Annotated in this window: 55 protein-coding genes (1 of these 55 running past the window's edge); 5 read left to right on the top strand and 50 right to left on the bottom strand. The window is 39.6% G+C overall.

Annotation, left to right across the window (positions count from 1 at the left end; translation table 11 throughout):
• Positions 1 to 46: the beginning of an aldose 1-epimerase family protein gene (locus C5L21_RS05245; RefSeq protein WP_133286135.1), read on the bottom strand. 833 nt of this gene lie to the left of the window's left edge; 46 of the gene's 879 nt are visible here — the first part of the coding sequence; the start codon lies at positions 44 to 46; its stop codon lies off the left edge, out of view.
• Positions 47 to 106: 60 nt separating this feature from the next.
• Entirely contained in the window at positions 107 to 1,012 is a 906-nt protein-coding gene (gene xerC / locus C5L21_RS05240; protein WP_004908772.1) for a tyrosine recombinase XerC, read from the bottom strand.
• Positions 1,013 to 1,164: 152 nt separating this feature from the next.
• On the opposite strand from xerC, the gene C5L21_RS05235 reads away from it, so the two are divergent.
• Complete coding sequence (locus C5L21_RS05235; RefSeq protein ID WP_004900655.1) at positions 1,165 to 1,608, top strand: hypothetical protein; 444 nt, start codon at positions 1,165 to 1,167, stop codon at positions 1,606 to 1,608.
• A 33-nt stretch (positions 1,609 to 1,641) separates the two neighbouring features.
• Here the strand turns inward: C5L21_RS05235 and C5L21_RS05230 are convergent, their stop codons facing one another.
• The 19 genes from C5L21_RS05230 to C5L21_RS05140 form a co-directional block, all read right to left on the bottom strand.
• A complete protein-coding gene (locus tag C5L21_RS05230; protein WP_012305260.1) occupies positions 1,642 to 2,985 on the bottom strand; it encodes a PFL family protein in 1,344 nt (447 codons plus the stop codon).
• 90 nt (positions 2,986 to 3,075) lie between these two features.
• Positions 3,076 to 3,348 (bottom strand): ACT domain-containing protein, encoded by a 273-nt coding sequence (locus tag C5L21_RS05225; RefSeq protein ID WP_004900661.1) that lies wholly within the window; start codon positions 3,346 to 3,348, stop codon positions 3,076 to 3,078.
• Positions 3,349 to 3,424: 76 nt separating this feature from the next.
• Positions 3,425 to 4,585 carry a hydroxymethylglutaryl-CoA synthase gene (locus C5L21_RS05220; protein ID WP_085699202.1) on the bottom strand — a complete coding sequence of 387 codons (1,161 nt, stop codon included), beginning with the start codon at positions 4,583 to 4,585 and terminating at the stop codon, positions 3,425 to 3,427.
• A 75-nt stretch (positions 4,586 to 4,660) separates the two neighbouring features.
• Positions 4,661 to 6,283: an ABC-F family ATP-binding cassette domain-containing protein gene (locus C5L21_RS05215; protein WP_004909385.1), complete on the bottom strand. Its 1,623-nt coding sequence runs from the start codon at positions 6,281 to 6,283 to the stop codon at positions 4,661 to 4,663.
• 148 nt (positions 6,284 to 6,431) lie between these two features.
• Positions 6,432 to 6,872, bottom strand: coding sequence for a hypothetical protein (locus tag C5L21_RS05210; RefSeq protein ID WP_004900671.1), 441 nt, complete (start codon positions 6,870 to 6,872; stop codon positions 6,432 to 6,434).
• Positions 6,873 to 6,948: 76 nt separating this feature from the next.
• Positions 6,949 to 7,686: an RsmE family RNA methyltransferase gene (locus tag C5L21_RS05205; protein WP_004909382.1), complete on the bottom strand. Its 738-nt coding sequence runs from the start codon at positions 7,684 to 7,686 to the stop codon at positions 6,949 to 6,951.
• Positions 7,686 to 8,564 (bottom strand): 50S ribosomal protein L11 methyltransferase, encoded by an 879-nt coding sequence (gene prmA / locus C5L21_RS05200; RefSeq protein ID WP_004906104.1) that lies wholly within the window; start codon positions 8,562 to 8,564, stop codon positions 7,686 to 7,688. The genes C5L21_RS05205 and prmA overlap by 1 nt, the downstream gene beginning before the upstream one ends.
• A complete protein-coding gene (locus C5L21_RS05195) occupies positions 8,561 to 9,634 on the bottom strand; it encodes a zinc-binding alcohol dehydrogenase family protein (RefSeq protein ID WP_004900679.1) in 1,074 nt (357 codons plus the stop codon). The genes prmA and C5L21_RS05195 overlap by 4 nt, the downstream gene beginning before the upstream one ends.
• An 88-nt stretch (positions 9,635 to 9,722) precedes the next feature.
• Positions 9,723 to 11,576, bottom strand: coding sequence for a translation elongation factor 4 (lepA, locus tag C5L21_RS05190; protein ID WP_004906110.1), 1,854 nt, complete (start codon positions 11,574 to 11,576; stop codon positions 9,723 to 9,725).
• A 101-nt stretch (positions 11,577 to 11,677) separates the two neighbouring features.
• Complete coding sequence (locus C5L21_RS05185) at positions 11,678 to 12,565, bottom strand: DMT family transporter (protein WP_040190304.1); 888 nt, start codon at positions 12,563 to 12,565, stop codon at positions 11,678 to 11,680.
• A 75-nt stretch (positions 12,566 to 12,640) separates the two neighbouring features.
• Positions 12,641 to 13,690, bottom strand: a complete 1,050-nt coding sequence (locus C5L21_RS05180) for a Gfo/Idh/MocA family oxidoreductase (protein ID WP_085699204.1) — start codon at positions 13,688 to 13,690, stop codon at positions 12,641 to 12,643.
• 43 nt (positions 13,691 to 13,733) lie between these two features.
• Positions 13,734 to 15,794, bottom strand: coding sequence for a glycine--tRNA ligase subunit beta (glyS, locus tag C5L21_RS05175; RefSeq protein WP_085699206.1), 2,061 nt, complete (start codon positions 15,792 to 15,794; stop codon positions 13,734 to 13,736).
• 3 nt (positions 15,795 to 15,797) lie between these two features.
• Positions 15,798 to 16,742 (bottom strand): glycine--tRNA ligase subunit alpha, encoded by a 945-nt coding sequence (glyQ, locus tag C5L21_RS05170; RefSeq protein ID WP_004900696.1) that lies wholly within the window; start codon positions 16,740 to 16,742, stop codon positions 15,798 to 15,800.
• Positions 16,743 to 17,097: 355 nt separating this feature from the next.
• The gene (gene frr / locus C5L21_RS05165; protein WP_004906119.1) at positions 17,098 to 17,643 is read right to left on the bottom strand and encodes a ribosome recycling factor; all 546 of its coding nucleotides are present in this window, start codon (positions 17,641 to 17,643) and stop codon (positions 17,098 to 17,100) included.
• A complete protein-coding gene (gene pyrH, locus C5L21_RS05160; RefSeq protein ID WP_004900704.1) occupies positions 17,643 to 18,368 on the bottom strand; it encodes a UMP kinase in 726 nt (241 codons plus the stop codon). The genes frr and pyrH overlap by 1 nt, the downstream gene beginning before the upstream one ends.
• A gap of 89 nt (positions 18,369 to 18,457) precedes the next feature.
• The gene (gene tsf, locus C5L21_RS05155; RefSeq protein ID WP_004906121.1) at positions 18,458 to 19,333 is read right to left on the bottom strand and encodes a translation elongation factor Ts; all 876 of its coding nucleotides are present in this window, start codon (positions 19,331 to 19,333) and stop codon (positions 18,458 to 18,460) included.
• 123 nt (positions 19,334 to 19,456) lie between these two features.
• On the bottom strand, positions 19,457 to 20,233 hold the full coding sequence (gene rpsB, locus C5L21_RS05150; RefSeq protein WP_004900710.1) for a 30S ribosomal protein S2: 777 nt from the start codon (positions 20,231 to 20,233) through the stop codon (positions 19,457 to 19,459).
• A gap of 145 nt (positions 20,234 to 20,378) precedes the next feature.
• The gene (locus C5L21_RS05145) at positions 20,379 to 20,657 is read right to left on the bottom strand and encodes a GIY-YIG nuclease family protein (RefSeq protein ID WP_036058372.1); all 279 of its coding nucleotides are present in this window, start codon (positions 20,655 to 20,657) and stop codon (positions 20,379 to 20,381) included.
• Positions 20,657 to 21,418 (bottom strand): tRNA1(Val) (adenine(37)-N6)-methyltransferase, encoded by a 762-nt coding sequence (locus C5L21_RS05140; protein ID WP_085699208.1) that lies wholly within the window; start codon positions 21,416 to 21,418, stop codon positions 20,657 to 20,659. Before C5L21_RS05140 ends, C5L21_RS05145 begins: the two co-directional genes overlap by 1 nt.
• A gap of 58 nt (positions 21,419 to 21,476) precedes the next feature.
• Between C5L21_RS05140 and C5L21_RS05135 the strand changes: the two genes are divergently transcribed.
• Positions 21,477 to 22,112, top strand: a complete 636-nt coding sequence (locus tag C5L21_RS05135; protein WP_085699209.1) for a lysophospholipid acyltransferase family protein — start codon at positions 21,477 to 21,479, stop codon at positions 22,110 to 22,112.
• Positions 22,113 to 22,122: 10 nt separating this feature from the next.
• On the opposite strand, the gene C5L21_RS05130 is transcribed toward C5L21_RS05135, so the two are convergent.
• Positions 22,123 to 22,356: a YneF family protein gene (locus tag C5L21_RS05130; RefSeq protein ID WP_004900720.1), complete on the bottom strand. Its 234-nt coding sequence runs from the start codon at positions 22,354 to 22,356 to the stop codon at positions 22,123 to 22,125.
• Between the two features lie 206 nt (positions 22,357 to 22,562).
• Between C5L21_RS05130 and lexA the strand changes: the two genes are divergently transcribed.
• A complete protein-coding gene (gene lexA / locus C5L21_RS05125) occupies positions 22,563 to 23,198 on the top strand; it encodes a transcriptional repressor LexA (protein ID WP_004900722.1) in 636 nt (211 codons plus the stop codon).
• 49 nt (positions 23,199 to 23,247) lie between these two features.
• Here the strand turns inward: lexA and pyrE are convergent, their stop codons facing one another.
• From pyrE to C5L21_RS04990, 28 genes are all read right to left on the bottom strand, one after another.
• Positions 23,248 to 23,877, bottom strand: a complete 630-nt coding sequence (gene pyrE / locus C5L21_RS05120) for an orotate phosphoribosyltransferase (protein ID WP_012305265.1) — start codon at positions 23,875 to 23,877, stop codon at positions 23,248 to 23,250.
• A gap of 4 nt (positions 23,878 to 23,881) precedes the next feature.
• The gene (gene pyrF, locus C5L21_RS05115; protein WP_085699210.1) at positions 23,882 to 24,580 is read right to left on the bottom strand and encodes an orotidine-5'-phosphate decarboxylase; all 699 of its coding nucleotides are present in this window, start codon (positions 24,578 to 24,580) and stop codon (positions 23,882 to 23,884) included.
• 40 nt (positions 24,581 to 24,620) lie between these two features.
• Positions 24,621 to 25,541 carry a dihydroorotate dehydrogenase gene (locus C5L21_RS05110; protein WP_040176990.1) on the bottom strand — a complete coding sequence of 307 codons (921 nt, stop codon included), beginning with the start codon at positions 25,539 to 25,541 and terminating at the stop codon, positions 24,621 to 24,623.
• 52 nt (positions 25,542 to 25,593) lie between these two features.
• A complete protein-coding gene (gene carB / locus C5L21_RS05105; RefSeq protein WP_133286134.1) occupies positions 25,594 to 28,773 on the bottom strand; it encodes a carbamoyl-phosphate synthase large subunit in 3,180 nt (1,059 codons plus the stop codon).
• Positions 28,766 to 29,854, bottom strand: coding sequence for a carbamoyl phosphate synthase small subunit (locus tag C5L21_RS05100; protein WP_004904618.1), 1,089 nt, complete (start codon positions 29,852 to 29,854; stop codon positions 28,766 to 28,768). Before C5L21_RS05100 ends, carB begins: the two co-directional genes overlap by 8 nt.
• A gap of 31 nt (positions 29,855 to 29,885) precedes the next feature.
• The gene (locus C5L21_RS05095; protein ID WP_133286133.1) at positions 29,886 to 31,154 is read right to left on the bottom strand and encodes a dihydroorotase; all 1,269 of its coding nucleotides are present in this window, start codon (positions 31,152 to 31,154) and stop codon (positions 29,886 to 29,888) included.
• On the bottom strand, positions 31,141 to 32,052 hold the full coding sequence (locus C5L21_RS05090) for an aspartate carbamoyltransferase catalytic subunit (protein ID WP_085699213.1): 912 nt from the start codon (positions 32,050 to 32,052) through the stop codon (positions 31,141 to 31,143). The genes C5L21_RS05095 and C5L21_RS05090 overlap by 14 nt, the downstream gene beginning before the upstream one ends.
• 177 nt (positions 32,053 to 32,229) lie before the next feature.
• Positions 32,230 to 32,862, bottom strand: a complete 633-nt coding sequence (lepB, locus tag C5L21_RS05085) for a signal peptidase I (protein WP_004904622.1) — start codon at positions 32,860 to 32,862, stop codon at positions 32,230 to 32,232.
• Between the two features lie 43 nt (positions 32,863 to 32,905).
• Entirely contained in the window at positions 32,906 to 33,262 is a 357-nt protein-coding gene (locus tag C5L21_RS05080) for a YlbF family regulator (RefSeq protein ID WP_004900744.1), read from the bottom strand.
• Positions 33,263 to 33,304: 42 nt separating this feature from the next.
• Positions 33,305 to 35,374 carry a PBP1A family penicillin-binding protein gene (locus C5L21_RS05075; protein WP_004900747.1) on the bottom strand — a complete coding sequence of 690 codons (2,070 nt, stop codon included), beginning with the start codon at positions 35,372 to 35,374 and terminating at the stop codon, positions 33,305 to 33,307.
• Between the two features lie 3 nt (positions 35,375 to 35,377).
• Complete coding sequence (locus C5L21_RS05070; protein WP_004900749.1) at positions 35,378 to 35,848, bottom strand: arginine repressor; 471 nt, start codon at positions 35,846 to 35,848, stop codon at positions 35,378 to 35,380.
• A gap of 58 nt (positions 35,849 to 35,906) precedes the next feature.
• Positions 35,907 to 37,598, bottom strand: coding sequence for an arginine--tRNA ligase (gene argS, locus C5L21_RS05065; protein WP_004900752.1), 1,692 nt, complete (start codon positions 37,596 to 37,598; stop codon positions 35,907 to 35,909).
• Positions 37,599 to 37,827: 229 nt separating this feature from the next.
• Positions 37,828 to 38,097, bottom strand: coding sequence for a hypothetical protein (locus C5L21_RS05060; protein WP_036058373.1), 270 nt, complete (start codon positions 38,095 to 38,097; stop codon positions 37,828 to 37,830).
• A 124-nt stretch (positions 38,098 to 38,221) separates the two neighbouring features.
• A complete protein-coding gene (gene coaBC, locus C5L21_RS05055) occupies positions 38,222 to 39,412 on the bottom strand; it encodes a bifunctional phosphopantothenoylcysteine decarboxylase/phosphopantothenate--cysteine ligase CoaBC (RefSeq protein WP_085699214.1) in 1,191 nt (396 codons plus the stop codon).
• A 315-nt stretch (positions 39,413 to 39,727) separates the two neighbouring features.
• Positions 39,728 to 40,546 (bottom strand): SPFH domain-containing protein, encoded by an 819-nt coding sequence (locus C5L21_RS05050; protein WP_004904628.1) that lies wholly within the window; start codon positions 40,544 to 40,546, stop codon positions 39,728 to 39,730.
• Between the two features lie 32 nt (positions 40,547 to 40,578).
• On the bottom strand, positions 40,579 to 40,929 hold the full coding sequence (locus tag C5L21_RS05045; protein ID WP_004907574.1) for a toxin-antitoxin system HicB family antitoxin: 351 nt from the start codon (positions 40,927 to 40,929) through the stop codon (positions 40,579 to 40,581).
• 131 nt (positions 40,930 to 41,060) lie between these two features.
• Positions 41,061 to 43,529, bottom strand: a complete 2,469-nt coding sequence (locus C5L21_RS05040) for a cation-translocating P-type ATPase (protein WP_133286132.1) — start codon at positions 43,527 to 43,529, stop codon at positions 41,061 to 41,063.
• 37 nt (positions 43,530 to 43,566) lie between these two features.
• On the bottom strand, positions 43,567 to 45,069 hold the full coding sequence (gene murE / locus C5L21_RS05035; protein WP_170167811.1) for a UDP-N-acetylmuramyl-tripeptide synthetase: 1,503 nt from the start codon (positions 45,067 to 45,069) through the stop codon (positions 43,567 to 43,569).
• A 44-nt stretch (positions 45,070 to 45,113) separates the two neighbouring features.
• Positions 45,114 to 45,932, bottom strand: coding sequence for a cation:proton antiporter (locus C5L21_RS05030; protein WP_260167112.1), 819 nt, complete (start codon positions 45,930 to 45,932; stop codon positions 45,114 to 45,116).
• Entirely contained in the window at positions 45,862 to 46,263 is a 402-nt protein-coding gene (locus C5L21_RS09560) for a cation:proton antiporter (protein WP_260167113.1), read from the bottom strand. Before C5L21_RS09560 ends, C5L21_RS05030 begins: the two co-directional genes overlap by 71 nt.
• A 113-nt stretch (positions 46,264 to 46,376) precedes the next feature.
• Positions 46,377 to 47,513, bottom strand: coding sequence for a tRNA dihydrouridine synthase (locus C5L21_RS05025; RefSeq protein ID WP_085699218.1), 1,137 nt, complete (start codon positions 47,511 to 47,513; stop codon positions 46,377 to 46,379).
• A gap of 105 nt (positions 47,514 to 47,618) precedes the next feature.
• Positions 47,619 to 48,935: a bifunctional folylpolyglutamate synthase/dihydrofolate synthase gene (locus tag C5L21_RS05020; RefSeq protein WP_133286131.1), complete on the bottom strand. Its 1,317-nt coding sequence runs from the start codon at positions 48,933 to 48,935 to the stop codon at positions 47,619 to 47,621.
• Positions 48,936 to 49,034: 99 nt separating this feature from the next.
• Positions 49,035 to 49,766, bottom strand: coding sequence for a glycerophosphoryl diester phosphodiesterase (locus C5L21_RS05015; protein WP_004904637.1), 732 nt, complete (start codon positions 49,764 to 49,766; stop codon positions 49,035 to 49,037).
• Positions 49,763 to 51,112 (bottom strand): ABC transporter substrate-binding protein, encoded by a 1,350-nt coding sequence (locus C5L21_RS05010; protein ID WP_085699222.1) that lies wholly within the window; start codon positions 51,110 to 51,112, stop codon positions 49,763 to 49,765. Before C5L21_RS05010 ends, C5L21_RS05015 begins: the two co-directional genes overlap by 4 nt.
• A 2-nt stretch (positions 51,113 to 51,114) precedes the next feature.
• Positions 51,115 to 51,933 (bottom strand): carbohydrate ABC transporter permease, encoded by an 819-nt coding sequence (locus tag C5L21_RS05005; protein WP_004900797.1) that lies wholly within the window; start codon positions 51,931 to 51,933, stop codon positions 51,115 to 51,117.
• A complete protein-coding gene (locus tag C5L21_RS05000) occupies positions 51,930 to 52,859 on the bottom strand; it encodes a carbohydrate ABC transporter permease (protein ID WP_040177004.1) in 930 nt (309 codons plus the stop codon). The genes C5L21_RS05005 and C5L21_RS05000 overlap by 4 nt, the downstream gene beginning before the upstream one ends.
• A gap of 1 nt (position 52,860) precedes the next feature.
• Positions 52,861 to 53,916, bottom strand: coding sequence for an ABC transporter ATP-binding protein (locus tag C5L21_RS04995; RefSeq protein WP_004900803.1), 1,056 nt, complete (start codon positions 53,914 to 53,916; stop codon positions 52,861 to 52,863).
• 143 nt (positions 53,917 to 54,059) lie between these two features.
• Complete coding sequence (locus tag C5L21_RS04990) at positions 54,060 to 55,001, bottom strand: NAD(P)-dependent oxidoreductase (RefSeq protein WP_004907599.1); 942 nt, start codon at positions 54,999 to 55,001, stop codon at positions 54,060 to 54,062.
• Positions 55,002 to 55,407: 406 nt separating this feature from the next.
• Here C5L21_RS04990 and C5L21_RS04985 point away from each other — a divergent pair, with 406 nt between their 5' ends.
• Both C5L21_RS04985 and C5L21_RS04980 read left to right on the top strand, forming a co-directional pair.
• Positions 55,408 to 56,538: a PTS sugar transporter subunit IIC gene (locus C5L21_RS04985; protein ID WP_004900809.1), complete on the top strand. Its 1,131-nt coding sequence runs from the start codon at positions 55,408 to 55,410 to the stop codon at positions 56,536 to 56,538.
• 57 nt (positions 56,539 to 56,595) lie between these two features.
• Positions 56,596 to 57,636: a branched-chain amino acid aminotransferase gene (locus C5L21_RS04980; RefSeq protein ID WP_085699237.1), complete on the top strand. Its 1,041-nt coding sequence runs from the start codon at positions 56,596 to 56,598 to the stop codon at positions 57,634 to 57,636.
• The last annotated feature ends 35 nt before the right edge of the window (positions 57,637 to 57,671 follow it).

Here is a 57,671-nt window from a genome sequence, read left to right as displayed (position 1 = left end):
CTTCGTTAATTTTAACTTTTAAATCATTGTTTTCTAGTATAATCATAATATCTTTATTCTACCAAATTTTTTTCCAAAAGTGTGATTATTGTTAAGCGTTTACTGCCTACTTTTTTGCCCGAGGAAAAAAACTTTGATAATTTTTTTGTAAGCTTTCTCGAGTAACGTGTGTGTACATCTGCGTTGTGGATAGATTAACATGTCCCAAAAGTTCTTGTACTGTTCTCATATCAGCACCATTATTCAGTAAGTGGGTTGCAAAAGTATGTCGCAACATATGTGGATGAATCTTTCCCGTAAGTGTTGAGCGATTCATAAGGGTATTCAAAATATAGGTAATGCCTGCTGCTGTAATTGGCTGGCCTCGATGATTAACAAAAACAACTGTGTTTTCTGGACAGTTTGCGACCAATTCTGGTCGCAACTGAGCAATGTATTGTTGCATGGCTTTTTGCGCGTAATGACCAAAAGGCACATATCGATCCTTATTGCCTTTACCGTGTATTAGAATGAGTCTTTGCTGAAAGTCTATTTGCGACAATGTTAATGTTGCGATTTCAGCGACACGTGCCCCCGTGGCATAAAGACATTCTAGTAAAGCTGCATTACGTTGCCATAATGGGTCTTTTTGGTCATAGGCTATTTCGAATAGCACTTGCATCTCAGTTTCATAGAAGAATTCTGGCAAATGATTTTGGTGTTTACGCAGAGCAACATTTTCAAAAGGGTTATCCGTAGCAAAATGATTAGCAATCAAAAATTGATAAAACATACGTAAACTACTAATTTTCCGAGCGATTGATGTTCTAGCCAAATGACGTTCATACAAATCATTTAAATAAACACGAACATCTAAAGTCTGGACAGTTTTAAATGTTTGAAAACCACCATTACGTTCTAAAAAAGCGACAAATTCATCAATGTCAGATAAATATGCTTTTAAAGTTAACGCTGAATATTGTCTTTCTGATTGTAAATAATCACGATATAATTTTTCTTCCGTAGTTACCATAATTATCATTATACGCGCCTATTGCTAAATTAAATAATTAAGAAGCTGTTAATTTGTTTATAATCAGTCAAACATTGTCACAAGCCAACATTTTTCAGATAATATTGTATTAGAGATATTTTTATCATTTTATCGATTAAAGGAGCAGCACTATGAAAATTCCTGTACAATCACCCTTACAACACGTTGCAAATCATTTGCAACACGCACAACATATTATTCACCAAACGCTCATTAACTTTGGTAAAAATGTCATTACTAATCGCGATATTAAAAACAAAGCTGCTACTTTAAAAGTTTCACAAGCAAGGGAAATTGCTGTTGTACCCTATGAATCTTCTCCAAGAGTTGTTGATGCCGATAGTTTTGCCTATGCGTTGTCATCAGCAATTACCGAAAGTCAAGATCAACATGATAGCAAGAAATCTCTGCTCACATCAATGAAGCTATTCTTTTATCACCCTATCCGTGTTTTAGCAGCAACAATTATCATTATCCTTGCAGCATATATCGGTTTTATGGCACATCAAATCAACTCAAATACACAGCAGCACATTGATGCCCCAGTGCATTCTTCTAAGACAATCAATCACTAAAAAAAGCAATCTTAAGTTATAAGATTGCTTTTTTTAGTTTTTAAATGAATGAATTGGTGCTGGAATATGACCACCACGATTGATAAAGTCGGCACTTGACTTTGGTACAACAGGCATCACAGGGGCTGTACCCAATAACCCACCGTAATCAACCATATCACCTACTTTAGTGCCATTTGTTGGTAAAATACGCACAGCTGTGGTTTTATTATTTTGTACGCCAATAGCCGCTTCATCAGCGATCATTGCCGAGATAGTTGTTGCCTCAGTATCACCTGGTACTGCAATCATATCTAGACCTACTGAGCAAACTGAAGTCATAGCTTCTAATTTTGCTAATGACAAAATACCAGCCTCAACAGCATCAATCATACCTGCGTCTTCTGAAACAGGTATGAAAGCACCCGATAAACCGCCCACACGTTGCGATGCCATGACACCGCCCTTTTTAACGGCGTCATTAAGCAACATCAAAGCAGCCGTTGTGCCATGAGTGCCGACCATTTCAAGGCCAATTTCCTCTAGCACTTCAGCCACAGAATCACCTCGTGCAGGTGTGGGTGCGAGACTTAAATCAACGATCCCAAACTCAACGCCTAAACGTTCAGCGGCTAACGCCCCAACCATTTGACCCACACGTGTAATCTTGAATGCAGTCTTTTTAACTGTTTCAGCAACAATTTGGATTGGTTCACCTTTCACTTTTTCAAGGGCCCGCTTAACAACACCTGGTCCTGAAACACCCACGTTAATGACAACATCTGCTTCAGTAACACCGTGAAAAGCACCAGCCATGAAAGGATTATCTTCGACTGCATTAGCAAAGACAACTAACTTTGCATTGGCCGTGTCTGATTTATCTGTGATTGCTTTGATGGTTTCACCCATTAACTTAACTGCGTCTAAGTTAATACCAGCTTTTGAAGAGCCGATATTCACGCTAGACATGACAAGATCTGTTTCTGTTAATGCTCGTGGCATTGACTTAATTAAAGCTAAGTCACCATTAGCAAAACCTTTTTGTACTAATGCTGAGTAACCACCAATAAAATCAACACCCACAGCCTTAGCTGCATCATCTAAAGCATGGGCATAATATAGCATGTCATCTGGTGTAGCTTTGCCCGCAATTAACGCAATAGGGGTTACACTAATTCGCTTATTTGTAATGGGAATACCGAATTCACGTTCGATTTGTTGCGCCACAGCAACAAGATTTTTCGCATAGGTTGTAATCTTATGATAGATATTTTTAGCAGTTTCTTGTGGTGTGCCTGCCACTGTATCTAACAATGAGATACCCATCGTTACCGTACGAATATCTAAGTGTTCTTCCGAGACCATATTAATGGTTTCAGTAATTTGAGAGGTTTCCATCATATCTCCTTATTTTCATGCACGAGAATATGACAGTATAATATCACCTACTATACTGTCATTTAACCACATTATAATTACAGTCGTTACTTACACACGGCTCATTGCATTAAAAATTTCTTCACGCTGCATATGTATTTCAACGTTTAACTGCTTACCCAAGCCGTTTAAATCATCTTGTAATTTGTTGTATTCTTCATCGAGCTTTTCTAAGTTGATTAACATACTCATCGTAAAAATATCAGACATAATCGTCTGTGAAACGTCTAAAATGTTAATATGGTGCTCAGCCAAAGTGTTTGAAACACCGGCAATAATGCCTGGCTTATCTTTTCCAATTACTGTTACTACTGCTTTTGCCACGTTATTTCCTCTTTAAAAGTTATTTTAATATTATACAATAAATTATTTTTACACGCTATATTTTTTCTAATTGCGATTACTGATAGATACGCTGTCCATCTCGCCAACCCCAAAATTGTACTGTTTTACGTGCGCTATTCGCTGCTGTTTGTGATTCACCATACGAGTGATGCAGTTGTGCGTTAAACATTGTTTCATACTCCGCAACTGTCACTTCATGGCGCTGTGCCAGCATTGCTTTGGTTTCATCAGCTGGTACATACTGATGAAAATCTTTTTGTAGGGTGACCGAGTATAATTCAGCTTCGGCACCAGAACCGTAGCTAAATATCGCTAGTTGCTCGCCAGGTAATAAATCAGAACTATTACTAATTAAGGATAATAGACTCAAATAAACAGATCCTGTATAAAGGTTGCCAACCTCTCGACTAAATAATTGACTTGCCTCTAAATTGGCCAGTAAACGTTGCCTTTGTCCATCGTGAGCCTCGTCTATAATTTGATCTAAGGCTTTCTTGCCCATTTTAGTATATGGTAAATGAAAAGCAAATCCAGCAAAATCATTCAGCGTTTTGTTCGTATTTTGCTTGTAGCGCTGCCAAAGCGTGAGAAACATTTCTTTATATATGTCAGTTGACAAGTGGCCATCGACAATCGCCTCTGTTCGATCTAGTGGTCGCCAAAAATCTGCAACATCTTGAGACATATATACGGAATCATCGTTAAAAGCCAATAATTTTGGATCTTGTGACACAATCATAGCTATGGCACCACCACCCTGGGTGACTTCTCCAGGTGTCGCAATGCCATAGCGCGCTATATCGGATGCTATAACCAACACACGTTTGTCAGGATGTGCTTTAACATAATCGTTTGCTTGCATCAAACCATAAGTGCCAGCATAGCAAGCTTGTTTCAGTTCAATTGTTCGTGAAAACGATGATAGGCCCAACAAACGTTGAGCATAAATGGCAGCTGATTTTGAATTATCAATCCCTGATTCAGTGGCAAATATAACCATATCGATTTGTTCACGGTCTGCTACGGTTAAAATTTTTCTTGCCGCATTGACCCCCATTGTCACAACATCTTCAAAGTTAGGTATAACCGCTTGCTTATTTTGGCCAATACCGATTGTATACTTTTCAGGTTCATCACCGCGCGCAAGCGCTAATGTCGTTAGGTCTAAAGCAAACTCTGTTGTATAACTTGCCATTTTGTCGATACCAATTATCATAACGCGTAAACTCCTTTGACATCTATTATAACATGCAAAAAAGCGCCATTAGACGCTTTAAATGAGATACTAAAATTAGTATAATGCCTTAACTTTTTCTTGAATGCTCTCTGTCGTGATAAATTCGTCATAGGTTGTATCGACACGGTCAACAAGACCTTTGCTTGACACTTCAATAACATGATTAGCAGTTGTTGCTAAAAACTCATGATCGTGAGATGTCATGATGATACCACCCTTGAAATTAACAACAGCATCGTTGAGTGATTGAATTGATTCCAAGTCCAAATGATTAGTAGGGTCATCCATCAGCAAAACATTGGCCTTTAAGAGCATCATTTTAGCTAATGTAATGCGAACTTTTTCACCACCAGACAAAACTTTAATTTCTTTCAAAGAGTCATCGCCACGGAATAACATTTGACCAAGCATACCCCGTAAGCTTGTATTATCCTTTTGTTCTTCTTCAGCAAAATCACGTAACCAATCTAAAATTGTTTTATCTTGGTCGTCAAAGTTATCATTTAAGTCTTTTGCGATATAAGATTGTGACGTTGTGACACCCCATGTTACAGTGCCCGTATCTGGTGCCATCGTGCCAGCAATAATCTGCATTAAGGTTGTGGTTGCTAAATCAGAACGTGACAAAATAGCAATCTTATCCCCCGGACGCCCAATAAATGAAATATTATCTAACACTTTTTCGCCATCAATTGTTTTAGAGACATTTTCGACTCTGACCATATCGTTCCCCATTTCGCGACCAATTGGGAAATTGATGAATGGATATTTACGAGAAGATGGCTTAATATCATCCAAGGTGATTTTATCTAATTGCTTTTTACGCGCAGTTGCTTGCTTTGATTTTGATGCATTAGCAGAAAATCGTGCTACGAATTCCTGCAGTTGCTTAATTTGTTCTTCTTTTTTGGCATTTTGCTGTGAAGCTAATCGTTGTGCTAGCTCAGAAGACTCACGCCAAAAATCATAATTACCAACAAAGGGTGTAATTTTGCCAAAGTCAACATCCAAAATATTCGTCGACACAGCATTAAGGAAGTGACGATCATGCGAGACAACGATAACAAGATTTGGAAAATCTGCTAAAAAGTCTTCTAACCAATTGATTGTTTGCACATCAAGTCCGTTCGTTGGTTCATCTAAGACTAAGATATCGGGATTACCAAACAATGCTTGGGCTAACAGAACTTTAACTTTATCATTTTCTGTTAACTCACCCATTAACGTATATTGCATGTCATCTGGGATACCTAACTTACTTAATAGCTGACCTGCCTCGACCTCTGCATTCCAGCCGTCGAGCTCTTCAAATTCAGCACCCAAGTCAGCCACGCGCACACCATCTTCATCATTGAAATCTGGCTTCGCATAGATAGCATCCATTTCAGTTTTAACTTCGTATAGTCTTTTATGCCCTTGAATAACAGTATCTAATACCGTAAATTCATCAAAAGCGAAATGGTCTTGTTGCAACGAAGACATACGCTCACCATCACCAATAGAAATAACGCCTTCTGTTGGCTGTAATTCGCCTTGCAACAACTTCAAAAAAGTTGATTTTCCAGCACCGTTGGCACCAATAATACCGTACGTGTTGCCGGGGGTTAACTTTAAATTAACATCTTGATAAAGCTTTGGGCCTGAAAAGCTAAAGCTCATGTCTGATACTGTGATCAATTAAATTTCCTCCACATAGTGTGCAATTGTTCAACAAATAAGCTAAACATATTGCAATATCAGTAAAAATACCTATTTTAACTATAACAGAAAAAGCACGAAAGGTCGTGCTTTTCAAAAGAATTTCTCCTAATAAAATAACCGCAAACTACGATTTGAAACCACCATCAACTGGTACAGAGATTTTTTCATCATCGTCATCCGAATGCAAACCATAGAAACCGTTCTCAACTGGAATTAAGTTTTCGTCTGGGTCATCTCGTGTATCACCAAAAAACGTAAATAAACTTAACACAAAATAGAATAGTGCCAAATAAAAACCATAAGATGTTGATACCAACCCAAGTAACCACGTTGTTATCAATGCAAAAAATAGTGGCATAATAACTAATACACCCGGAAAAAGACCACGTTTACGTGTGACATAACCAAAGTAAAGCATATAGAGGCCATTTACGATAATATATAACCAAATAATCTGATTCAAAGTTGACCAATTTAACAGCTGGCCAAACCATGGTAATACAAGAGCCGTGATGAGAATTGCTATGCCATGAATACCATAATTTTTATTAAAAAATCTTTTCATTATGAATAACCTTTCAGCCCATGTCGCTTGTTATAATCACTGCTGAACTAGGCATCGTTTGTTTTAGTATATAAAATTAGATCAACTCCCGCAAGACACTGATTGCAGAGAGTGCATAAAGTGGTGCTGTTTCAGCTCTTAATATTCGCGGCCCTAATCCAGCAGATATAAAGTGAGATGTGGTCAATTCAGTCACTTCTGATGTCGTTAAGCCACCTTCAGGGCCAAACAATAAGACGATTTTAGCGCCGTGCGGTGCCTCCCTAATTGTTTGAACAAGGTTAGCACTTTCCCCTGCTCTTGCTGATTCTTCCCAAGCGACAAGCCCTAAATTTTTGGGTTGCGCTATCATTGCCTGCCAATCTATGAATTGAACCGTTGGCACCATTAAACGGTGGGCCTGCTCAGCGGCAGCTTGCGCAATTTTTTGAAAACGTAACTGTTTTTTATCTTGCTGTTTGTGCCAATCAGTTACAGTGCGTGCCATATTCGTAAAAATAATGTGGTGCACACCCAGCTCTGTCGCTTTTTGAACAAACCAGTCAGAACGATCATTTTTCAAAGGTGAAACGACAACACTTATTTCTAAAGGTAACTCGGCTTCAGCTGAAATCGTGTTTATAACCTTTAAATGCATTGATTCCGGTGTTATTGTCACTACCTCAGCAATAACAACACGTCGATTGTTATCAACAAATTCAGCCTGTGTCCCTACACGCGCGCGTAATACTTTACCAAAGTGTTTAAAGATACTTTGGTTTGATGCTAAATTAATTTCATCAGTTATTGTTTCATTTAAAAAGTAGCGTTGCATTAATTTTTTTCCTTCAATTGCGCAATATACCCATGCCATTCACCCATTTGAGACTTTTGAACAATGGTATAGTCATTTGCGCGCAAAACATCTTCAATATGTAGCGCGATATTATCATAAATCCCAGACACCAAGAATAAGCCACCTGGCTTTAATAAAGTAGTGGTTTGGGGAATTAATCTTTCAATAACATCAGCCAAAATATTTGCCACAATCAAGTCAACAGGAGAAATAACAACATCAGCTAACAAATCGCTTGCCACAACCGTCACATCTTGTGCAACTGGATTTAACCGCAAATTTTCTTTTGCCACATTGACAGACATCTCATCGATGTCTGTTGCCAGTACATGCGCTACACCCAATTGTTTGGCTGCAACAGCTAAAACCCCAGATCCGGTACCAACATCGATCATAGATTCACCACCACGAACAACATTTTCTAAAGCTTGTAGCATTAACCGAGTTGTTTCGTGTGTGCCAGTACCAAATGCTAACTTAGGATCCATGATAATAGGTAATTCATCTATCTGGTTGGGATGATATGTTTCCCAAGAAGGTACGACAGTAAAGTGCCGCGTGACACGCTCCGCATGATAATAGGCTTTCCAATTATCTTCCCAATCTTTTTGTTGAATACCATTGACAGTTATCGTCGCTGGGGCAACAGACATGCCAATATCACTTAAATGCTTTAGTGCCTTCTGAATTGCAGTGATTGTTTCACCTAATTGCTCATCATCTGGGTAGTAGGCCGTCACGCTAATAGCGTCATGATCATTAATTTGAACACCCTGAGCACCAACTTGCAACAAGATATCCGCCACTGTTTCTATTGCTTCATTTTTCGTTGCAACGCTCACTGCTTGCCAATTCATAGTTGTTCCTCATATTCAATGACAACTTTACCAATACTGTGTCCTTCTTCAACCATTGTTGTAGCTCTTTTAAGGTTATTTACTGATAAGCCTAACAAAGTTGTTGTCATTGTCGATTTAATAATTTGTTGCTCTAATAAGCTTGCAATGTTGTTCAATGCTTCTCCCTGCGATGCCATATTAACACCATAGTTAGCCTTGGCAAACATAAAGACCCAACTAAATTGCGCCCCAATATTTTTGAGCGGCCCCATATCAATAGGTGCAGTCGTTTCCACAATTGATGCAATTCGGCCAAAAGGTTTGATCACTTTTGTAACCAGAGGCCAATAGGTATTGGTATCTTGTAAAATAGCAATATCATCTACTTGCTCATACTGTATACCGCATAATTGTGCATATAAATCCTGGTGATAATCCAAAATATAGTCAGCCCCCATCGATTTAACCCAAGCAATCGACGCTGGCTTAGACGCAGTTGTAATTACTGTCATTCCCATATATTTAGCGAGTTGAATTAGTACGGAGCCAACACCACCGGCCCCATTAATAATCAGAATACTTTTACCCGCTGCACTGTTCTTTTTTACTTCATAACCTAATGCTTCGTGTAAGATTTCGCTTGCAGTAATACTTGTCAGAGGCATCGCTGCAATTTCAGCATCTGTTAGGCCCGTTGGCGCGTGCCCGACTAGTTGTTCGTGAACAACTTGGTATTCGGCATTTGCGCCAGACTTGTTTTGCGCGCCAGCATAGTAGACCTTATCGCCAACTGAAAATAAACCGACTTCTGTACCCACAGCTGCCACTGTGCCCACAGCATCAAAACCCAATATTCTAAATGTCCCATCTAACTGATAGCCAGCCCGCATTTTAGTGTCAACTGGATTAACAGCGCTCGCTGACAGTTTTACTAAAACTTCCTTTGCCGCTGGTTTGGGCCTAGCCACCATCTTTTCAATAAAAACATTTGGTGCATCAAGTGGCAACGCCTGCTCAAAGCCTATTGCTTTCATTTTAGGGCTGCTGTTGAAAGGCCAAAGATTTTTTAACTTTTCTAAAAATGACATACGGAGCTCCTTTATTAATTCATCAACTATTACATATATAGCCTACGCGAAAAATACATCAAAAATAGGGGCAATGAGGCACTGACAATCAATTGCCACGGGCGTATTGGGTGTCATCTTCCGTTTTCAGTACTGCCATAAAGGCTTCTTGCGGTACATCAACTGTTCCTACTGATTTCATACGCGCTTTTCCGCGTTTTTGCTTGTCCAATAACTTGGCGCGTCGGTCAGGATCACCTGTATGGATTTTTGCTGTGACATCTTTACGATAGGCTTTGATATTAGTACGTGCCAAAATTTTAGCCCCAATAGCTGCCTGTACTGGAATTTCAAAGTTTTGACGCGGAATAATTTCTTTGAGCTTAGATGTAATAATCCGACCACGTTCAGCTGCAAAATCACGATGAACAATAAAACTCAAAGCATCTACTTTTTCAGAATTAAGTAGTATGTCAATTTTAAGTAAATCCGATTGACGATAACCAGATATCTCATAATCTAACGAGGCGTAACCACGTGTGCTGGACTTGAGTTTATCAAAGAAATTAAAAATAATTTCTGATAGCGGTATTTTATACTTAACATTGACACGTGTTTCGTCAAGATACTCCATGGTATCAAACTCACCTCTTTTACGCTGTGCCAACTCCATCACAGCACCCACATAATCATTAGGCACCATGATTTGTGCGTCAACGTAAGGTTCTTCAATGTACTTAATTTGAGACGCTTCAGGCATTTCAGAGGGATTCTCAATTTCAAGCATTTCACCATCATTAGTGGTCACATGATAAGTGACTGACGGCGCAGTCGTTACCAAATCCAAACCAAATTCACGCTCTAATCGCTCTTGAATAACATCCATATGTAATAATCCAAGGAAGCCAACACGATAACCAAATCCCAAAGCTTGAGATGTCTCAGGCTCAAATGATAAGGCAGCATCATTTAATTGCAGTTTTTCTAAAGCATCACGCAAATCTGTATACTTCGCATTGTCCGAAGGATATAAACCGGAATAAACCATCGGCGTCATTGGTTTGTAACCTGCCAATGGTTCGCTAGCTGGATTATTGACAGATGTAATAGTATCACCTGAATGGGTCGTATGGATATCTTTAATCGCGGCTGTCAAGTAACCGACATCGCCAGCCATTAAATAATCACGCTTTTGAGCTGTTGGTGACATGACACCAACCTCGTTCACTTCATATTCAGCACCGGTATTCATCATGCGCACCTTGTCTCCGGGCTTAACAATACCTTCACGTACACGCATGTTAACCACAACACCACGATACGGGTCATAAGCTGAGTCAAAAATTAGAGCTCGCAGTGGCGCTGTTAGGTCACCAGTAGGTGCAGGCAAATCAGTCACAATCTTTTCAAGTAATTCAGGAATACCAACCCCTTTTTTAGCCGAAGCCAACACTGCTTCAGACGCATCAATCCCAATCACGTCCTCAATTTCTGCGCGTACCTTTTCTGGATCGGCAGCTGGTAAATCAATCTTATTGATAACAGGTAGTATTTCCAAATTGTTATCTAACGCTAAATAAACATTCGCTAGTGTCTGTGCTTCAACACCCTGTGCGGCATCAACGACCAAAATAGCACCTTCAGCGGCAGCCAAAGAGCGTGAGACCTCATAAGAAAAATCAACGTGACCTGGTGTATCAATAAGATGAAAAATATAGGTCTCGCCATCTTTAGCATCGTAGTGAACCTCGACTGCGTTCAATTTAATTGTAATCCCTCGCTCGCGTTCAAGATCCATTGTATCGAGTAATTGGTTTTGCATGTCTCGTTCTGCAACTGTATGAGTTTGCTCAAGAATACGGTCAGCAATCGTTGATTTACCATGATCTATATGTGCCACAATTGAAAAATTGCGAATGTGTTTTTGGCGTATTTTAAGTTGTTCTAAGTCAAATTCTGTCATCTTTTTTTAACGCTACTTTGCGCTTTTCCTTAATTATTCTGTCTTACTTATTTTATCATGAATGGCCATAAAAAAGGTTGATGGCGCGAGCTTTTTGTCATTTAACGTGTTCGTCTCATGGCTTGTATGAATACTGTTCCCATAATTAATACAGCTCCGAGTGCGTCAATTATGCCAAATGCGATATGAAAAACAACAACACTGAGTATTGTACCCATCAATGGTTCTAAAGCCCCTAACGTACTTGCAGTTGTTGGCTTAATCCAGGCTAAACTTTGAATAAATACAACATATGCGATTGCTGTCCCAATGACAATCGAAAAAAATAGCAAAGCTACGGTATCTAATGTCCAATGAGGTGTTTGTCGCCAAATTGGATGACTGATATTAATGCCTAAACCACTAATTAACATTGCCCAAGCACTGATGGTAACAGCATCAAATTTTTGAATTAATTGCTTTGGTAAGAGTGTATAAAACACTGCGCCAACACCTGCCAAAAGACCCCAAATTAGTGCTGATTTTGACATAGCTAGTTGATCTATATGACCATGTGTGGCAATTAGTACTGTCCCAACAATGGCCATTATAATGGCCAAAATATCTTGTCGTGCTGGCCATTGCCAAGTCTTAAAGGCAATAACGATGGCAATCATAATCGGATTGGTAAATTGTAACACAGTGGCAGTCGCTGCATTACCAGATTTGATAGCCATAATGTAAGTGTATTGAACAAACAGCATCCCTAAAAAGGCAAAAACAACTAAACGTGCTGCATCAGAACCATTAGCAAATGGTTTAAAAATAGCACGCCCCTCTCGAGCATAAGCAACAACTAATAATACGACACCAGCCAACAACAATCTAAAACTAGCAAACCATTGTGCATCAACACCACGGGCAAATAGCAAATCTACTGCAACGCTGTTAACACCCCAGAGCAAGGGACCCATCATAGCAAAAAATAGGCCTTTCGTTTTGTTTGTCATGTATCCTCCGTTTATCTTCGTCTTTTGTTATTTAAAAATAAGCCTAGCAGATGCTAAACTTATTTTGCATGGTTATTAAAAAGTTACTAACTGTGGACTTTGACCAAAATGACCTGCCGACAAGATTTTCATCACTGTTAACATTTGTTCATCACTAACTAGCTTAGGTGCGCCGTTAACCAGTGTGTCATATACCGAATCATATACACGGCCATAATCACCTGTGATACTTGGCAAATATTTTTCAATCCGATCCCCGCTTTGATTATAATAAACTAGTTGCCCATAGTTTTGTGGTGCATCTAGCCCAAAATTATCACTTCCCGGTAATTTGCCCGTTTTTAAATCATTTTCTTGTTCATCAACTGTATATTTGACAAAGGTGCCTTTTGTCCCTCTTATTTGCCATTTAGGATAAGCCTTTGTTGCTAATTCTGTTGCGCCTATATTGGCCTTAAATGCCTTCTCGTAAAAAAGATTAAGGGCAATATGATCTTCTACCATACTTTCTAACAGTCGTGTGGCTCGTAAGTCATAAGCGACCGATTTTGGTTGACCAAATAAGCTAACAACTTGATCAACAAGATGTACACCGTGATCATATAATGTCCCGTCGATAGCTGTGCCTTTGGCTTTACCATCATTTGGGCGATAGTGATCCATATGTACTTCTAAATCAACTAGCCGCCCCAAGTAACCATTATTAATGACGTCTTGCACTGTCAAAAAGTCACTGTCAAAACGCCGACTTTGATAAGGCATTAGAAATAACTGATTTTTTTGAGCAAGCGCCACCAAGTTTTCAGCTTCTTCTAAATTAGCTGCCATGGGCTTATCGACTAAAACATTTTTGCCAGCTGTCAATAATTGTTTTGTAACCGCGTAATGGCTCGATGATGGTGTGACAATCACGACCAAATCAATCGATGAATCTGTTAAAATATCTGAGATGTTTGTCGAAAAAAGTGTCCCCGTTGCTTCAAGTTCTGCTTGTGCCTCAGGGCGCTTCCCTAAAGTCGGAGTAACCACACGGGCCACTTTAAACTTATCCTGACGTATTTTTAAATAGGGTAAGTGATAACGATTAGTACTTTTACCAAAACCAACATAAGCAATATTTAACATCTCAACCTCCACTTTAATGCCCTAATCTCTGTCAATAGATAGATTACTTAATAACAATATCTTCTAAATTCCCTAAACCAGCAATTAACTGATTAATGATATTTAATTGTGCATATCGATTATTTTTGATTTGTTCATTATCAACATTCACCATCGTCGCATCAAAATATGCTGAAATTGGCATTTGCAACGCTGCTAACGCTTGATAAAGGGCCTCTGCGCCGTTTGCTTCAAGTGCCACTAATTGCAATTCACTCGTGGCAGCATACAATGCCTTTTCCGTTTCGTTTTCAAATAACTGTGGATTAACATTTAATGATACAGGTGTTTTTTCTGCTAAGCGTGCGACACGAGTCAAGGCTGATATCACCTCACGGAAATTATTATCATGTGCATGATTTGCCAAAACTTGAATACGATCTGTCAGATAAACAATATCTGCTGTCGCAAAATTGTCTGTCCCTGCGCTCACAATGTCTTGACGAATATCATCATCTAAAGCCAGCTTGCGAACACGATCAACCACAAAACTGAGCACCGCCATCAAATCGGCTGAAGCAGTAACAGCCCCTGTTGCCGCCATGAACTCAGCTAATACTGGTTGCAGCGCGATATGCCAATGCTTAGTAGTTAATGTGCGAACAACACCTGTTGCCGCACGTCGCAAACCATAGGGGTCATTGGATCCCGAAGGAATAAGATTAGCCGCGAAGAATGTCACAATAGCATCTAATTTATCAGCGATAGCAAGCACTGCACCGACATCACTTTTAGCAATGTTACCATTGGCTGATGTTGGCATGTAGTGTTCTCTAATAGCAGTAGCGACATGCTCATTTTCACCAAATAGACGTGCGTAATGTTCGCCCATTACACCTTGCAATTCATCGAATTCACCGACCATTCCAGTCATCAAATCAAATTTATATATTTCTGCTGCCCGCGCTAAATCAGTCTTTTTATCGTCATCGAAATCTAAAGCATCAGCTAATTTTTCCGCCAACAAACCAACACGTTGCATATGTTCGTAAACTGTTCCAATTTTTTCATGAAAAACAAGTGTCTTAACTTTTGCCATATAATCAGCAATCTTTTTTTGTTGGTCTTCACGATAAAAGAACTCTGCGTCCTCTAGGCGAGCAACAAGAACTTTTTCATTTCCAGCAATAACATTGTCTAAGTGCGCCGTATCACCATTTCTAACTGAAAGAAAATGAGGTAACAATTTCCCTGTCGCATCTCTGACGTAGAAAAAGCGCTGATGCTCACGCATAGATGTAATCAACACTTCATCAGGCACTTCAAGATACTTTTGATCAAAACTACCAGAGAAAGCTGTCGGCCATTCGACAATATTATTTACTTCTTCCAATAAATCTTGTGCAGGTGCATTATCTAATGACAATACCCAGTGATTTCGATTTGCTATTGTTTCAAGTTGACTTTTTATTTGAGCTTTACGATTCTCCGCATCGGCAAGCACGTAAGCAGACTGCAATGTCTCTTCGTAAGCTTGAGCATCACTAATCGTTACATGTTCTGTCGACAAGAATCGATGTCCTCTTGTGACACGACCAGTGGCAATGTCAAGAACATTAAAATTGATAACCTGTTCATCTAATAAAGCTACTAACCAACGAATCGGACGTACATACAAAAATGAATGATTTGCCCATTTCATATACGTTGTAAATTTCATTTGCGAAACAACTTCTTCACCAATCTGAGACAAAATTTGATTGGCTGGTACACCAGTAGTATGTTTTGTCAACCAAACATAGCCATCACGCACTTCAAACGCTTCTGGGGTCGCACCTTGTCCTCGCGCAAAACCTTGCGCTGCTTTCGACCACTCACCATTTTCGTCTTTAGCACGTTCAACTGACGGTCCGCGTTTTTCTTCTGAAAGTGCTTCAGATTCTTCGGCCACATCACATAGTTGCAATGCCAGACGACGTGGTGTCGAAAATGGTTTAATATCACCAACAGTCAGTCGATGAGCTGCCAGAAACTCTTTTGTTCTAGCAACGAGTTGTGATTCAGAACTCGTCACAAGGTGTGCAGGTACTTCTTCTAAACCAATTTCTAATAAAAACGTTGACATAAATTAATTCTCCTCTGTTAGTGTATACTTGCCGTGCTCACCTAAATAGATTTCACGTAAATCATTATCTTTAAGTAGTGGGAATCCTAATTTGGCGCGCTCATCAATAAACACCTTAGACACACGACGTGCCATGGTCCGAATGCGATGCAAATAACCAGCTCGTTCAGTAACAGAAACACTGCCGCTAGCATCTAACAAATTAAATGTATGCGATGATTTTAAAATATAATCATAGGCTGGATGAACAAGCCCAAGATCAAGTAAGCGAGTAGCTTCTTTTTCAAAATCATCAAAATGTCTTAATAACATTGTTTGATCGGAAGCCTCAAAAGCATATTTTGAATGTTCATATTCAGGTTCTTTAAAAATATCACCATATAAAACACCATTTCCCCAATCCAAATCATATACAGTTGGCACATCTTGAATATAAGAAGCTAGTCTTTCCAAACCATATGTTACTTCAGCAGTAACCGAGTCAACTTCGATACCACCAACTTGTTGAAAATAGGTAAACTGCGTCACTTCCATACCGTCAAGCCATACTTCCCAACCAATGCCTGCCGCACCCATTGAAGGATTTTCCCAATTATCTTCAACAAAGCGTATGTCATGTTCAAGCGGCTTAATACCTAATGCCTCTAAAGAACCCAAGTATAATTCTTGTATATTATCAGGGCTAGGCTTCATAACAACCTGAAACTGATGGTGTTGAAAAAGTCGATTGGGATTATCCCCATAACGACCGTCAGCTGGTCGACGTGAAGGCTGAACATAAGCTGCATGCCATGGTTCTGGCCCATTAGCGCGCAAAAATGTATAGGGGGATTGTGTTCCCGCACCGACTTCATTATCATAAGCTTGCATCAAATTTGCACCCTGGTTAGCCCAATATTGCTGTAGCGTTAAAATAATATCTTGTAATGATAGCTTTTGACTCGTCATACTATTCTTCCTATTGCTTTCTATTGACTGTTTGACATTGTAACAGTAGATGTTTTTTAGCAACAAAAAACGCCTGAACTGTACCAATGCCAAAATACTGACATCAGGACGCTCACGCGCGGTTCCACCTGATTTCCTGCGTATACGCAGACACTCGAATCGTTCGCGCACTCCATCATCGCCACATGATTTCTTAGTTTGCAAACTTCATTAATTATATTATGCACTGCCACTAGAAAAACGTCAAGCGCTTGTCTACTATCTATTGTCACATTTCAACATTAAAGAAGACTTTGCCAGGATATTTCCATTTTGGTTTGCATAGTAGTAAAAAAAGCCTACATGGCTTTTTTACTTAAATAGTTAACAGTTCTTTTTCTTTTTCTGATGCGATATCATCAATTGCTTTAATATTATTATCTGTTAACTTTTGAATATCATTTTCCGCCTTACGGACATCATCTTCAGGCATTTCTTTATCTTTTTTGACTGAATCCATTGCATCGCGACGGACATTACGAACAGAGACCTTTGCTTTTTCTGCTTCGGCCTTAACTTGCTTTGCAAGGTCTTTACGACCCTCTTCCGTCATTTGTGGAATCATCAGACGCACAATATTGCCGTCAGAAGAAGGATTTAAGCCTAAATCAGACATATTAATTGCACGAATAATTTCTTCTAGAGCCGTCTTATCAAAGGGTGTGATTAATAACACACGTGCTTCAGGCACTGAAATTGATGCTACTTGATTCAAGGGTGTCATCGCACCATAATATTCAACTTCAATTCGGTCTAAAATATGTGGATTCGCACGTCCTGTACGAATACTTGTTAATTCACGCTGCAGAGCATCTTGCGCGCCTTGCATACGTGACTTTGCATCTGTTAAATCAAAAGCCATTATTTTTCTCCTGTAACTGTTGTCCCAATATTTTCGCCTAGTACGGCTCGCTTCAAATTTCCTGGTGTGTTTAAGTTGAAGACAACCAATGGCATATTATTATCCATTGATAATGAACTCGCAGTCGCATCCATTACTTTTAAGCCTTTTTTCAAAATATCTAAGTGTGTTAATTCTTCAAACTTCACGGCATTCTTGTTCTTATTTGGATCCGAATCATAGATGCCATCAACGCCATTTTTACCCATCAAAATAGCATCTGCATTGATTTCATTGGCACGCAAAGCAGCTGTCGTGTCTGTTGAGAAGTAGGGTGATCCTGTTCCTGCAGCAAAAATAACAATACGACCCTTTTCCAAGTGACGAATCGCACGACCACGAATATAAGGCTCAGCAATTTGTTGCATTGTAATCGCTGTTTGAACACGTGTGTCAACACCAGCACGTTCTAAGGCATCTTGCAAAACTAAAGCGTTCATTGTTGTCCCAAGCATACCTGTATAATCAGCACGTGAACGTTCCATGCCAACTTTTGCAGCTGGTTCACCACGCCATAAATTACCACCACCGACGACAATTGCAATTTGTGTCCCTAATTCGTGTACTTCTTTCAAATCTTGCGCAATTTCAGAAACTGTATCCAAATCAATACCCTGACCCTTATCACCAGCCAAAGCCTCGCCTGAAAGTTTCATCAAAACACGTTTGTATTTAATATCCGTCATGATTCACCTCATTTTCCATCTCATCAATTATACCAAAATATTCCGCAAAAAAAGTGCGTCATCATAAAATAACGCACTTTTTAACAAAATTAACCTAATTGCTTAGCAACTTCTTCAGCTAAATCAGTTACTTTCTTTTCGATACCTTCACCTACTTGGTAACGTACAAATGACTTCACAGAACCATTTTGTGATGCAATAAACTCAGCAACAGTCTGATCGCTATTTTTAACAAATGCTTGGTCTAACAATGTGATTTCGGCCAAGAACTTTTTGATGCGTCCTTCAACCATCTTTTCTTTAATGTTATCTGGCTTACCGGCAAGGTCTTCTGAAGCTAATTGCACTGCTTTTTCGCGTTCAATAACGTCAGCAGGCACTTCAGCATCAGAAACATATTGTGGTGCAATAGCAGCAATATGCATAGCAATGTCCTTAGCTGCTTCTTCGGAAGCACCATCAACAACAACTAACGCTGAAATTGAACCAGCTAAGTGAGAGTATGCACCAAAGTTTTCTGAATCAGTCTTTTCAACAACAGCAAAACGACGCAATGTGATCTTTTCACCAGTAATTTGTGATGTACCAATGATTTTATCATTCAATGTTTGGCCAGCTTCAACTTCTAATGCTAAAGCAGCTTCAACATCAGCAGGTGCCATTTCAACGACTGTATTAGCAACCGCCTTTAACAAATCATTAAATTCAGCGTTTCCAGCAACGAAGTCTGTTTCTGAGTTTAATTCAATAATTGCTGCTTTGTTGCCCTTGACAGCAACAAAAGTCATACCTTCAGCTGCAACACGGTCACCCTTCTTGGCAGCTTTTGCCATACCCTTTTCGCGGAGTAGGTCGATTGCCTTTTCCAAATCACCATCAGCTTCAACCAAAGCTTTCTTGGCATCCATCATACCAACAGATGTCTTATCGCGTAATTCTTTTACTTGTGCAGCAGTAATTGCCATTGTAATGCTCCTCTAAAATATTTATATGATTATTATATCATGGTTTTATTTGGTTTCGATGAAATAAAAAATGCCGTGTGCGTCCCATACAGGTCCGCAGGAACGGCAAATGTCATTTAATTATTAGTTATTGCCTTCTTCAACGATGTTAGCAATTTCTTCGATTGATTCTGTGTTTTCGTCACCAGCAACAAAAGCGTCTTCAGGTGCTGAATCTTGACCTTGACGACCTTCGATAATGGCATCAGCCATCTTAGCAGTAATCAAGCGAACGGCACGGATAGCATCATCGTTAGCAGGAATCTTAACGTCAACAACTTCAGGATTAGCGTTAGTGTCAATCATAGCCACAACTGGAATGTTTAACATGTTGGCTTCCTTAACGGCAATCTCTTCTTTCTTAGGATCAACAACAAACAATACATCTGGCAAACCAGGCATATCCTTGATACCACCCAAGAACTTGTTCAACTTTTCGCGTTGCTTGTTCAACAAGACAACTTCTTTTTTAGGTAATTGTTCGAATGTGCCATCTTCGGCCATTGCTTCCAAATCCTTCAAACGTTGGATACGTGTCTTGATTGTGTTCCAGTTAGTCAAAGTACCACCCAACCAACGGTGGTTGATGAAGTATTGACCAGCACGTGCAGCTTCTTCAGCAATTGCATCTGAAGCTTGCTTCTTTGTACCAACAAACAAGAAGTTAGCACCATCAGTTGATGCATTACGCATAAAGTTATATGCTTCATCAACTAACTTAACTGTCTTTTGCAAATCGATGATGTGAATACCATTACGTTCTGTAAAGATATACTCATCCATCTTTGGGTCCCAACGACGTGTTTGGTGACCGAAGTGTACTCCTGCTTCGAGGAGTTCTTTCATTGAAATAACTGCCATGATATGGCCTCCTAGGTTTTTTCCGCCGACAAATTCGACATTCATAATGACATTGCTGCACCTACATGAACTCGTTTGCCGTGTGTATTTGTCGCTATTCACAACATAAATAATTATACGTAATAGCTACCCTAAATGCAAGTACTTAATGCCATATATCTTCTGAAACACCCTTTAAAACCAAATAAGCCTCTTTTTGTTGCCGCGTTAGTTGCTTAAACATTGCTTCAGCGTGGAGTGCTTCGTGTTTCGTATCAAAAGATTCTGAGTGGATCATTTGAAGGGGGTGACGTGATTTAACCCGAGTAAATTTAGCCCCCTTACCCGCTTCATGAGTCGCCAAACGTTTTGCAAGATTATTCGTGAAACCACCGTAAAAATAACCATCTGCCGTATACAGCACGTAAAAATAGTAGTGTGCCATCATGACCATGACGTACCATATAAAATATCAGATACTGCTTTGGTATAGTTATTTTCCGATGTATAAGCAATGATTGGCGGCATAATCCGCACACCACCAGGTCGTCCTGATTTAATGGCTTCAATTAAAACCATATTGGCTTCACGATTTGCTTTACCATAAACAAACTGGATACGCTTAATCATCAATTTTCTGCTAGCAAAAGCAGCAAAAATATCCGCTAATCTATCTGGTCTATGAACCATGTAAAATTTACCGTTATTTTTCAGTAATTTATTCACGACTTGAGCTAAGCCTGGCAAATCAATTGTCAGTTCATGTCGCGCCAACTGGTAATGCTTATCGTGATTTGTTTTAGTTGTCTCATTTAATGGAAAATAAGGCGGATTAGATAACACAGTCTCCACCGAACCTGGCTGAATATCTTCAAATATAGTTTTCATATCAGATTCAATGACTGAAACCCGTTGCGTCAACTCATTCATCGCAATACTACGTTTCGCCATGTCTGCCAGTTCTGGCTGTATTTCGACTAGAGCCAACTTGCCAGTAACTTTAGGGGCGTAAAATAAGCCAACAGCCCCTGTCCCAGCACCAAGGTCAACCGTCAAGCCTGTCCCTTTGCCTTTCACATCAGCAAAATGGGCTAACAATACTGCATCCAAAGAATAAGAAAACATATCTGGATTTTGAATAATATTTATTTTTTGTGATGGCAAACCATCAATTCGTTCGCCTTCTTTAAGAATTGGTTGAATCATTGTTTTTTTCTCGCTTTATCGTGTAAAATGGGTAGATAGTTTATGAGGTGAATAAATAATGAAATTTTATGATTTTCTGCGTATTATTGCAGTTGGTATCGTGTGGGCGGTAACCGGTCGCATTAAATATATGAATAAAGATCGCATCCCGACCGATGATAACTATATATTAGTCGGCCCACATCGTACTTGGTGGGATCCGGTATGGTATGCGATTGCTGCCTATCCGAAGCCTTTCATTTTCATGGCTAAAATCGAGTTATTCAAATTCAAACCACTGGCTTGGTTAATTAAATCCGCAGGCGCTTTTCCGGTTGATCGCAATAATGTTGGTCCAAGTGTCATTAAAACACCTGTTAGAGAACTGAAATCAGGTAACCGCTCATTAATTATGTTCCCGTCAGGATCACGGCATAGTGACGATTTAAAATCCGGCACGTTAGTTATTGCTAAAATGTCAGGCAAAGCCATTGTGCCAGCCGTTTACCAAGGACCTGTAACATTTGGTCAACTATTTAAGCGTAATAACACGACAATCAATTTTGGTGAACCCATTGTCATTGACCGCAAAGATAAGTTAGACAAAGAAAACATTACCAAATATACCGTTAAGATTCAAGCCGCTTTCGATCAATTGGATGCTGAAGTTAATCCTAACTGGCGTTATATCGACCCTAAACGTGAAAAAAAATAAGCCAAATGGCTTATTTTTTTTGTGACTGTTCACTTTGTTGTTTCATTTGTGCCATCATTTGGTTGAGCTTTTTCTGTGATGGCTTTTGACCCATTGACATCATCATCGACTTCATCATTTCCTCTGAAATTGGTGGATTCTTTGCCAAATAACTCTTCATTGAGTTACGCGCGACAAAGAAACCAATGACAAGTCCAATAACTAGCCCTAAAACAAAGATTAAGATTCCAAATCCTAAATTCATGGTTCAACAACCCCTTAATAAAATGTCTATGAGTTATTATAGCATAAAGTTGCGATTGATAAAGTCGTTCTTTACAAAGATAGCGCACAATTTCTGACAATAATGTGCCGAATTTTTCGAAAAAACGAACAAACGTTTGATTAATTATTTTATTTTAGTTATAATGAAATTACATTAAACTACGTTTAGTAAGGATTAAACCCATCATGGCAATTCAGGAAAGCAAACAAATTCAAGTTTTAAGATTTATTCACGAAGCTCAGCTAAATAATGGTTATCCCCCAACCGTGCGTGAAGTTGGTGAAGCTGTGGGGCTTTCTTCATCCTCAACCATTCACGGTCACATTGAAAGATTGGTCAAAAAGGGTTATCTGTTAAAGGATGCTTCAAAGCCGCGCGCTCGAGCAATTGAAGTGACTGATTCTGGATTAGAGGCACTTGGTGTATCAACAACACCGGGTCGAATTCCAGTTCTTGGTCAGGTAACTGCTGGCGCACCGATATTAGCAGTAGAAGAAGAAGCTACTGAATTTTTCCCAATTCCTGATAATTTGATGCAATTTGATGGCGATATGTTTATGTTGAATGTTCGTGGTAATTCAATGATTAACATTGGTATCCTAGATGGTGACAAGGTCATTGTCAGAAAACAAGATAATGCTGATAACGGTGATGTTGTTGTTGCCATGAATGACGATGACGAAGCCACAGTCAAGCGTTTTTTCCGCGAAGCAGATCATTTCCGTTTACAACCAGAAAACGATGCGATGGCGCCAATCATCCTTAAACAAGTTGCTATATTAGGTAAAGTTATTGGCTTATACCGAGATGCTATTTACTAATAACAAATAAAAAAGCTGACATGGCTTTAAAGCCATGTCAGCTTTTTTATTATGCCCAAGTTTCAGGACTTTTTTGCCAATCAGTTAAAGTTGCTAACTGTGATTGATTTAAGTCACCACGAGCAATGGCTGCATGAACTAATTGCGAATAGGTTGTTAATGACTGAAAAGTTAAGTTTTCCGCCGAAAAATTAGCGATGCCGGCTGGCAATTCATAAGAGAAAATCGACACAACGCCAAGAACGTTGGCGCCTTCTTGGCGAACAGCTTTAACTGCACCCAAAACTGAGCCACCCGTCGAAATTAAATCATCAATCAAGACAACATTTTTACCCTTTACTTCAGCTCCTTCTGTCTGTCTACCAGCACCATGATCTTTTGGCTTGGAACGGACATAAATCATCGGTTTATCTAACCCTTCAGCAACCCAAGCCGCATGAGGAATACCGGCCGTTGCAACACCACCAATAATGTCAGCATCAGGATAGTATGATTGAATTAATTCAGCTAAACCTTTGAAAATATTTTGGCGTACCGCTGGAAAACCAATCGTCATACGATTATCCGTATATATTGGGCTTTTAATGCCAGAGGCCCAAGTAAATGGTGATTCTGGTGAAAATTTTACGGCCCCAATGGCTAATAAATCATTGGCTACTTGTTCTGCATAGTTTGTCATATTCTTAGTCCTTACACCATTCTTGTAAAACACGTTGGTAGGCTTCTAGTGGTGATACCGCTTGCGTAATTGATCGACCCACAACTAAGCCAGTCGCGCCATGATGACGCGCTTTTTGTGGTGTTGTAACACGTCTTTGATCACCATTATCATCGCCTAGCAGACGAATACCTGGTGTAATTCGTACAAATGACTGACTCGTTACTGCCTGAATAGCTTTGGCCTCTTCAGGTGAACTAATCGTACCGTCAACACCCACCTGAAAAGCCATAGCAGCTAAATGGGTCACTGTATCAACTAAACTTGCCTGTGTCAACTGTGTTGCTTGCATTTCCGACTCTGAAAAAGAAGTCAATTGAGTCACGGCCAGCAACTTCATGCTATCAGGCTTATTAGCTACTGCCGCCGCCATCATACGTGCACCACCTGAAGCATGAATCGTTAAATATTGAATATCTAATTTTGAAATGCTTGCAACTGCTCGACCGACCGTATGTGGTATGTCATAAAGCTTTAGGTCCAAAAAGATTGTGTACCCTTGCTGGCGTAACTCATTAACAAATGTTGGCCCTTCTGCATAGAAAAGTTCCATACCGACTTTTAAAGCTGGCTTATTAGTCAAACTGTCAAATTGTTTCAAAAATTTTCTGACAGCAAAGGCATCTGGAAAGTCTAACGCAATAAATACTGGTTCTTGCTTCATATTTATTCCTTTCGCTACGGCGAGTTAAATGATAAAACGACTACTTTTTGAAAGTTTTGGTGACTTCTTCAACATTAGAAAAACCATACTTATCTAAAGCACTTGGCAACTCACGAATAATGTCTGCCATTACTTGATGATTACCTGCTAAAGCTGTACCAATTTGCACAGCACTAGCACCAGCCATCATTAACTCTAGCGCATCATCGACGGTACTCACACCACCAACTCCAATTACTGGAATACTAACTGTTTGAGCTGTCTCGTAAACAAAACGGACTGCAATCGGATGGACTGATGTTCCCGACATGCCACCAGTACCGCGTGCCAGTCGTGCTTGTCTGGTATTTAAATCTAAGCTCATACCGACAACCGTATTGATTAATACGATACCGTCAGCACCAGCCGTTTCAACTGCTTTAACAATAGGCTTAATATCAGTTACATTTGGTGACATCTTAGCATAAATGGGTAAAGTTGTTGCAGCGCGCATAGCATGAATAACTTCCGCAGCTGATTCCGCCGTCACACCAAAAGCCATACCACCACGGTCAACGTTTGGACAAGATAAATTCGCCTCAATAGCTGTGACTTGTTTTGTCGCCGTTAAGCGTTCTGTTAAAGCTACATATTCCCCGACTGTTTCACCTGCTACAGAAGCTAACACGGGTAAGGTTTTGTATTTCTCATGAATAGCTGGCAAAATGTCAGCAACAACTGCCTCAATACCAGGATTTGCGAGACCAACCGAATTTAAAATACCGCTTGGTGTATTGATAATCCAAGGTTGTGGATTACCTGCTCTGGCTGACATGGTCACCGTTTTTGTCACCAATGCACCAGTTTCTTCAATAGCATAACCTTTATCTTCAAGTCCAAAGAACACTGCACCTGATGAATTCATAATAGGATTTTTCAGGTCTAAACCAGGTAATTTTACAGCTAAGCGTTCTGACATCATCACTAACTCTCCTCATTTGTTTTCAAACTCCACACAATAGATCATCACAAGCTTATTTCATCTCGTTGACTGTGAAACTACGACTTTCCAGTACATCCAAAAAGGCACTAACTGTGTCCAATGCAGTAAATAATGGCACAGCATTTTCAATGGCTGCATTACGAATCAAGCGACCATCGGACTCAGCACGATCATCGGCTTGTGTTGTGTTGATCACCACCTGTAATCGTTGTGAACGTAACGCCGCAACAGAGTTGTTATCAGATTCCGCAATTTTGTCTAAAATGTCTACCGGTAAACTTTGTTCAGCAAAGTGCGCCCCTGTCCCAGATGTCGCAAATAAAGCGAAACCAAGATTATTGAAGCGCTTAGCTAAATTAATTGCTTCAGCCTTATCAGCATCAGCAACGGTAAACAAGACATTGCCATATTGTGGCACTTTAATATTAGAGGCAACGAATGCTTTGTATAAGGCTTTAGGTAAAGTCGTATCAGATCCCATGACTTCACCTGTAGACTTCATTTCTGGGCCAAGCAACGAATCTACATCAGGTAACTTTGTAAATGAGAAAATTGGTGCTTTTACGTGGACCATGTCGTCAGCAGGTATCAAACCTGTTTCAAAGCCCATATCTACTAATTTCTCCCCTAACATCACTCGTGTTGCCAATTGTGCTAATGGCAGATGCGTCACTTTTGAAATGAATGGGACTGTACGTGAGGCACGTGGATTGACTTCAATAACATACGCGGTATTATCATGAATAACAAATTGCACATTCATCAAACCAATTGTGTTCATGGCTTTTGCCAGATTAATCGCTGCTGCTGTCATTTCATCTTGTACTTTTTGAGATAAATACTGTGGCGGATAAACTGACATTGAATCGCCGGAATGTACACCAGCACGCTCAATATGTTCCATGATTCCTGGAATAACAGCTGTCTCACCGTCGGACAACACATCAACTTCCGCTTCCTGTCCAACCAGATAAGAATCAATCAATACAGGATGGTCATTAGAAACCTTCACAGCACGCTGCATATAGTCTTGTAACTCATCATCAGATGACACGATTTCCATAGCACGGCCACCTAAAACATAAGATGGTCGAATCAAAACTGGATAACCAATAGCCTGTGCAGCGTTCAGTGCACCATCGACTGTTGTCGCCGTCTTACCAACCGGTTGTGGCAACGCAAGCGTCTTGATAACTTGGTCAAAGGCCTCGCGATCCTCGGCACGGTTCAAATCATCAACTGTTGTTCCAAGTATGTTTACGCCATTTTCTTCAAGCGGTTGCGCCAAATTAATGGCAGTTTGTCCACCGAATTGGACAACAACACCAAGTGGTTGTTCCAAGTCAATAACATTTAAAACATCTTCTAATGTCAGTGGTTCAAAATAAAGCTTGTCTGAGATTGAAAAATCGGTTGATACAGTCTCAGGGTTAGAATTCATGATAATGGCTTCATAACCAGCGCGTTGAATGGCTTTCACCGCATGAACCGTGGCATAATCAAATTCGACACCTTGACCAATACGAATTGGTCCGGAACCTAAAACAATGACAGATGGTTTCTTTGAACGTACAGATTCATTCTCACGTTCGTAAGTTGCATAAAAATAAGGTGTTTGGGACTCAAATTCTGCAGCAACCGTATCGACCATCTTATAAACTGGCAGAACATTAGCATCATGACGTTGTTTGCGAACCTCAGCAGCCGTTTGACCCCAAAGTCCAGCAATTGTCGCATCAGCAAAACCATTTTTCTTTGCATAAAGTAGATAATCGATATCTCCCACATGGGTTGATAAATCGCGTTCAATTTCAACAACGCGAGATACTTTATCTAAGAAAAATTCATCAATTTGCGTCTTAGCATGAATCGTTTCAATACTAACGCCCCGTCGCAATAAATCCGCAATCATAAACAAACGGTCATCACGAGCTGGCATCAAAGCCGATAATAGCGCTTCGTCTGACAACTCATCAAAAGTTAAGTCGTTCAAACCGGTCACGCCAATTTCAAGTGAACGAACAGCTTTTAACATAGCTTCTTCCATGTTACGCCCAATCGCCATGACTTCACCAGTTGCTTTCATTTGTGTCCCAAGTCGCCTATCTGCGGTAGCAAACTTGTCAAATGGCCAGCGTGGAATTTTGAACACAACATAATCTAATGCCGGTTCAAACTCTGCTTTTGTTGTGCCGGTTACTGGATTAATAATTTCATCAAGCGTCAGGCCCACTGCAATTTTCGCTGCCATTTTCGCAATTGGATAACCTGTTGCTTTAGAGGCCAGTGCTGACGAACGTGAGACACGTGGATTCACCTCAATAATATAATATTTATAGGACTGAGGATCCAAAGCCATTTGAATATTCACACCACCTTCAATTTTCAAGGCACGAATAATTTTAAGCGCCGCATCACGCATCATTTGTACTTCGCGATCAGATAACGTTTGAACTGGCGCCGTGACGATTGAATCACCTGTGTGAACACCGACTGGGTCAAAATTCTCCATCGAAGCCACGACCAATGCATTATCATGTGCGTCTCGCATGACCTCAAATTCAATTTCTTTATAACCTGCTATAGAACGTTCAATCAAGACTTGCGTTACCGGAGACAATTCTAAGCCATTGGCTGAGATATCAACTAATTCTTGATGTGTGGCGGCGATACCACCACCCGTACCGCCAAGTGTATAAGCTGGACGCACGATGACTGGATAACCATGAGTATCTGCGAAGTCTACGGCTTCTTCAACAGTTGTGGCAATAACAGATTCCGGTATGGGCTCATTTAAACGTTCCATCAAAGCTTTAAATTCTTCGCGATCTTCAGCTTCCTCAATGGCGGATAACTTTGTCCCTAATAACTCAATACGTAGCTCATCCAAAATACCAGTTTCAGACAAATCTTTCGCCATATTCAGGCCAGTTTGTCCACCTAATGTTGGCAAAATTGCGTCTGGTCGTTCTTTTCTTAAGATACGTTCAATAAAGTCTATAGAAAGCGGCTCAATGTAAACTTTATCAGCAATTTCGGCATCTGTCATAATGGTAGCAGGATTAGAATTGACTAAAATAACATAGTAGCCTTCTTCTTTCAAACTGAGCGCTGCTTGCGTTCCTGAATAATCAAATTCAGCAGCCTGCCCGATAACAATTGGTCCAGAACCAATGACTAATACTTTTTCAATGTCTTTACGCTTAGGCATGTCGTGTTGTCTCCTTTTGTGTTTCGGCAATCATTGTCAAGAAATCGTCAAATATATACTCTGCATCATGTGGACCCGGTGCAGCATCTGGATGAAATTGTACTGAAAAAGCATGGTGGTTCTTCAATGACAAACCTTCGACTGTATTATCATTAATTTCTTCGTGAGTCACAATTAATTCTGTCTGCGCTAAACTGTCACGATCAACAGCGTACCCATGATTTTGTGAAGTAAAATCTAATCGTTCATGAGTTAAGTGTCGCACAGCATGGTTAAAGCCACGATGACCAAATTTCATTTTATAAGTTTTTGCCCCATTGGCTAATGCGAAAAGCTGATGACCTAAGCAAATTCCCATAAGTGGCAATTTTTCTTGTAATCTTTTGATGGTTGGGAGCGCATAAGCTGCATCCTCGGGATTTCCAGGTCCATTAGATAGTAAAATACCATCTGGATTAGCAGCTAAAACGGTTTCTGCATCAACATCCGCTGGGAAAACCATGACATTGGCACCACGTTTTGCTAACGAGCGCAAAATTGAATTTTTTAGACCAAAATCGATTAAGGCAATGGATACCCCATCAGTGGGGTTTTGATATTGCGTTTTGGTTGTGGCATTAGCAACCATATTTTTATCAGTTTGAAAATGACGTAGATTCGTTAGCACATCGTCAGTGACATCATCAACAAGCGCAGCTCTCATAACACCATGATCACGTAATTCGCGTGTTAATGCGCGTGTATCTACTCCTGTAATGCCAGGCATCCCCGTTCTTTCAGCCCATTCTGATAAGCTCATCATTTGGCGCCAGTTACTTGGGCGACGGGCAATTTCGTGAACAACAATAGCTGAAGCAGCTGGTCGTAAGCTTTCAAAATCATCACGATTCACGCCGTAATTACCAATTAATGGGTAGGTAAAGACTATCATTTCACCGCGATAAGACAAATCAGTAATTGATTCCTGATATCCTGACATTCCCGTATTAAAAACTACTTCAGCCATAACTTCAGTATCAGCCCCAAATGCCTCACCTGTATATATCGTGCCATTTTCAAGTACTAAATATCGTTTTTTCATTTATGCCGCTACTCCTATTTATGCTATTTCATTAATTTGCTTGGTAAACAAGATTGCCATCTACCCAAGTCATCAGTGTTTTACCATAGACTTCCCAACCAATGAATGGCGTGTTCTTACCAAGAGAAACAAATTCGTCTGCTGAGATGGTGTCTTTATGTGCTAAATCAAACAATACGAGGTCGGCAGTCGCACCGACAGTTACGCTTACCGGCGCCTCTAAATTGAAGGCATTCACCGGTGCAATCAGCATGCGCTCTATTAAAGTTGCTAAAGTGATTATGCCAGTCTTTACAAGCTTGGTATATAGCAGTTGGAAACTAGTTTCAATCCCCGTAATACCGAATGGTGCTAGTTTAAATGATTGCGCCTTTTCTACCATGCCATGCGGTGCATGATCTGTGGCAACCATGTCAATCGTACCATCGATTAATCCAGCTAGAACTGCTTGTCTATCTTCTTGAGAGCGCAGTGGCGGATTCATTTTGAACAGTGCATTATCAGATGTAATTGCCGTATCAGCTAATAACAAGTGGTGCGGAGATACTTCAGCTGTGACCTTGACACCTTGCTGCTTGGCAATGCGAACCAAATCCACCGATGCCTTTGTCGAGATATGCGCAACATGATAATGAACCCCAGTAGCTTTAGCCAAAACCAAATCACGAGCTAATTGTGAACTTTCAGCTAATCCTGTAATTCCGGGGAAACCAATTTTTTCGGCCTGCGCACCCGCATTCATCACACCACCATGTAGTAATGAATCATCTTCTAAATGAGCGACTAATGGTTTGTTAACCTTGGCAGCAGCCTGCATAGCCTGTAACATTGTATCTGCCGTTTGTACCCCTTTTCCATCATTACTAAATGCAGCCGCACCTTCTTGAGACATACCAACAATATCTGAGATGGCCGTTGCTGTTAAATCACTCGAAACCGCACCGTATTGTGCAACGTGTACAGCAGCACTACTTTGATTTAATGCAATTTGTTTCGCTAAACGTGCCGGTGTATCAGGTACAGGATTTAAATTTGGCATTGCAATCACTGTTGTAAAGCCACCACGAGCGGCTGCCGCTGAGCCAGTGGCAATTGTTTCTTTGTATTCAAATCCAGGCTCGCGAAAGTGAACATGTACATCAACCAGTCCAGCCGATAAAAAAGCACCTTTAGCATCAATCGTCTCTACGTCACTTTCAATATGTTCAGCGACCCGAGTAATTGTTTTCCCGTCAATTAAAACATCTCGTGTAACAAGTTCACCATCAATTAAAATTTTTGCTTGCTTAATGCGTTGCATATGTAGCCTCCGTTGTATATTCTAGTATTGCCATACGTGCATAAACACCATTATTCATCTGTTCAAAGATTCGAGATTTTGGTGCTTCGACTAATTCATCAGCAATTTCTACATCACGATTAACTGGGGCTGGATGCATAATGATTGCCGCTGCCTTTAGTCGCTCGTAACGAGCCCGATTAAGTCCGAACTGTTCATGATATTGCTTGGTAGAAAAATTCTGATTTTCCGTTTGTGTAATACGTTCATGTTGCACACGTAGGAAAATGACAACGTCTAAGTTTTCCCAATCATCATCAATAGCGACAAATTGACCAAATTTTCCAAAATCATTTGGTTGCCAATCTTTTGGCCCTGAAAATGTCATATTAGCCCCTAAATGATGCAAAATTTCTGCATTAGACCTCGCCACACGTGAATGGGCCAAGTCCCCAACAATGCGAATATTTAAACCAGCAAAATGATTAAACTGTTCATAGATTGTTACTAAATCTAATAAACTTTGTGATGGATGTTGGCCGCTCCCATCACCGGCATTAATCAAGTGTGGTATCTCATGTCCTGTCGCTGTTAGCACTTGATCATACCAATTATTTACTGTATGTCGAATGACTGCAACATCTACCCCAATGGCTTTTAACGTTTTTAATGTATCTGTGAGACTCTCACCTTTAGACATTGAACTCTGTTGCGGATCGATATCAATTTGTTGATACCCTAATCTATTTTCTGCCATTTGAAAACTACTATGCGTGCGCGTTGAATTTTCAAAAAATAGATTTGTAACCGTTAAATTTGACTGTATTACCGATCTACCAGCTTTAATAGCTAATGCACGATGTACTAAGTCTAGCACGTCATCAAGTTCTATTGCATTTATATTCAAAAAATGTCGCATAATACTCCTTTTTATACAAAAAACGCGTAAGCCATTTCGACTTACGCGTTTCTAGAAAATTACGGCCAAAGTATAGACTTTGCCCCGAGTATCTAAAAGCCTTGTAAGTCTCTCTGGACTTAATTAAAGGTTTTACTGTTTTCAATATATTATCATTTTTTAAGCAGTTATGCAAACTCAATTAGCAAAAAAGTGCTTATCTTGCTCATTCACGCTTTTTTTAGCATTTTTATCTGAATTCCAAAATGGCACAATCACTTTACCCGTGACATGTTTAGCATCTACAAAGCCAAAGTATCGCCCATCATTAGATACAGACCGGTGATCTCCCATTACAAAGTATTCACCTGCTGGCACTTTTGTATGATGTTGATCTTTTTTCTGCCACAAATCAGTTGCTGATAACGTTTTTAGTGACCACTCACTGCCAAACGACATTTCTGTTCCTTGGGTACGCTCATCAATGCCAATATAATTCTGATTGACAACTTTACCGTTAACATACAAGTTAGAGTTCTTGTATGATACAGTATCGCCGGGTACACCAATAATGCGTTTGACATAGTCTTTATCATTTGAGTTAAACCGTGGATCCTCTTGACGGGCATCAAAGACAATCACATCGCCACGCTTATATTTGGAAATTTTACTCAATATAACAAATTCTTTATCTTGTAGATTAGGCATCATTGACGGCCCACTAACACGCACAAGTGTAAATAAGTAGGTTCGCACTAACAACACAATAACGAGTGTCACACCGATAGGAATAACCCATTCTTTTATAAAGCGTAAGAAACCATTTTGCATAGTCATTCTTCTTTCATAAAAACTTTAAAGGCATTATGTCTACTTACTTCTGACGCAACTTAGCATACGCATCGGCAACTGGCTTGGTTACAATATCGTTAATTTCTGTCAATAATGTGTTTAATGCTTGTTCTGTCGATAACAAAGCCGTGATAAGCTCATTTTTTTGAACATCTGCTGCAATAGCATCCCACTCTTTTTCTTGATCAGCGGATGGTTGCTGCTGTGACTGCATCATTTGTTGAACAGCCACTTGAACACTCTGAAATTTAGTAAATAATTGCTTGGCCTCTTCATCTGCTTGAATTGCATTAAAGGCATTTTGCCAAGCTGTGTATTGTTCTGTTTCTTTTAAAACTGATGCCATTTCATTAGCATTATCGTAAATATTAACTGTCATGTTTTTTCCTCTTTATCTTTCTTATTATGAAGTAACCAACAACTAATTACCACCAAATAGTCCTTTAATAGTGTGCCATGTTTTATTCGCACCGTCAACTGCTTTATCCACCCCATTTGAAAAGTCAGAAACAATATTTGACCAATCCATGCTATTACCAGATTGTTTATTTTTAACAGGCTGATTAGGATTTGTGACGCTAAAATTAGTACCTGGTGTATTTGGTAGAATTTGTTCTAGAGAGGTTTTCACCAATGGGCCCATTGTCGCCGTTAGACCCAAAGGTAGACTATTGTTCTTGCTATTATCGTCTAATCCCATCCAAGTTGCCTGCACAACATCTTTTGTGTAAGCCATAGCCCAAGAATCTTTAGATGACTGCGCATTCTCAGTATCGTTAGGATTTTCCGTTGTTCCTGTTTTTCCAGCAATAGTAAATCCGGCCGGCGCAGCCCCTAAACCAGTCCCATTAGTATAAGTGCCCAGCATCATCCGTGTCATATTATCTGCTACACGTGAACTTATGACACGTGTCTGTGTTGCTTTTGGTTGTGCCACAATGACTTTGCCTGTTGCATCAACAATCTTAGTAATTAAATGCGTCTGACTCATAACACCATCATTGGCAAAAGCCGTATAAGCTTGAGCCATCTGCATAGGTGACACGCCGTCTGTTAAACCACCTAAAGCTAACGCTAAACTTTTATCTTTGTCTGAGAGCGGCAAACCGAATTTTCGTGTGCTGGTGAAACCAGCATTAACACCCATTTTATTGAGTAAATAGACAGCTGGTACATTGTAAGAATGCTCCAGGGCTGAATACATTGGGACATCCTCAGTTTGCACATTCAATGCGTTATGAATTTCTTTGTTGCTTGTACCAAAAGTCCGCGTCGTATTTGGTAATAATTCATCAATGCTGTAACCACGTTCTAACGCCGGTGCATAAACGGCAATCGGTTTAATTGCCGAGCCAGGTTGCAGCTTTGACTGTGTCGCATAGTTAAAGCCTCGGAAAGTGTGATTCTTTTCGCGTGCTCCGACAATTGCACGAACACCACCATTTTTAGCATTAAGCACCACACTGGCTGCTTGCGCATCTGTATTGTAGTTAAACATCCCCGGATTATTGAAATCGGCCTGAAGGTTAGCTTGATCCTGCTGATTTAAGGTTGTGTAAATCTTATAACCACGATTCATTACATCACCTTCAGTTAAACCGTAAGTCTTGATTGCTTCATTAATTACAGCATCAAAGAACCAAGGATATTTATAGTTATTGGTATTATCATACGTGTCATTTAGGTTCATCGGCGCCGCTTGCGCTGATTTGAGTTGCGCCGACGTCAACTTCTTGTTTTCAAGCATTGTGCCTAACACAACGTTTCGTCTATTAATCGATGCTTGCGGATGATCAATAGGATTATATAGCGCTGGACTAGGCAACATCGCTGTCAAAGTCGCAGCTTGCGAAGTTGTTAATTCACTGGCATGTACGCCAAAATACTTTTGCGCTGCATCTTCAACACCCCAAACACCATGTCCAAACCATGCATTATTCAAATACATGGTTAAGATTTGATTCTTAGTATAATCTTGCTCAACCTGCATCGACAAAAAGATTTCTTTCGCCTTACGTGTAATGGTTTGCTCTTGTGTTAAATAGGCATTCTTAACCAACTGCTGTGTTAACGTTGAACCACCACCAGCAATAGCAGAGGAACCCATCACTTTGTTTTTTAAGTTAAGTAGCGCTGCACGCACAATGCCTTTAATTGAGAAACCGTATTCATGATAGAAATTACGATCTTCACTGGAAATAACAGCATCACGCATATTCTGAGAAATTTTATCATAGCTCACGTACGTGCCTTTTTGAGAATACAACTCTCCAGCTTTTGCCCCAGAATCATCATAAACCGTAGTTGTTTGTGCTAAAGTAGCTTGTAAATTTTTGACATGAGCAGTTTTTGCTAAGACCACAAAATAGACACTCATCACCAAAAACAAACTTAAACACAATACTATTAGTAAGCGCCAAAACTGCCAGCGCTTAGCAATCGGCCGGATTTTTTCCTTTAGTTTTGTGACACTATTTTTTAACCAATTCATAGATTATCCTATCAATGCTGACCAACGTGCCGTTAAAGCAGCTGCACTTTTGTCATCTGGTGTTGTAACATATATTGTATCAAATCCAGCTAACGTCGCAATTACTTCTGGTAAATCAGCATCATCAATCACTCCTGCTAATGCATTACCAGTTGAATCGGTTGTTTTAATAATGGTCATAAACTGTACTTGTTGTATAAAAACAGCGTATTCCTTTATAGCTTCATCCACTGCACTCGCAGTAACGGCCAAATCAGGTATAGTCGTTTGATCTTGTAATTGTTGATATCTTAATTCGCCATTCACATCTTTAATGCGCACAATACCCAGTGCACGTATATCACGAGACACTGTAGTTTGTGTCGTCATAACATGATGACGCTGCAATTCCGTTAATAGCGCTTCTTGACTTGTGATGGACTGTTTTTGGATAATATCAAGTATCAATGCTTGCCTTTGTTGCTTTGAAATCATTTATCTTTTCCTCACTGCACAAGCACCACGTTTTATAATGTTTAACTGCTTATGCGTCTTACATTTCTTCAGGTGCTTTTACACCAAGTAGACGTAGACTTTCTGATAAAATTATCGTCACCGCTTTTACTAATGCCAAACGCGCGTTGAGTTGGTCATCTGGCAATAAAATTTTTGAATTTGCATAATATTTATTAAATGCGCGTGACAATGACAACGCATACTTGGCAATAATACTTGCTTCGCGTTGTTGCCAAGCACGTTGTACAATCGTTGGGAATTGATTTAACGTTGTTATAATGTCCCAAGTTGCTGTGTCATCAAGATTGAGTTCATCTACTGACACGGCTGTATTGGCTTTGCGCAAAATTGACTTAGCTCGTGCATTTGTATATTGAACATAAGGGCCAGTATCGCCCTCAAAGCGGACAACTTCTTCGAGATTAAAGTCAAAGTTATTAGTACGATCATTCATTAAGTCATGGAAAACAACTGCGCCGGCCCCTACTTGTTCGGCCACTGTTGCTTTATCAGCTAGATCTGGATTTTTTTCTTGAATTTGTTTCAGAGCTAGGTCATGGGCATCGTTTAAGACATCTTTTAATAAGACAACATCTCCTTTACGGGTTGACATTTTCTTACCATTGAACGTAATTAAACCAAAAGCAATGTGTTCAACATCATCCGCCCAATCAAATCCCATCAGTGATAATACTGCCTTCATTTGAACAAAATGTTCACGTTGCTCACCACCAACAACGTAGAGTGACTTAGCAAAATTATATGTTTCCTTACGGTAAACGGCAGCAGCCAGATCACGTGTCATATATAGGGTTGCACCATCTGTACGCTTGATCATTGCTGGTGTCAAATTAGGGTTAATATCAGATAAATCAACAATCTGTGCCCCCTGTGATTCAACTAGTAATGACTTTTCAGCGAGCATATCAACGACTTTATCCATTTTATCGTTGTAGAAAGCTTCGCCATTGAACGAATCAAAACTAATTTCAAGACGATCATAGATTTCAGTAAATTCTTTTAATGACTCCGCACGGAACCAGGTCCACAGCTGATGTGCTTCTTCGTCACCGTCTTCTAACTTTTTAAACCAGGCACGCCCAGCATCATTTAAGCTATCATCAATTTTTGCTTTTTCATGGAATTCAACATAATAACGCAAAAGCGTTGCGATTGGATCTGCTTTGACTTCAGCTTCAGTACCCCAAGTTTTATAAGCGTAAATTAGCTTACCGAATTGCGTTCCCCAATCACCCAAATGATTGATTTTGATTGGATGATAACCATTTTTAGCAGTAATATTAGCCAAAGCATTACCAATAACAGTTGATCGTAAATGTCCCATAGACATTGGTTTTGCAATATTAGGAGATGACATATCAATTGTGACATTTGCGCCATCACCATCATTGTTATCACCAAATGCAGCACCTTGGGTTAAAATTGTTTTCAATGTTGCTTGAGACGTCATTTTTTTGTCTAAGAAAAAATTCACATAAGGTCCTGTTGCCACAACTTTTTCGAAGTCACTTTGGTCAATACGGTTTACTATGTCGCTAGCAATCTGCTGTGGTGCTTGACGTAACAATTTAGCCAATGTAAATGTTGGAAAAGCAACGTCACCCAAATCGGATGATTTTGGTGATTCTAATTTTGCTGCAATTTCCGCTACTGGGATGTCTGGTAAAACTTGTGATAATGATGTAATAATGCTTTTATTATCAGTCATGTGGTCATATTCCTTTTTTAATTAGTTCCTATTATACCTTATTTTAAATTGATTCATATAAAAATCGCCCCTCGTTAACAATTAACAAGAGACGAGATAAACCCGCGGTACCACTCTAATAGCTTACGCCACTCGATATTTATACTTTGGATTCTGAGTACGCGCCGCCTCAATCATGGCCTGACTTTCACCAACTCAGGCTCGCTAAACATGATTTTTTGAAACATCTTTACTCTTCTTCATCCGCTTCCGCACGCTCCGGTACTGGTGCATGCTTAATTACTTCAATTTCGTCCATACGAACTACAGCACGGTGGTTCATTTCATTGACTGCCGGTTGGTCGCCTAAATCGTTTTCCGTTATTTCAACCAATAGTGCATTTTCATATACTTTTTCTACTTGGCCAGTAAATGGTTTTTCTAAATTCCCATAAGCCGGTGCTAACAAAATATCCCCAACGTGATATTTTGATGCCTTATTTTCTTCTTCGTCTGCCATTGTTGTCAGTGTACACATTGCTTAACTGCCCCAGTTGTTAGCCAACACGAGTCACATTAAGCACGTCTACTTTTCCTCCTGTAATCAATGTATAACAACCAATTTTAACACAAAACCGCACGAATCACAATGTTACAATACGAGAGATAATGTGACGTGCAATGGTTATTTTGGGTGCTCTATCTAAAAACTCAGGCTGCTTATCTCGGGTCAAGATTGTCACACTGTTGTCATCAGATGAAAAACCGATATCTGACCGACTAACATCATTTGCAATCAGCATGTCAGCGTTTTTTGTAACTAATTTATCGGCACCGTAAGCTTCAACATTTTGCGTTTCTGCAGCAAAACCCACAACAATTTGACTGTGCGTTTTATGTTGGCCTATTGTCTTTAAAATGTCAGGATTTTGCACTAACTTTAGTGTCAGTCCGCTATCCCCAGTTTTTTTAATTTTATGATGATCTGTTTTTTCAGGCCTAAAGTCTGATACGGCTGCTGCACCAATAAAGATATCCGCTGTCTCAAATGCGGCTATCGCGGCATCAAACATTTCTTGCGTTGAAGAAACAAGAATTTGATTAACACCATAAATAGCTGGCTTAGTCACAGTTGTAATCAGTGTCACATGTGCCCCTTGTTCAGCAGCAGCTTGAGCCAACGCAAAGCCCATCTTACCACTTGAGCGATTGGTGATATAACGTACTGGATCCAATGCCTCACGCGTACTACCAGCTGTAATAATGACTTTTTTACCATGCAGTAACCCGTTTTTTGACTGCAAGCGAATGGCCGCTTCTGATAAAATCATGTCTGGTTCTGGCAAACGGCCTTTGGCCTCATAGCCTTCGGCTAAAAAGCCAATACTGGGTTCAATTAATAGCCAACCATCTGAGGATAAGTGCTCAATATTACGTTGCACAGCAGGATTATTATACATCACATCATTCATTGCTGGTATGACAATCTTTTCAGCTGCCGATGCCATAACTGTTGCTGTCGGTGCATCATCTGCAATACCGTTTGCCAGTTTTCCAATAATATTTGCCGTTGCCGGTACAACAAATATCACCTCAGCCCATTTGGCCCACGCAATATGCACAACATCGGCCCCTTGTCCAGCAAACAAATCAGTTAAAACATCATGTCCTGATAAAATGGCCATTGTTTTGCTAGGTATAAACTCTTGTGCGGCATGTGTCATAGACACTCTGACATGTGCACCCATTTTGATTAACAATCTAACTAGTGTAGCCGATTTGTACGCTGCCACACTGCCGGAAACAACAATTAAAATATTTTTATTTTTAAACATTTTTTTATCCTATACTAGTAGCATTTGAGACACGAAACGGTCTCACGTTTCAAAACGCATTGTACCATATCAACAAGATAATTGCCTATCGAAAAAATCGTTAAGGGACGAATGGTCACTTAACGATGTGATGATATTTAATTAGATGCTGTTAAACTTGAAGTCAAGCATAAAGGGTGACAATCTTGTCCACAGTTAAAACGATTGAGGTACTTTAAACGGTTTGCCACGTACCAAATAAACCGAAATGGTTTATTTATCTATTATATCAATTCGTCATCCAATGAGGACATTTTTGGCGTTTCAACAAATATTTCAGGATTTAAAACCCTTATCTAATAATTTGCCAACGATGGGCAGTTGACCCAACTTATCCATTTGTTTACCATCCACAACAATCATATTAGCTGATGATTCCGCTAATGTGGTGAAAGCATTAATCGACTGATTCTGGAAGTACTTATCATCTGCACCGGCCAATCCCGACTGCACAGTATCAATACGATAACGCTCAGCATCTGCGCGGGTTTTAGTGGCATCAGCTTCAGCCTTAGCAGTGGCCATTAGCGCATCATTTTTAGCCTTAGTAGTCAATTCAATTGAACGCGCCTCACCTTCCGCTTTAGCAATTGTTGCTACTCGTTCACGATCAGCTGTTAGCTGCTTATCCATCGCTTCTTGAATAGATACAGAAGGTCGTAATTCATCAATATTTATACGATCAACATTAATACCATAGGTATTAGTTAAATCGCCGATAGCATCGGCTAATTGAACGTTAATTTTAGTTGTTGAGCCTAATGCCTCATTTAATTCCATACGTCCTATAATATCGCGAAGATGTCCGCGAACTAATTGTGCCATCGATTCAACAGAATCAGTATTTTCGTACATGTATTTGATAGCATCCGTCACATGATAATTGAGTGTCACACTAGCTTTAATATCTGCATTATCCGCCGTGATAACTGAATAATCGGGTAAACGCAAAGGTCTCATAGCTAGACTCACTTTACGTATTGTTTGGAAAAAAGGTACATAAAAATGTAAGCCGGCTTCGCAACGACGACTGTACTTTCCCAATGTTTCGACTAGCCCCGCATTGTTTTGAGGCACAATTCTAAAAAATAACATATTACTCTCCCTTTGTAATCAATCTGACTGTATTATTTTAGTTCTCTTAAGGTTAAAATATTACCGTTTGCCTCAATAACTGCATACGACTTTTCCTTATTAACAACTGAAGCATTATCAATCAGATATCGATAATAAATTCCCGAAATTTTCACCAAACGATTATCTAAATCAAAATTGTCCCCTGATATCACATGACCAACAAACTGTCTGTCTTCAAACGACTTTGGACGGACACCCTCCTCTAACAATTTCGTTAAATAATTATTTAACGAACGTCCTTCCTGACTCGCGTGTTTAGCTAAAACTTCGTGAAGTTCCGGATCAATTCTGAGCGGAATGTTCCCTGATTTTTTGTGAATATTTTCACTGTTTTTTATCATATCTTAATGATATCACAATTAAAAATATAAATCGAGCAATAGTCTAATAATTTTTTTCAAATCATCCAAATAAAAAAGCAACAGAACGTGACGAGGCTTCCTGTTGCGCTTCGATTTTTAATGTCAAATCGCTATTTATTGCTATCTTTTCTAAAAAAGTTTGCTACAGTTTGGATAAAGTAGCGTGGTTGACTCAGCTTGGCACGATCAAATTGTTGCGAATATAAAGCAAATCTTTCAATCAACTGCGATAAGGATTGGAAAATAGATTTTGAAACAACGAAGAGAATCACTAATAATAACAATGAGACGGAATCAATTCGTGTGAGTGAGAAAAATTTACTAAACGTGAAACCGACAATAATCATGCCTGCAAGACAACTAAAAAATACTTTTTGACGAAAGGCATTCATTGGTGTCGAAATTTTATAGAGAACAAAGAAGCCAACAACAATTAATAATAAGGTTGCAGCCGTTGAAACATCTGCTGTACTTAATTTAAACAATGTTCCGCAAATTACTAAAATTCCCACAACCACCATATCTGTAATACCACCAGGTGCAGCTTTACTAAAGACGTTTGTCATAAAGTGTCCTTTTATTTTTTCATTATTTTTTTCTAATGTTAACAAAAATGATGGTAAGCCAATGGTGAACAAGCTAATCAATGTTATTTGTAAGGGATTAAGCGGATAAGTAGCTGATAGCAGTATAGCAAATACTGACATCAATAATGAAAAAATGTTTTTAACCAAGAACAAGCTCGCCGAGCGTTCAATATTGTTAACTATTTGACGACCTTCCAAGACAACCTGTGGCATCTTTGAAAAATCAGATTCCAATAACACTACTTGTGCGGCCTTAGCTGTGGCATCATTACCAGAAGCCATAGCAATACTACAATCTGCTTTTTTCATAGCCAAAATATCATTCACACCATCGCCTGTCATGGCAACTGTCTTGCCGTTATCTTTCAGAATATCAACAAATTGCTCTTTTTGTTCTGGCGTGACACGACCAAAAACGGTGAATTTTTTTAATGCATCGTCCATACTTTCTAAACTGTTTAGCGTTCGAGCATCAACATAATTCTCAGCACCACTAATACCCGCTTGCTTTGCTGTGTAACTCACTGTTAACGGATTGTCACCAGAAATGACTTTGATTGCCACATCTTGCTTGGCAAAATACTGAAAAGTTTCTTTCGCGTTTTCTCTAACAGGATTAGCAATAACAATTAAGGCTAAAGGCGTCACAGCACTGGTCAATTGACGGTTTTTTATTACCCCATTATGTTGGCCAAATATTAACACACGCAGACCTTGTTCAGAATATTGTGTAATGGCTTGCTTGTACTCATCATACTGATCTTTAAGCAAAACTTCTGGTGCCCCCAATACGAATGTATCATCGCCAAAGGTAACACTACTAAATTTTTCAACTGATGAGAAAGTTGTATACGAGGTAGCTTGACGATCTGATGCCTGATTAAACTTCTCTTTAATCGCCACCATCGTATCGTTATCGGCTGCCATAGTTTGAGCAAAATCGGATACTAGCTGGCTCAAATCCGATTCCGATTTTGACTGACCTGCTAAAGGTACAAAATGGGCTACTGTCATTTTATTCTCAGTGATTGTCCCAGTTTTATCGACACAAAGTACATCAACACGCGCTAGTGTCTCAATACTCTTCATATTGTGTAATAATACTTTTTGCTTAGCCAAACGGGCAGCCCCCATAGCTAATGAAATTGTCGTCAATAAGTAAAGGCCCTCTGGAATCATACCAATTAAGGCGGCAACCATAGTGGTAATACTTTGTTCAAGTGAGACATTATTCAATATGTAACTTTGATAAAAAAGAATTAAGCCAACAGGAACAATAATGATACCAACCCATTTAATGAACCGATTAATTGATATCACCATTTCTGATTGTTCGCTATTTTTAATCTTTTTAGCTTGACTAGTCAGTTTCGAAATATATGACGCTTCCCCTACTTTTTCCAGTTCACCATAACAACGACCAGACACCACAAAACTACCGGATAACAATTTGTCTCCAACACGTTTAGTAATTTCATCAGACTCACCGGTTAGTAAGGCCTCATTCACTTGAATTTCGCCATTTAACACAACCGCATCAGCCATAATTTGAGTGCCAGCCCGAAATAATACAACATCGTTAATCACAAGTTCGTCTACTTCTAACTGAACTTCTTGACCTTCTCTCACAGCCGAAACCGTTGTTGTATCTAGCACATTAAGATTGTCTAATACTTTTTTGGCACGTACTTCTTGAAAAACACCGATCAAAATATTAATTAGAACAACTGGCACAAACGAAAGATTTTTATAGGATTGCACAAAGGCTAAAAGCAACGCTAATACCAAAAAAATCAGGTTAAAAAAGGTCAGTGTATTTTCTCGAATAATTGCCGCATAAGTTTTAGATTGATTTTTACCTACTTTGTTAGATTGTCCAGCACGTAGCCTGTCAGCAACTTGTTGTTGTGTTAACCCCTCTTGATAGTCTACTGATGTATCAAGCCTATCATCAACGAATGGTTGTTTGGTGATATCTGGTTGTTTAGTCATTCATTATTCCTTTTCGAGTGTGTTATCAGATTAAATATTAATTGATAGTCAATGACCCTTGATGCGTTGCCACAAAATTTTTAACAACGGCATAATCCCCAATATAAGGTTCATCTACACCGTTAACTTTTTGGTATGGGTCTTCACCTTTACCAGCAACAATGACAATATCATTATCACGGGCTGCTAACAAGGCTTGATTAATTGCAGCTATTCGATCCATTTCAAAGTGAACATCCAACTTTGGATTGTTAATATGTGCAGCAATTTCATCAGCAATAGTTTTGGGTGATTCAAATTGCGGATCATCTGCAGTCAGGTAAACGACATCGGCGAGCTCAGAAACGACACGACCAAAATCTGCTCGTCGGGACACGCCTTTATTTCCTGGTGAACCGACAACAACGATGACTTTCCCATCAGGATACTGACTTTGGGCAAATTTTAATAAGGCATGCATTGAGGCATAATTATGCGCATAATCAACAAATGCGACACCGTGATTCGGTATTGGTAGGCTTAACATCCGCCCTGGAATAAATACAGTATCTAACCCCTTAACCATAGCCTCATGTTTGGCACCTGCTAATGCCGCCATAATTAACGCGGCTAATGCATTGGATTCGTTAAAATCACCGGGCAAGTTCAAACGATAAGCTCCTGCCATTTCCGATAAATCACTTGCTTGTACAGTCAGTTGACTTTCATGAATTGCGCTACTTTGGGACGTAAACGTATATTCTCCGCCCTTTTCGGCATTACTATATGTATAAATCTTATCATGACCCTTTTTTGCATGTGTCATAATTTCAGACAAGTGATCACTCTCAGCGTTCACAATTACTTTGTCTGAATGATCAAATAACATCAATTTGTGGGCTAAATAATCTTCAAAGTTGGGATGTTCATTTGGTCCGATATGATCGGGCGAAATATTTAAAAAAGCACCCACTTGATATCGCAAGCCATACACACGCTGTTTCAAATAGGCTTGTGAACTCACTTCCATTATCAAGTGTGTCATACCGTTATCTACAACACGTCGCATATCCTTAAACAATTCGTACGATTCGGGGGTTGTTAAATCAGATTTTTTGCGATCACTGGCCTTTGGTCCAGTAATACGATCGACTGTCGAAAAAAGTGCAGTATGGTTGTCTGTTGCTGCTTTTAAGATATTATAAGTCATGTAAGCAGCAGTCGTTTTCCCCTTTGTCCCAGTGAAGGCTCCAATCCACAGTTTCTTTTGGGGATAATCAAAGAAAGCCATTGATAAAAGCGATAAGGCTTTCTGCACATTAGTAACCTGCCACTGTGGCAAATCAACTGGTAATTGGCTCTCTGATACGATACCAGTAATCCCTTGAGCATTTTCTAGATACTCTGGTCGAAAAGCCCCTTTTACCACAAATAACGTTTCCGGCTCAACTTGGCGTGTATCATAATGTAAAAATGAAAATTCATGATATGTTACTGGTTGAGACACTAATAAATTGTGAGAAGACAACAGTTGTTCAATTGTTTTACTTGTTAGTTTCATAATATTATTATACAAAAAAATGACAGTTGTGTCAGACAGAACTGTCATTTAGATGACTTCAATAGGCTACGGCGTAACGCTATTGGCGCAAACAGTGTACTTGCTAAAATAACTACTGCCAATTCAGAATAGTCGCCATTTGTAATAAGATGCGTACTTAAGCCAATATCAGCAATAATTAGTGCCATTTCGCCACGAGAAACCATGCCTAGTCCGATGATGTGAGATTCATATGTGCTCATACCTGTTATTTTAGCACCTAAACTTGACCCAGCCCATTTCGTTACAATCGCCGCAATTGTCATAATTATCAAAAGAAACCACTTATCACCTAAGCCTGTTAGCGTCATTTTCAAACCAATACTGGCAAAGAAAATTGGTATAAAGAAGCCATACCCGATAGTCATCGTGTGCGCCATGATTTGCTTTGCTTGATTAGCACGAGCAAGCGCTACGCCGGCAAAAAAAGCACCAACTACCGCTGAAACACCGGCTTTTTCAGCAAAATAGCCCGCAGTAATGGCAAGTAATACACCAATTAATCCAGCAATCGCTGGTAATTTTGTTTGCCACAAGTATTGAACAATTTTAGGTAAAATGTAGCGACTAAATAACCAAAATAAAATAAAAAATAAGATCGCTATCATTAACTGTTGAGGTACACCTACTGTGCCTTGATTTTTCAAACCAAATGATGACATAAATCCTGTTAATATTAGCACAGCCAATATGTCATCGCCAACAGCAGCACCCAAAATGGTCACACCAGATTTAGTTTTTAGTTGATTATACTCACTCAAGACCTCGGCAGTAATCGAGACTGACGTCGCAGAAAAAACGATACCCCAAAATATTGATTGCACCGTATTGTAATGAAATATTTGTGCCAGCAAGAAAAAAAGTGCCTAGGGGTAATAGTGCCCCTAAAAGTGCAACAGTTAATGAGGTTTTAATGTGTGATAGCAGTTGCTTGATATCTGTTTCGATACCAACAATGAACATCAAGAGTAATACACCTATTTCTGCGATACTATTCAATTCGTGCGAAATTGACACAAGTTTGAAGACACTGGGTCCAATGATGATGCCAGCCAACAACTGGCCAACTACGATAGGCATACCGAAACGATGGGCGCCCCAACCAAAAATAATGGTCGCTATAAACAAGATAATTAAATTCTGATAAATTGTCATTTGTTACTATCCCTACTTTGATTTTTTGTAAATAAAAAAAGCTTATCCTAAAAGTAAACGCTGCTCCCCCACATACGTTCGCCTTAAGTCTAAGCTTAACCAGTTTGATATTATTAACTATTGTTTTTATGGTCAGCTGCGCTTTGATGCTTCTCAGCTGTTGCCATCGCCATGTCAGCAATCGCTGCGGCGTTGTCACGATAAATATGTTGATCAGATGCAACGGCTTCGTAGACTCTTGCTAATTCACGTGTCAAAATCTGACGTACTTCTGTCGTTGAATGCGTCTCCATCAATAATTGACGTAGTGACGACGCATGAGCAAATCCACGAAGATATATTTTAAAATACCGTTTCAGGGCTTCAAAATGCTTAGGTGTCACATTAGCGTTGACATCGTCAAACAAATCAAGTTGTCGCTTCAATAAAGCGATTGATTCTTCTAGTGTGTGCTGCCTAGGAATTTTCTCAAAAGCATAAGGATTTTCAAAAATACCACGACCAATCATAATCCCATCAATGCCTGGGTGTATCTTAGCCAAAGCTAGGCCCTCTGCCCGTGTTTTGATATCGCCATTAATCTGAATGAGTGTTTTTGGAGCCAACTTATCCCGCATAGCCAGTATCTCATCAATATACTCAACATGCGCTGGTGCTTTGGACATTTCTTTTCGTGAACGGAGATGGACAGTTAAGACTGCCACATTTTGACGTAAAATAATGGGTAACCAATCATGAAATTCTTCGGCATGATAGAAACCCAATCGTGTTTTAACTGAAACGGGTAACCCTGATGCCTTCGCAGCTGAAATAATTTTTTCAGCTAAATCATCATGACGAATCAAATCTGAACCAGCCCCATTTTTAATCACGGTTGCATCAGGGCAACCCATATTAATATCAACAGCACGATATCCCATGGTTGGTAGTATTTTTGCAGCACCCGCGATATCTTCTGGCCGTGAACCCCAAATTTGGGCTACCGGTTGTGCCTCATTTTCAGCAACAGCAAGTCGCCCTTGAACTGAAAACTTGGCTTTTGGATGCACCATTGAACTGGCATTCGTAAATTCAGTATAGTAAACATCTGGTGGCCCAGCTTGTGCTACTACTCGACGGAAAATAGTATCCGTGACAGCTTCCATTGGTGCTAAACTAAAAAATGGTTGTTTATCAGATGTTGTGTTTTTGGCTTGTGTTTGTTTTACAATCTCATCCCAAAATGAATCTTGTTGGGTACTAAGCGTCATGCGACATCTCCTTGTATAATGTAAGTAAATTCCATCATATCATATTTTAGATGGTGCTGTCATCTGATTAGGCCAAAGTTCACGGAGATTATTTATCTTCACACATTAAATACGACTATCTTTTTGTAGTGCACTCAGCGTGTAAAACGAACCGGTAACAACAATTAAAGCTTGAGACGATTCACGAACACGCATAGCCAGTGAAATGGCAGCTGTCGCATCGCTAGCAATCTCAACATCAACATTGGGATAACTAGCAATAATCTCGGCTGCTAGCTCTTCAGCATGCAAAGCGCGCGTTTTGTTATTCGGTGTCACAGTAATCACACGTTGCACCACTGGCACAATAATATCTAACATTTCATGATAATCTTTGTCTTTTAAAACACCTAGAATAAGTGTCGGTTTAATTTTTAAATGCCAAGCATTCAACGCCGAAACCAAACCATTCATACCATCAACATTATGTGCAGCATCAAAAAGAATATTTGAATCTGCATGATAGTTCATACGGCCCAACATTGAAACATTGGCCAAACCATCACGTGATTTTTCAGGTGTAAAATCATACCCCATGGTCATTAGCGCTGCTTTAATTTGCAACACAATACTAAAATTATGTGCCTGAAATGCGCCTGACATACTCAAAAAATAACCTGATTGTCCGTTAATAATTAAATCCATGCCAGCTGGGGTGGTATTGGCAATAATAATTTGATCAGGAGTATGTTCGAACAACGTTGCACCAACTGTTACCGTCCGTTGCTTCAAAACACGACTAACCGTCATATCCTGTCCGGCGTAATTAATGACAACTGTGCCTTTTTTAATAATGGCGGATTCATCTTCGGCAATTTCCGTTAAATTACGACCGATAATATTTTGATGATCTAAACTGATTTTAGTAAATACTGCCATCAATGGCGCATCGATGGCATTAGTCGCATCACGTAAGCCACCCAACCCAGCCTCAAACATAACAAAATCAACGTGTTCGGCCTTAAAATACAATAATGAAATAAGCGTAAAATATTCAAAATAAGTTAATTGATCAAAATTCAAACCGTGTTGCTTGAGACATTTGACAACTTCATCGTAATAACGCAAAAAATCTTTTGGCGTAATCAACGTATTATTAATTCCTATCTGCTCACGTTCAGAAAGAATTGAAGGACTTGAAAAATGACCACAAGTATACCCATTAGCTTGAAAAATAGCCGTCATCATTGCAACTGTTGAACTCTTACCATTGGTCCCTGCCACATGAATTATTTTTAAGTCTCGGTCGGGGTGTGCTAACCATGATAAAACGTTTTTCAACAATGGCACACGCGTATCATCTAAAATATGCCACGTCTTATCTAAATGCCTAATAACGTTCTTATAACGCGCTTCAATGCGCTTATCTACAGATTTATCCAAGATGTCCCCTCCGACATTTTCTCTGAAACCTATTTTAGCACATGTCGCCAACAAAAATGTATGCAAAAAATCATAATTTAACCACAAAAAAACGGTTGTTTAAACCGTTACGCCTGCGGGGAAATCTGTAAAGGCAGCATTGATTCCCCATTCGTTTAATCTTGCCATTGTTTTTGGATCATTAACTGTCCAAACATTTAATTTAAAACCTTTGTTCATTAGTATTCTGGCCTGTTCTTGCGTTAAAAATGAGACATCCGGATGAATATAGGCTGCATCAACAGCTTGTGCCTGTTCAAGATGGCTATCAGTAATTGGCCCATCTACTAGTAATCCCGTGGCAACTTTTGGCATTAGCGCGTGAAATTTTTTTAACAGTGGCACATTGAAGCTTGAAACAATAATCTGACAATTTGGATTTAATCGCAGAAAGGCTTTATGAATTCGCATTAAATAAAAGTTCTGTTGTTCCCCTTGCACATCCGTTTTTAATTCAAAGTTGACATTGAGTTGATGCAGATTAACAAAGTCAATTAACCAATCTAACGTGACAATCTGTTGTCCTTGGTAAACTGGGCTAAACCACTCGCCAAAATCGAGTTTTTGGAGGCCTTGTAAGGTGTTACGATTGACTTTGCCATTACCATTCGATGTTCGATTCACGCTAGCATCATGAATAAGAACAAGCTGACCGTCCGATGTGATGTCAATATCAGTTTCTAACCAAGTAATGTCCAAAGGTAACATTTTTTCAAAGGCTGCACGCGTATTTTCTGGCGCTTGCGCTGAGACGCCACGATGTGCAATTTTTATCATAAATTTTTCTCTCATTTCTGCATGTGATTTGCCGAATTATAGGATGCCAATGCTTTATTTGTCGCATCTTCAGCAGTCTGTAAACTTTTTTCAATATCAGCGCCATTGACAATCGATTGCATTGCCGTCTCAACATTCGTACGTTCAATGGGTAATATTGGCACAAGTGGCCCAGCAGTGACTGAATTCTTTTTACTGGTTTCTAGCTGTTTTGTAGCAACACCCAAATTAGAGTCTTTAGCAATCGCTGATGTTACTTGTGGTAACGCTTTTGCGTTCTTATTGACCGCTAGATAACCTGTTGCCAGCTGCCACTGTGCCTGTGATTGGGCTGATGACATAAATTTTAGAAAATCAGTCACACCTTCTTTAGTAGCAGTTGTTTGATGCTTATTCACCCACAAGGAAGCGCCACCCAATGTTAGGCCATTACGTGCGATATCATCTGCATGTGGGACATAAGTTACCCCTAACTTAAATTTTGCATTAGCTTGTAAGTCACCGGTAGAAGCTGATGATTGCATGAACATCCCCAACTTACCAGCTAAGAATGCCGTTTGTTGATTAGCCTCGGCAATATCACCAGAACCATAACTCACAAAAGATTTATCTTGAATTGCTTGTTTCATAAAGGTCATCAGACGTCGAGCAGCTGGGGTATTAATATTAATTTTTGTTGCATATTGACCAGATTCACGGCCATTATCATGGTTCGCTAGCAACTGATTCTGGTTTGCTGTTAATTCTTCGAAAAGCCACCCATAAGCTTCAATCGTCATGCCCTTAGTTTGATGATTTGTTTTTTCCGTTATCGCTTGCGCCAAATTTAAAATATCCTGATAACTAGGATCTTCAGGCAAAGGTTTTAATCCTAATTTTTCGACTAGACTCTTATTATAATACAAAACCGGTGTGGATGAATTAAATGGTAATGATTGCAATTGATTATCAACAGTGTAGTAGCGCGCAATATTATCCTCAATTTGATTAATGACTTGAGAATCTAGTAAGCGACTGACTGGTTCTGTACTTTTAGTTGACAACATCGTGCTGGTTGCAATTTCTTGTGCTTGTACAATTGCTGGTGCTGCGGATGAATTAGCGACGTTAATATATTTTGGAAGTGATTCAGTATAGGCACCCTGATATTGTGGCACGACTGTGTACTTTGTTTGTGATGCGTTGTATTTCGCAACTAATTTTTTAAGCGCATCGGCTGGTTTACCACCCATCGAATGCCAAAAAACAATTGTCGTGCGCTGATTTGCACTAACCGGTCTTGACAATCGGCTCATGCCAAGCAGCACGATACTAATCATCAACACAATAGCTATTAAACTCATAACATACTTTTTCTTCATAACTACTTTACCGCCCCATCAAGCAAACCAGATTTGAACGCTCTCTGCGAGAGCAGCAAAACTACGAGACTAGGCACCATAATCAAAATAGCACTTGCCATAATTAGTCCCCAAGAATTAACAGCTTCTGTGGCTTGTAACTGTCGTAACCCAATTTGGGCCGTGCGAACATTGTCACTATAACTTGTAATCAAGGGCCATAAATACATATTCCAAGTGGTCAAGAACGAATAAGCTGCTAAAGTAAACAAACTTGTTTTAGCGTAAGGTATCACTGCATGATATAAGAATCGAAAGTGCCCAACCCCTTCAATTGCTGCTGATTCTCTAAGCGCCAATGGCACTTGCATGAAAGTTTGACGTAATAAAAACGTACCAAATGCTGAAGCAAAGAAAGGAATTGCTAAGGCGGCATAATTGTTCAAAATACCCAACCAACGTAGTGTTTGAAAGTTTGGAATGAGTTGTGATTCAAATGGTAACATCATCGTTCCAATGAAAGCATAAAATATAATTTGCTTCCCTTTGAACGGAATAAAAACAAAGGCATAAGCTGCTAATACTGAGAAAACAACTTGACCAACCATTACTATAGCTGAAACTAGCAGCGAGTTCAGTAGATATCGTAAAATAGGTGTTGCAGTTATTGCTTGTATATAGTTGTCAATTGTGAATTGACTCGTAAAATAATGACCCGTTAAAATAGCATTGTTTGGTAACAATGACACCCATACGCCAACAATTAAGGGGATTAATAATACCAAAGATAAACCTATCATCAGTACATAACGCCATATCTTTTCATTGCTTGTTATAATCATTGATACATTACCCGCTTTTCAGTCAATTTAAATTGTGCAATCGTTACCAGCGCAATTAAAAGCGCCAAAACAATTGATTCGGTTGATGCTTTACCAACGTTAAGGTTAACAAAGGCATCTTTATATATTTGGTACACAATTAAATTGGTACTATTATTTGGTCCCCCTTTAGTCAATAGGTCAACTTGCCCAAAGGTTTGGAAGGCATTAATCATTGTAACCGTGCCCACAAAGAATAATGTCGGGCTAATTTGCGGTAATGTAATGTGATAAAATTTATGCCACGTTGTCACCCCTTCAATGTCAGCTACTTCATATAATGGTGTGGCAACATTTTCTAAAGCACCAGTCAGTGCCAAAAATGAAAAGCCTAAATTCATCCAAACTACGGTTAAAATCACTGCAAACAAAGACCAAGTGTTATCAGTTAACCAATGAATCGGTGGTAAATGCAATAGATTTAACACCATGTCAGAAACACCTGTTGTGGGTTGAAAAATAAATAGCCAAAGCACGGAGGCCACTGAAACAGAAACGCCCATCGTTGAAGCAAAAAATGTCCGAAATAACGTCGTGCCTTTTAAGTGTTTGCTTGTCACCATGGCTAAAGCCAAAGCACTCACTGTTGTTAACAATGTCACCATGAAGACGAAAATAAACGTTGTCAGCAAGCTTTTCATAAAAAACTTATCTTGTAATAGTGTGCCGTAATTTGACAAGCCAATAAATTTAACCGGCTGCCCTAAAGCATTGGTTAAAAACATACTGTAATAAACAGTTTTAACTAGCGGATAAAAAACAAAAACACCGAGAAAAATAGCTGATGGTGCTATAAATCCCATAGCCGCTAAATGTGTCTTTAGCTTTTGCTGCAGTTGCGTATGTTTCACAACTGCATGATTTGCTGAAGAAAAAGCATGATCCATGTTACACCCCCACAGTAGCTAACGCTTGTCCTGCTAAATCAAAGTAATATAGGTCCTCACGCGACACATAAATTGTCACATATTGCTGTGGTGACAAGTTTGCCATACCTTTGATTTTAAATTGTACCGTTTCATCGCGATTATTAATTGTACCAAAGAGCAATGTATCCGAACCAATATAGGTCATACTGGCGAGCCATAATGATATTGCCAAATCATCTTTATTTTCTTGATTTACGTGGGCTGCTTGTGGCCTGATTCCAACCAAGGCATCTGGATCAAAAGGTGTATTAATTGCGACCCCGTGGTTTTGCCAATCTGTGACACCAGGAATCACATTCATTTTTGGTGTGCCAAAAAACTTAGCAACAAAAGTATTTTCAGGGACCTGATAGAGCTGTATCGGCGTCCCAATTTGCTGCACGATTCCATCATTCAAAATCATCACGCGATCACCCATTGTCATCGCCTCGGTTTGATCATGGGTCACGTAAATCACTGTTATTCCCAACTTGCGTTGCAATGCTTTTATTTCATAACGCATACTTTCACGTAATTGCGCATCAAGGTTAGAGAGTGGCTCGTCCATTAAAATAATGTCCGCGCCTGAAACGATACTTCTCGCCAAAGCAACACGTTGTCGTTGCCCACCCGACAATTCACGTGGGTACCGTGACGAAAAATCAGTCAAATCAACCATTGTTAAAGCATCAGACAACCGTTGAAATTGCGTCGCCCGATCAACTTTGCGTGATTTTAAACCAAAAACGATATTTTCAGAGACCGTCATGTTGGGATAGAGTGCATAATTTTGAAATACCATTGATAAATGCCTTGATTTTGGTGGTAAATCATTCATTCGTTCACCATCAATCAATAATTCGCCACCTGTAATGCTTTCTAATCCAGCAATCATTCTAAGAATTGTGGATTTTCCTGAACCCGAAGGCCCAACCATGACAAAAAATTCACCCGGCGTAATAGATACAGTAACATCTTTTATCACTGCTTCATCTTGTTCTGTGTAGCGCTTTTTGATATGTTGTAATTCAATCATTATTATTCCTACCTTTACCCATGACTTCATCCTATCAATAGCATGTCAAAAAAATAACCTTATAGTTGTGATGAATACGTAAATAAACGTAAAGAATTTATAGGCATAAGAAAAGCCAAGATCATATTATCTTGGCTTTTGTTTCAGTAACCCTTATCAAGATTAACAACATTTTGCTTAAACGAGCCATCGTTAACAAACGATGTTAAATTTTGTTCAAATAGTCTAAATAATCCGCCAGTACGACCAGCATTGACATGTTCCCCCCAACTTGTATGCTGAGTTAACAAAATCTGATGACGCTCAAATAGGGGATGGTTTTTTGGTAATGGTTCTGGTGTTGTGACATCCAATGCAGCAAATTTAACGCGAGAATCATCGATTGCCGATAACAAGGCATCTTGATCCAACGTCGTCCCACGACCAATGTTAATGAATAAAAATAGTTGGTTGACTTGTTCAAAAAAACGAGTGTCAAAAAAATCGGCTGTATCTGCCGTACCTGGCAAACCATCAACAACAACACGAGCTTTTGCTAAGCCTGCCTGATAATTAGAAATTGGGTAGACGGCATCGAAACCGGGTACTGCTCGACCAGATGTATTTACACCGTATACCGTGCCACCAAAAGCCTTAATATGTGATGCAATTTGTTTACCAATACGCCCTGTACCAAAAATCAATACCGGCAACTCATTAATTAGGTACTGATTCGTAAACGGTTCCCAGTGTTTACGCATGGCATAAACATTTAAGCCACGTGCAAAGTAAAGTATATAACTTAGCACTGTTTGTGCAATTGGTAGTGCTTTCAGACCACTGGCATTGGTGACCGTGATTCCTCGTGCTTTAAGTAAAGACAACGGCAAATAATCAACGCCCGCTGACTGCGCTTGGATCCACTTTAATTTAGCATTAGGATCGGCTAATATTTTCTCACCAATCGCGTTATCCCAGCCGTAACTAATCATGATATCAGCAATTTGATTAGCTGTTATCGTGTCAGGTGTGACAACATCAATCCCATAAGAAGACAATAACTCATAATTTTCCGACGTTAAAGCTTTCACTGATAAAAGTAACATGATTCTACCTCCTAGTGTATCTTATAGATTATATTAAACTATATTTACTCGGACAACAAACTTTATTTCATGAGAATTAAATTAAAAAGTTGACATTTAATTTTCTTCATGTCATAATAAAAAAATCAACTTAAAGGACTTGAAGAAATGACTCAGAATCGTTCTTACAACTTCACAAGCATTATTAAGATCAACGTCGTCATTATTATCTGACATTTCGCTGGTCTGTTTTTGCTACCAGTCGAGGTGTCATCTATCGACTGGCGTAAGAATGACTGCTCTGTGCATCATTTTTAAAAAGCGCTAGTATGCAACTAGCGCTTTTTTTCTTTTCGTTTTTATACTTAAGTCTTATCTCAACACAGTCTAATGAGATAAGCAGTGGCTATTTTAGGAGGAATTTATTATGGACGCAACAGTTAACTCATCAACCCCAGTAAAAGAAAAGTCTACATTACTGGACAAAAAGAAACAACCACGTACCGTCAGAGATGTGGTCTTTGATGTATCAACAGGGATTTCTAATGCTATTTTGGCTGTATTAGGCATGGGACTTTTAATGGCATCGCTAGGCAATTTATTGCACATCACACCACTCGTTCAGGCTGGTCTGATGGGTCAAAAAATGTTAGCCCCTGCACTCGGTGTCGGTATTGCCATCATGATGCGAGCCAATATTTTGACCACAGGCGCCGCACTCATCGCAGCAACCGTAGGCTCTAATGCTGTTTATTTTACTACAGCCAGTTCACCAGCAACGCATACTGCTACTGGCTGGATAGCTGATCAGGCAGCAGGTTCACTCATTATGACATCTGGGCAACCTGTTTCAGCAGTGCTTGCGGCTTTGCTTGCTGTTTTTGTCGGTAATTGGCTCACCGGTAAAACCCCGCTAGATATGATGTTAGTCCCATTTGCAGCAACATTAGCAGGTACAATTTTTGGACTCGGTACTGCTGCAGTTACAACCCCATTCTTGAATTGGGTGTCCGAATCGCTCGCTTCGACGATGAAAGTTAATCCATTCCTCGGTGCTTTTGTTGTATCGGTCGTCTGGTTCTTATTCTTGATGACGCCCGCATCTTCGGCTGCTTTAGCCATCGCAGTCATGCTAGACCCCTTATCAGGTGGCGCCGCTTTAATTGGCACAACTGCCGGCTTTGTTGTCTATACCGCTATGGGCTGGACTCAAAACAACCTTGGGGCTAATTTTGCCCAAACCATTGTCACACCTAAAGTTCAATTTCCTAACCTTTTAAAAAGTCCATTATTAATGTTTGGTCCAGCATTAATTGCTGGTGTTTCAGCTATGCTAGCTGTTGGTGTGTTCAATCTCAAGGTGCCATTTGCTATTGCTGGATTAGGGTTAAACGGCTTTATTGCACCTATTGCTTTGGCATCTAGCAATCCACGTGGATTGCTGTTAGTAGCTGTATTTGGCATTGTTGTGCCCGTCATCAGTAGTTTAATCATGTATTACCTATTAAAAAAAGCCGGTAAAACAAAAGCAAACGATTTACATTTGGACGTTGTTTAATTTTAATTAAAGCGTTATAGTATAATTATCATAATTTTGTAAGAAAGAGGAGTAATTATGTCACAAGAGAAAGCACAACCTTCAGATTTTAATTGGGAAGAACTGGGGTTTGAATACCATGATTTGCCCTATCGTTTTCGGGCCTACTATAAAGATGGCAAATGGAGCGAAGGCAGCTTAGAAACGGATTCAAACATTCCTGTTAATGAGGCCGCAACTGGTCTTCATTACGGTCAAAATATTTTTGAAGGTCTTAAAGTCTATCGGCGTCAAGATGGTGGTGCTAACCTTTTTAGACCTGATCGTAATGCAAAACGTTTACAAAATTCAGCCGCTCGTTTGATGATGGCCCCTGTACCAGAAGAACTTTTCTTACGCGGGTTGAAAGAAGTTACTAAAGCTAACCAAGCGTTTATTCCGCCTTATGGCACAGGTGCAACATTGTATCTACGTCCATTTGAGTTTGGTGGTGGACCCGTAGTCGGCGTTCATCCAGCTGATAATTATGTCTTTGAAGTCTATGCAACACCTGTAGGTGCTTACTATAAGGGAGGTCTGACACCAACTGCTTATGTCACAAATGAGTATGATCGTGCTGCTCATGGTGGTACTGGTGCCGCTAAGGCTGGTGGTAACTATGGTGCTTCAATGTTAGCTGGTGATGAAGCCCATGCAGCTGGTTACTCAGATGTTGTTTATCTTGACCCACGTTTACATGAAAATATTGAAGAATTAGGTTCTGCCAACTTCTTTGGTATTACTAAAGATGGTCGCTTCTTAACACCTAAATCCCCTTCTATATTGCCATCGGTCACAAAATACTCTTTGTTAGCCGTAGCTGAAGAATTGGGCCTACGCGCTGAAGAAACAACTATTTCAATCAACGATTTAGACCAGTTTGCCGAAGCTGGTGCTATGGGAACTGCAGCTGTGATTTCTCCTGTAGGTTCAATCACGCACAATGGTAACAAGCACGTATTCTACTCAGAGACTGAAGTTGGTCCTTGGACACAAAAGCTCTATGACCGTTTAACAGCAATACAATATGGTGATGAAAAAGGTCCAGATGGTTGGGCAGTTGACGTCCCACTTAATTAATATAAAAAGCAGGTGCCCACTATTGTGGCCACCTG

The organism is Leuconostoc citreum (assembly GCF_004354555.1).
GTDB lineage: Bacteria > Bacillota > Bacilli > Lactobacillales > Lactobacillaceae > Leuconostoc > Leuconostoc citreum.
The sequence above is the reverse complement of the archived record's forward strand: the minus strand, read 5'-3'. Positions and strand labels throughout refer to the sequence as shown.

What these genes read in the sequence shown, in the direction of transcription:
- xerC (WP_004908772.1), bottom strand. Translation starts at nt 1,012, where the DNA reads ATGGTAACTACGGAAGAAAAATTATATCGTGATTATTTACAATCAGAA.
- C5L21_RS05235 (WP_004900655.1), top strand. Translation starts at nt 1,165, where the DNA reads ATGAAAATTCCTGTACAATCACCCTTACAACACGTTGCAAATCATTTG.
- C5L21_RS05230 (WP_012305260.1), bottom strand. Translation starts at nt 2,985, where the DNA reads ATGGAAACCTCTCAAATTACTGAAACCATTAATATGGTCTCGGAAGAA.
- C5L21_RS05220 (WP_085699202.1), bottom strand. Translation starts at nt 4,585, where the DNA reads ATGATAATTGGTATCGACAAAATGGCAAGTTATACAACAGAGTTTGCT.
- C5L21_RS05210 (WP_004900671.1), bottom strand. Translation starts at nt 6,872, where the DNA reads ATGAAAAGATTTTTTAATAAAAATTATGGTATTCATGGCATAGCAATT.
- C5L21_RS05205 (WP_004909382.1), bottom strand. Translation starts at nt 7,686, where the DNA reads ATGCAACGCTACTTTTTAAATGAAACAATAACTGATGAAATTAATTTA.
- prmA (WP_004906104.1), bottom strand. Translation starts at nt 8,564, where the DNA reads ATGAATTGGCAAGCAGTGAGCGTTGCAACGAAAAATGAAGCAATAGAA.
- C5L21_RS05195 (WP_004900679.1), bottom strand. Translation starts at nt 9,634, where the DNA reads ATGTCATTTTTAGAAAAGTTAAAAAATCTTTGGCCTTTCAACAGCAGC.
- lepA (WP_004906110.1), bottom strand. Translation starts at nt 11,576, where the DNA reads ATGACAGAATTTGACTTAGAACAACTTAAAATACGCCAAAAACACATT.
- C5L21_RS05185 (WP_040190304.1), bottom strand. Translation starts at nt 12,565, where the DNA reads ATGACAAACAAAACGAAAGGCCTATTTTTTGCTATGATGGGTCCCTTG.
- C5L21_RS05180 (WP_085699204.1), bottom strand. Translation starts at nt 13,690, where the DNA reads ATGTTAAATATTGCTTATGTTGGTTTTGGTAAAAGTACTAATCGTTAT.
- glyS (WP_085699206.1), bottom strand. Translation starts at nt 15,794, where the DNA reads ATGTCAACGTTTTTATTAGAAATTGGTTTAGAAGAAGTACCTGCACAC.
- glyQ (WP_004900696.1), bottom strand. Translation starts at nt 16,742, where the DNA reads ATGACGAGTCAAAAGCTATCATTACAAGATATTATTTTAACGCTACAG.
- frr (WP_004906119.1), bottom strand. Translation starts at nt 17,643, where the DNA reads ATGGCTTTTGATTTAACAGATGCAAAGTCACGTATGCAAGGCGCGCAA.
- pyrH (WP_004900704.1), bottom strand. Translation starts at nt 18,368, where the DNA reads ATGACGGATATTAAATACAAACGTGTTTTGATGAAACTTTCAGGCGAG.
- tsf (WP_004906121.1), bottom strand. Translation starts at nt 19,333, where the DNA reads ATGGCAATTACTGCTGCACAAGTAAAAGAATTACGCGATAAGACATCT.
- rpsB (WP_004900710.1), bottom strand. Translation starts at nt 20,233, where the DNA reads ATGGCAGTTATTTCAATGAAAGAACTCCTCGAAGCAGGAGTACACTTC.
- C5L21_RS05145 (WP_036058372.1), bottom strand. Translation starts at nt 20,657, where the DNA reads ATGGCACACTACTATTTTTACGTGCTGTATACGGCAGATGGTTATTTT.
- C5L21_RS05140 (WP_085699208.1), bottom strand. Translation starts at nt 21,418, where the DNA reads ATGATTCAACCAATTCTTAAAGAAGGCGAACGAATTGATGGTTTGCCA.
- C5L21_RS05135 (WP_085699209.1), top strand. Translation starts at nt 21,477, where the DNA reads ATGAAATTTTATGATTTTCTGCGTATTATTGCAGTTGGTATCGTGTGG.
- C5L21_RS05130 (WP_004900720.1), bottom strand. Translation starts at nt 22,356, where the DNA reads ATGAATTTAGGATTTGGAATCTTAATCTTTGTTTTAGGGCTAGTTATT.
- lexA (WP_004900722.1), top strand. Translation starts at nt 22,563, where the DNA reads ATGGCAATTCAGGAAAGCAAACAAATTCAAGTTTTAAGATTTATTCAC.
- pyrE (WP_012305265.1), bottom strand. Translation starts at nt 23,877, where the DNA reads ATGACAAACTATGCAGAACAAGTAGCCAATGATTTATTAGCCATTGGG.
- pyrF (WP_085699210.1), bottom strand. Translation starts at nt 24,580, where the DNA reads ATGAAGCAAGAACCAGTATTTATTGCGTTAGACTTTCCAGATGCCTTT.
- C5L21_RS05110 (WP_040176990.1), bottom strand. Translation starts at nt 25,541, where the DNA reads ATGATGTCAGAACGCTTAGCTGTAAAATTACCTGGTTTAGACCTGAAA.
- carB (WP_133286134.1), bottom strand. Translation starts at nt 28,773, where the DNA reads ATGCCTAAGCGTAAAGACATTGAAAAAGTATTAGTCATTGGTTCTGGA.
- C5L21_RS05100 (WP_004904618.1), bottom strand. Translation starts at nt 29,854, where the DNA reads ATGAAAAAACGATATTTAGTACTTGAAAATGGCACGATATATACAGGT.
- C5L21_RS05095 (WP_133286133.1), bottom strand. Translation starts at nt 31,154, where the DNA reads ATGCAACGCATTAAGCAAGCAAAAATTTTAATTGATGGTGAACTTGTT.
- C5L21_RS05090 (WP_085699213.1), bottom strand. Translation starts at nt 32,052, where the DNA reads ATGCGACATTTTTTGAATATAAATGCAATAGAACTTGATGACGTGCTA.
- lepB (WP_004904622.1), bottom strand. Translation starts at nt 32,862, where the DNA reads ATGCAAAATGGTTTCTTACGCTTTATAAAAGAATGGGTTATTCCTATC.
- C5L21_RS05080 (WP_004900744.1), bottom strand. Translation starts at nt 33,262, where the DNA reads ATGACAGTTAATATTTACGATAATGCTAATGAAATGGCATCAGTTTTA.
- C5L21_RS05075 (WP_004900747.1), bottom strand. Translation starts at nt 35,374, where the DNA reads ATGAATTGGTTAAAAAATAGTGTCACAAAACTAAAGGAAAAAATCCGG.
- C5L21_RS05070 (WP_004900749.1), bottom strand. Translation starts at nt 35,848, where the DNA reads ATGATTTCAAAGCAACAAAGGCAAGCATTGATACTTGATATTATCCAA.
- argS (WP_004900752.1), bottom strand. Translation starts at nt 37,598, where the DNA reads ATGACTGATAATAAAAGCATTATTACATCATTATCACAAGTTTTACCA.
- C5L21_RS05060 (WP_036058373.1), bottom strand. Translation starts at nt 38,097, where the DNA reads ATGGCAGACGAAGAAGAAAATAAGGCATCAAAATATCACGTTGGGGAT.
- coaBC (WP_085699214.1), bottom strand. Translation starts at nt 39,412, where the DNA reads ATGTTTAAAAATAAAAATATTTTAATTGTTGTTTCCGGCAGTGTGGCA.
- C5L21_RS05050 (WP_004904628.1), bottom strand. Translation starts at nt 40,546, where the DNA reads ATGTTATTTTTTAGAATTGTGCCTCAAAACAATGCGGGGCTAGTCGAA.
- C5L21_RS05045 (WP_004907574.1), bottom strand. Translation starts at nt 40,929, where the DNA reads ATGATAAAAAACAGTGAAAATATTCACAAAAAATCAGGGAACATTCCG.
- C5L21_RS05040 (WP_133286132.1), bottom strand. Translation starts at nt 43,529, where the DNA reads ATGACTAAACAACCAGATATCACCAAACAACCATTCGTTGATGATAGG.
- murE (WP_170167811.1), bottom strand. Translation starts at nt 45,069, where the DNA reads ATGAAACTAACAAGTAAAACAATTGAACAACTGTTGTCTTCTCACAAT.
- C5L21_RS09560 (WP_260167113.1), bottom strand. Translation starts at nt 46,263, where the DNA reads ATGACAATTTATCAGAATTTAATTATCTTGTTTATAGCGACCATTATT.
- C5L21_RS05025 (WP_085699218.1), bottom strand. Translation starts at nt 47,513, where the DNA reads ATGACGCTTAGTACCCAACAAGATTCATTTTGGGATGAGATTGTAAAA.
- C5L21_RS05015 (WP_004904637.1), bottom strand. Translation starts at nt 49,766, where the DNA reads ATGAGAGAAAAATTTATGATAAAAATTGCACATCGTGGCGTCTCAGCG.
- C5L21_RS05010 (WP_085699222.1), bottom strand. Translation starts at nt 51,112, where the DNA reads ATGAAGAAAAAGTATGTTATGAGTTTAATAGCTATTGTGTTGATGATT.
- C5L21_RS05005 (WP_004900797.1), bottom strand. Translation starts at nt 51,933, where the DNA reads ATGATTATAACAAGCAATGAAAAGATATGGCGTTATGTACTGATGATA.
- C5L21_RS05000 (WP_040177004.1), bottom strand. Translation starts at nt 52,859, where the DNA reads ATGGATCATGCTTTTTCTTCAGCAAATCATGCAGTTGTGAAACATACG.
- C5L21_RS04995 (WP_004900803.1), bottom strand. Translation starts at nt 53,916, where the DNA reads ATGATTGAATTACAACATATCAAAAAGCGCTACACAGAACAAGATGAA.
- C5L21_RS04990 (WP_004907599.1), bottom strand. Translation starts at nt 55,001, where the DNA reads ATGTTACTTTTATCAGTGAAAGCTTTAACGTCGGAAAATTATGAGTTA.
- C5L21_RS04985 (WP_004900809.1), top strand. Translation starts at nt 55,408, where the DNA reads ATGGACGCAACAGTTAACTCATCAACCCCAGTAAAAGAAAAGTCTACA.
- C5L21_RS04980 (WP_085699237.1), top strand. Translation starts at nt 56,596, where the DNA reads ATGTCACAAGAGAAAGCACAACCTTCAGATTTTAATTGGGAAGAACTG.